At 57.4% G+C, this 56,956-nt stretch carries 53 protein-coding genes (2 of these 53 cut by a window edge); 30 read left to right on the top strand and 23 right to left on the bottom strand.

What is annotated here, in order from left to right; genetic code table 11:
• The 3 genes from H6G07_RS05960 to H6G07_RS05950 form a co-directional block, all read right to left on the bottom strand.
• Positions 1–230 carry the start of an ammonium transporter gene (locus tag H6G07_RS05960; RefSeq protein WP_073607097.1) on the bottom strand. Its footprint begins 1,168 nt before the window's first position, so 230 of the gene's 1,398 nt are visible here — the first part of the coding sequence; its start codon is at positions 228–230; its stop codon lies beyond the left edge, outside the window.
• A 242-nt stretch (positions 231–472) separates the two neighbouring features.
• Positions 473–727 carry a hypothetical protein gene (locus H6G07_RS05955; protein ID WP_073607098.1) on the bottom strand — a complete coding sequence of 85 codons (255 nt, stop codon included), beginning with the start codon at positions 725–727 and terminating at the stop codon, positions 473–475.
• A gap of 78 nt (positions 728–805) precedes the next feature.
• Positions 806–2,500, bottom strand: a complete 1,695-nt coding sequence (locus H6G07_RS05950; protein ID WP_084172928.1) for a serine/threonine-protein kinase — start codon at positions 2,498–2,500, stop codon at positions 806–808.
• Positions 2,501–2,837: 337 nt separating this feature from the next.
• Here H6G07_RS05950 and H6G07_RS05945 point away from each other — a divergent pair, with 337 nt between their 5' ends.
• Positions 2,838–3,317, top strand: a complete 480-nt coding sequence (locus tag H6G07_RS05945) for a GNAT family N-acetyltransferase (RefSeq protein ID WP_073607100.1) — start codon at positions 2,838–2,840, stop codon at positions 3,315–3,317.
• A gap of 84 nt (positions 3,318–3,401) precedes the next feature.
• On the opposite strand, the gene H6G07_RS05940 is transcribed toward H6G07_RS05945, so the two are convergent.
• Complete coding sequence (locus H6G07_RS05940) at positions 3,402–5,255, bottom strand: tetratricopeptide repeat protein (protein WP_073607101.1); 1,854 nt, start codon at positions 5,253–5,255, stop codon at positions 3,402–3,404.
• Positions 5,256–5,412: 157 nt separating this feature from the next.
• Between H6G07_RS05940 and tilS the strand changes: the two genes are divergently transcribed.
• The gene (gene tilS, locus H6G07_RS05935; RefSeq protein ID WP_199311925.1) at positions 5,413–6,438 is read left to right on the top strand and encodes a tRNA lysidine(34) synthetase TilS; all 1,026 of its coding nucleotides are present in this window, start codon (positions 5,413–5,415) and stop codon (positions 6,436–6,438) included.
• 72 nt (positions 6,439–6,510) lie between these two features.
• On the top strand, positions 6,511–7,509 hold the full coding sequence (locus H6G07_RS05930; protein ID WP_139296918.1) for a hypothetical protein: 999 nt from the start codon (positions 6,511–6,513) through the stop codon (positions 7,507–7,509).
• A gap of 146 nt (positions 7,510–7,655) precedes the next feature.
• On the opposite strand, the gene H6G07_RS05925 is transcribed toward H6G07_RS05930, so the two are convergent.
• On the bottom strand, positions 7,656–7,967 hold the full coding sequence (locus tag H6G07_RS05925; protein ID WP_073607103.1) for a DUF6679 family protein: 312 nt from the start codon (positions 7,965–7,967) through the stop codon (positions 7,656–7,658).
• A gap of 342 nt (positions 7,968–8,309) precedes the next feature.
• On the opposite strand from H6G07_RS05925, the gene H6G07_RS05920 reads away from it, so the two are divergent.
• From H6G07_RS05920 to H6G07_RS05895, 6 genes are all read left to right on the top strand, one after another.
• Positions 8,310–9,059 (top strand): creatininase family protein, encoded by a 750-nt coding sequence (locus H6G07_RS05920; protein ID WP_073607104.1) that lies wholly within the window; start codon positions 8,310–8,312, stop codon positions 9,057–9,059.
• Positions 9,060–9,329: 270 nt separating this feature from the next.
• Positions 9,330–10,661: a DEAD/DEAH box helicase family protein gene (locus H6G07_RS05915; protein WP_073607105.1), complete on the top strand. Its 1,332-nt coding sequence runs from the start codon at positions 9,330–9,332 to the stop codon at positions 10,659–10,661.
• A 150-nt stretch (positions 10,662–10,811) separates the two neighbouring features.
• Positions 10,812–12,659 (top strand): tetratricopeptide repeat protein, encoded by a 1,848-nt coding sequence (locus tag H6G07_RS05910; RefSeq protein WP_073607106.1) that lies wholly within the window; start codon positions 10,812–10,814, stop codon positions 12,657–12,659.
• Positions 12,660–12,705: 46 nt separating this feature from the next.
• Positions 12,706–12,933 carry a hypothetical protein gene (locus tag H6G07_RS05905; RefSeq protein WP_073607107.1) on the top strand — a complete coding sequence of 76 codons (228 nt, stop codon included), beginning with the start codon at positions 12,706–12,708 and terminating at the stop codon, positions 12,931–12,933.
• Entirely contained in the window at positions 12,917–13,198 is a 282-nt protein-coding gene (locus H6G07_RS05900) for a type II toxin-antitoxin system RelE family toxin (RefSeq protein ID WP_073607108.1), read from the top strand. The genes H6G07_RS05905 and H6G07_RS05900 overlap by 17 nt, the downstream gene beginning before the upstream one ends.
• 211 nt (positions 13,199–13,409) lie before the next feature.
• Positions 13,410–13,769 (top strand): hypothetical protein, encoded by a 360-nt coding sequence (locus H6G07_RS05895; protein WP_073607109.1) that lies wholly within the window; start codon positions 13,410–13,412, stop codon positions 13,767–13,769.
• A 67-nt stretch (positions 13,770–13,836) separates the two neighbouring features.
• Here H6G07_RS05895 and H6G07_RS05890 read toward each other — a convergent pair whose 3' ends face one another.
• Positions 13,837–14,484, bottom strand: coding sequence for a GNAT family N-acetyltransferase (locus tag H6G07_RS05890; RefSeq protein ID WP_242026637.1), 648 nt, complete (start codon positions 14,482–14,484; stop codon positions 13,837–13,839).
• Positions 14,485–14,621: 137 nt separating this feature from the next.
• On the opposite strand from H6G07_RS05890, the gene purH reads away from it, so the two are divergent.
• Together purH and H6G07_RS05880 are read left to right on the top strand one after the other, a co-directional pair.
• A complete protein-coding gene (gene purH / locus H6G07_RS05885) occupies positions 14,622–16,169 on the top strand; it encodes a bifunctional phosphoribosylaminoimidazolecarboxamide formyltransferase/IMP cyclohydrolase (protein ID WP_073607111.1) in 1,548 nt (515 codons plus the stop codon).
• A 19-nt stretch (positions 16,170–16,188) separates the two neighbouring features.
• Complete coding sequence (locus tag H6G07_RS05880; RefSeq protein ID WP_073607112.1) at positions 16,189–16,659, top strand: GNAT family N-acetyltransferase; 471 nt, start codon at positions 16,189–16,191, stop codon at positions 16,657–16,659.
• Positions 16,660–16,693: 34 nt separating this feature from the next.
• Here the strand turns inward: H6G07_RS05880 and yidD are convergent, their stop codons facing one another.
• The 3 genes from yidD to H6G07_RS05865 form a co-directional block, all read right to left on the bottom strand.
• Positions 16,694–16,939: a membrane protein insertion efficiency factor YidD gene (gene yidD, locus H6G07_RS05875; protein ID WP_073607113.1), complete on the bottom strand. Its 246-nt coding sequence runs from the start codon at positions 16,937–16,939 to the stop codon at positions 16,694–16,696.
• 91 nt (positions 16,940–17,030) lie between these two features.
• Positions 17,031–17,339, bottom strand: coding sequence for a hypothetical protein (locus H6G07_RS05870; RefSeq protein ID WP_139296919.1), 309 nt, complete (start codon positions 17,337–17,339; stop codon positions 17,031–17,033).
• Positions 17,340–17,478: 139 nt separating this feature from the next.
• Positions 17,479–18,528: a serine hydrolase domain-containing protein gene (locus tag H6G07_RS05865; protein ID WP_084172880.1), complete on the bottom strand. Its 1,050-nt coding sequence runs from the start codon at positions 18,526–18,528 to the stop codon at positions 17,479–17,481.
• A gap of 258 nt (positions 18,529–18,786) precedes the next feature.
• Here H6G07_RS05865 and H6G07_RS05860 point away from each other — a divergent pair, with 258 nt between their 5' ends.
• Positions 18,787–19,437: an SDR family NAD(P)-dependent oxidoreductase gene (locus tag H6G07_RS05860; protein ID WP_073607116.1), complete on the top strand. Its 651-nt coding sequence runs from the start codon at positions 18,787–18,789 to the stop codon at positions 19,435–19,437.
• An 87-nt stretch (positions 19,438–19,524) separates the two neighbouring features.
• On the opposite strand, the gene ffh is transcribed toward H6G07_RS05860, so the two are convergent.
• On the bottom strand, positions 19,525–20,997 hold the full coding sequence (gene ffh / locus H6G07_RS05855) for a signal recognition particle protein (RefSeq protein WP_073607117.1): 1,473 nt from the start codon (positions 20,995–20,997) through the stop codon (positions 19,525–19,527).
• A gap of 296 nt (positions 20,998–21,293) precedes the next feature.
• Here ffh and H6G07_RS05850 point away from each other — a divergent pair, with 296 nt between their 5' ends.
• Complete coding sequence (locus H6G07_RS05850) at positions 21,294–23,585, top strand: GAF domain-containing protein (RefSeq protein ID WP_199311924.1); 2,292 nt, start codon at positions 21,294–21,296, stop codon at positions 23,583–23,585.
• A 95-nt stretch (positions 23,586–23,680) separates the two neighbouring features.
• On the opposite strand, the gene H6G07_RS05845 is transcribed toward H6G07_RS05850, so the two are convergent.
• Both H6G07_RS05845 and H6G07_RS05840 read right to left on the bottom strand, forming a co-directional pair.
• The gene (locus tag H6G07_RS05845) at positions 23,681–24,070 is read right to left on the bottom strand and encodes a hypothetical protein (protein WP_073607118.1); all 390 of its coding nucleotides are present in this window, start codon (positions 24,068–24,070) and stop codon (positions 23,681–23,683) included.
• Between the two features lie 90 nt (positions 24,071–24,160).
• A complete protein-coding gene (locus tag H6G07_RS05840; RefSeq protein WP_073607119.1) occupies positions 24,161–24,571 on the bottom strand; it encodes a thiol-disulfide oxidoreductase DCC family protein in 411 nt (136 codons plus the stop codon).
• 276 nt (positions 24,572–24,847) lie between these two features.
• On the opposite strand from H6G07_RS05840, the gene H6G07_RS05835 reads away from it, so the two are divergent.
• A complete protein-coding gene (locus H6G07_RS05835) occupies positions 24,848–26,800 on the top strand; it encodes a tetratricopeptide repeat protein (protein ID WP_073607120.1) in 1,953 nt (650 codons plus the stop codon).
• On the opposite strand, the gene H6G07_RS05830 is transcribed toward H6G07_RS05835, so the two are convergent.
• Complete coding sequence (locus tag H6G07_RS05830) at positions 26,797–27,129, bottom strand: hypothetical protein (protein ID WP_139296920.1); 333 nt, start codon at positions 27,127–27,129, stop codon at positions 26,797–26,799. The two genes, H6G07_RS05835 and H6G07_RS05830, sit on opposite strands and share 4 nt — an antisense overlap.
• A 205-nt stretch (positions 27,130–27,334) precedes the next feature.
• Here H6G07_RS05830 and hpxO point away from each other — a divergent pair, with 205 nt between their 5' ends.
• Complete coding sequence (gene hpxO / locus H6G07_RS05825) at positions 27,335–28,495, top strand: FAD-dependent urate hydroxylase HpxO (protein WP_073607122.1); 1,161 nt, start codon at positions 27,335–27,337, stop codon at positions 28,493–28,495.
• A 93-nt stretch (positions 28,496–28,588) separates the two neighbouring features.
• Here the strand turns inward: hpxO and H6G07_RS05820 are convergent, their stop codons facing one another.
• Both H6G07_RS05820 and mutS read right to left on the bottom strand, forming a co-directional pair.
• Complete coding sequence (locus H6G07_RS05820; protein WP_073607123.1) at positions 28,589–29,425, bottom strand: DUF4037 domain-containing protein; 837 nt, start codon at positions 29,423–29,425, stop codon at positions 28,589–28,591.
• Between the two features lie 183 nt (positions 29,426–29,608).
• Complete coding sequence (mutS, locus tag H6G07_RS05815; protein ID WP_073607124.1) at positions 29,609–32,293, bottom strand: DNA mismatch repair protein MutS; 2,685 nt, start codon at positions 32,291–32,293, stop codon at positions 29,609–29,611.
• Between the two features lie 130 nt (positions 32,294–32,423).
• Here mutS and H6G07_RS05810 point away from each other — a divergent pair, with 130 nt between their 5' ends.
• The 6 genes from H6G07_RS05810 (at position 32,424) to H6G07_RS05785 (ending at position 38,422) form a co-directional block, all read left to right on the top strand.
• A complete protein-coding gene (locus tag H6G07_RS05810) occupies positions 32,424–32,621 on the top strand; it encodes a hypothetical protein (RefSeq protein WP_139296946.1) in 198 nt (65 codons plus the stop codon).
• A gap of 224 nt (positions 32,622–32,845) precedes the next feature.
• Positions 32,846–34,057, top strand: a complete 1,212-nt coding sequence (gene hemW, locus H6G07_RS05805) for a radical SAM family heme chaperone HemW (protein ID WP_073607126.1) — start codon at positions 32,846–32,848, stop codon at positions 34,055–34,057.
• A gap of 323 nt (positions 34,058–34,380) precedes the next feature.
• Positions 34,381–35,961, top strand: a complete 1,581-nt coding sequence (serA, locus tag H6G07_RS05800) for a phosphoglycerate dehydrogenase (protein ID WP_073607127.1) — start codon at positions 34,381–34,383, stop codon at positions 35,959–35,961.
• 163 nt (positions 35,962–36,124) lie between these two features.
• Positions 36,125–37,021: a 50S ribosomal protein L11 methyltransferase gene (gene prmA, locus H6G07_RS05795; protein ID WP_073607472.1), complete on the top strand. Its 897-nt coding sequence runs from the start codon at positions 36,125–36,127 to the stop codon at positions 37,019–37,021.
• Between the two features lie 4 nt (positions 37,022–37,025).
• Positions 37,026–37,232 (top strand): hypothetical protein, encoded by a 207-nt coding sequence (locus H6G07_RS05790; RefSeq protein ID WP_073607128.1) that lies wholly within the window; start codon positions 37,026–37,028, stop codon positions 37,230–37,232.
• A gap of 8 nt (positions 37,233–37,240) precedes the next feature.
• Complete coding sequence (locus H6G07_RS05785) at positions 37,241–38,422, top strand: homocysteine biosynthesis protein (protein ID WP_073607129.1); 1,182 nt, start codon at positions 37,241–37,243, stop codon at positions 38,420–38,422.
• A gap of 6 nt (positions 38,423–38,428) precedes the next feature.
• Here H6G07_RS05785 and patR read toward each other — a convergent pair whose 3' ends face one another.
• Positions 38,429–39,427 carry a heterocyst master regulator PatR gene (gene patR, locus H6G07_RS05780; RefSeq protein ID WP_073607130.1) on the bottom strand — a complete coding sequence of 333 codons (999 nt, stop codon included), beginning with the start codon at positions 39,425–39,427 and terminating at the stop codon, positions 38,429–38,431.
• A 552-nt stretch (positions 39,428–39,979) separates the two neighbouring features.
• Between patR and H6G07_RS26245 the strand changes: the two genes are divergently transcribed.
• The gene (locus tag H6G07_RS26245) at positions 39,980–40,855 is read left to right on the top strand and encodes a tetratricopeptide repeat protein (protein ID WP_073607131.1); all 876 of its coding nucleotides are present in this window, start codon (positions 39,980–39,982) and stop codon (positions 40,853–40,855) included.
• Here H6G07_RS26245 and H6G07_RS05770 read toward each other — a convergent pair.
• Positions 40,852–41,166, bottom strand: coding sequence for a hypothetical protein (locus H6G07_RS05770; RefSeq protein WP_073607132.1), 315 nt, complete (start codon positions 41,164–41,166; stop codon positions 40,852–40,854). The genes H6G07_RS26245 and H6G07_RS05770 overlap by 4 nt on opposite strands.
• 133 nt (positions 41,167–41,299) lie before the next feature.
• Between H6G07_RS05770 and H6G07_RS05765 the strand changes: the two genes are divergently transcribed.
• Entirely contained in the window at positions 41,300–41,896 is a 597-nt protein-coding gene (locus tag H6G07_RS05765; RefSeq protein WP_073607133.1) for a pseudouridine synthase, read from the top strand.
• Positions 41,897–42,281: 385 nt separating this feature from the next.
• Positions 42,282–44,042 (top strand): serine/threonine phosphatase, encoded by a 1,761-nt coding sequence (locus tag H6G07_RS05760; RefSeq protein WP_171972956.1) that lies wholly within the window; start codon positions 42,282–42,284, stop codon positions 44,040–44,042.
• A gap of 28 nt (positions 44,043–44,070) precedes the next feature.
• Here the strand turns inward: H6G07_RS05760 and H6G07_RS05755 are convergent, their stop codons facing one another.
• Positions 44,071–44,307, bottom strand: a complete 237-nt coding sequence (locus H6G07_RS05755; protein ID WP_073607135.1) for a DUF4327 family protein — start codon at positions 44,305–44,307, stop codon at positions 44,071–44,073.
• Positions 44,308–44,645: 338 nt separating this feature from the next.
• Here H6G07_RS05755 and thrS point away from each other — a divergent pair, with 338 nt between their 5' ends.
• The gene (gene thrS, locus H6G07_RS05750) at positions 44,646–46,469 is read left to right on the top strand and encodes a threonine--tRNA ligase (protein ID WP_073607136.1); all 1,824 of its coding nucleotides are present in this window, start codon (positions 44,646–44,648) and stop codon (positions 46,467–46,469) included.
• 4 nt (positions 46,470–46,473) lie between these two features.
• Here thrS and H6G07_RS05745 read toward each other — a convergent pair whose 3' ends face one another.
• Positions 46,474–46,911 carry an S-layer homology domain-containing protein gene (locus H6G07_RS05745; protein WP_084172881.1) on the bottom strand — a complete coding sequence of 146 codons (438 nt, stop codon included), beginning with the start codon at positions 46,909–46,911 and terminating at the stop codon, positions 46,474–46,476.
• A 132-nt stretch (positions 46,912–47,043) separates the two neighbouring features.
• Here H6G07_RS05745 and thrB point away from each other — a divergent pair, with 132 nt between their 5' ends.
• The 4 genes from thrB to H6G07_RS05725 all read left to right on the top strand — a co-directional run bounded on the left by thrB (position 47,044) and on the right by H6G07_RS05725 (position 51,211).
• The gene (gene thrB, locus H6G07_RS05740; RefSeq protein ID WP_216277833.1) at positions 47,044–47,967 is read left to right on the top strand and encodes a homoserine kinase; all 924 of its coding nucleotides are present in this window, start codon (positions 47,044–47,046) and stop codon (positions 47,965–47,967) included.
• Positions 47,968–48,544: 577 nt separating this feature from the next.
• A complete protein-coding gene (locus H6G07_RS05735) occupies positions 48,545–50,155 on the top strand; it encodes an NAD(P)H-quinone oxidoreductase subunit 4 (RefSeq protein ID WP_073607138.1) in 1,611 nt (536 codons plus the stop codon).
• Between the two features lie 258 nt (positions 50,156–50,413).
• Positions 50,414–50,566 (top strand): transposase, encoded by a 153-nt coding sequence (locus H6G07_RS05730; RefSeq protein WP_171972957.1) that lies wholly within the window; start codon positions 50,414–50,416, stop codon positions 50,564–50,566.
• Between the two features lie 48 nt (positions 50,567–50,614).
• Positions 50,615–51,211 carry a sulfite oxidase-like oxidoreductase gene (locus H6G07_RS05725; protein ID WP_073607139.1) on the top strand — a complete coding sequence of 199 codons (597 nt, stop codon included), beginning with the start codon at positions 50,615–50,617 and terminating at the stop codon, positions 51,209–51,211.
• Between the two features lie 2 nt (positions 51,212–51,213).
• On the opposite strand, the gene H6G07_RS05720 is transcribed toward H6G07_RS05725, so the two are convergent.
• Both H6G07_RS05720 and H6G07_RS26620 read right to left on the bottom strand, forming a co-directional pair.
• On the bottom strand, positions 51,214–51,516 hold the full coding sequence (locus tag H6G07_RS05720; protein WP_073607140.1) for a hypothetical protein: 303 nt from the start codon (positions 51,514–51,516) through the stop codon (positions 51,214–51,216).
• 106 nt (positions 51,517–51,622) lie between these two features.
• Positions 51,623–53,068, bottom strand: a complete 1,446-nt coding sequence (locus H6G07_RS26620; protein ID WP_199311921.1) for a LuxR C-terminal-related transcriptional regulator — start codon at positions 53,066–53,068, stop codon at positions 51,623–51,625.
• A gap of 345 nt (positions 53,069–53,413) precedes the next feature.
• Between H6G07_RS26620 and H6G07_RS05710 the strand changes: the two genes are divergently transcribed.
• Positions 53,414–54,046: a PTPA-CTERM sorting domain-containing protein gene (locus H6G07_RS05710; RefSeq protein WP_073607141.1), complete on the top strand. Its 633-nt coding sequence runs from the start codon at positions 53,414–53,416 to the stop codon at positions 54,044–54,046.
• An 8-nt stretch (positions 54,047–54,054) separates the two neighbouring features.
• Here H6G07_RS05710 and H6G07_RS05705 read toward each other — a convergent pair whose 3' ends face one another.
• Both H6G07_RS05705 and H6G07_RS05700 read right to left on the bottom strand, forming a co-directional pair.
• Positions 54,055–55,359, bottom strand: coding sequence for a GTPase family protein (locus H6G07_RS05705; RefSeq protein WP_073607142.1), 1,305 nt, complete (start codon positions 55,357–55,359; stop codon positions 54,055–54,057).
• Positions 55,360–55,440: 81 nt separating this feature from the next.
• Positions 55,441–56,956, bottom strand: partial view of a DICT sensory domain-containing protein gene (locus H6G07_RS05700; RefSeq protein ID WP_073607143.1) — the 3' portion only. Its footprint extends 509 nt past the window's final position; 1,516 of the gene's 2,025 nt are visible here — the last part of the coding sequence; the start codon falls outside the window, past its right edge — the gene reads right to left on this strand; it ends in the stop codon at positions 55,441–55,443.

Below are 56,956 nucleotides of genomic sequence, written 5' to 3'. Positions count from 1 at the left end.
AATAGGGGAAAGGCGTTGTAAACCCACCAGCCAAAGTAGAAGAACGTCAGACCGACTAAGGCTAAGGTCATCAGGTTTTTGACCATGGTAGCCAGAACGTTTTTAGACCGTGCTGCACCGCCTTCGTAGGCCAAAAATCCGACGTGAATTAACAGCATCAGAACAGAGGCCCAATAGTAGTAAGACTCTGATACAAAAGTTGCTAAAAACTCTTGCGATTCAGGAGACATAGGTAACTCCTACCTGACAGTTAAGTTGTACAAAGAACTCATCGAAATAGAACGACAAACCCACTCAACTGCGAGCGTGCCAGGAACGAAAAAGCCGCCCCGCTCTAAAAAAAACGCTGCTAGTCATTGGGAGACGTAACCCGTCTACGGACAGCTTTGAATCAAAAAATGAGCTGGAATCTAAATAACGAGTCGCACTGTCTTGACGCTCAACTTGTTATGTCAAGAGTGTGCAATGCAAATTAGGTATGAGCTGTAGTCAGCGCTACTGAACCATCGATGAACGATCGAATTAGGCGGCAAAATTTTTCGCTTTGGGCCATGGCAAAGTTCAGTTCTAAGGCCGGATGACCGGCCACGGGATGATGCCAAATAAGTATGAGCAGAACTGAAATCTGGGCGGGTACGGCACGGTGTAGAGGCAGTCCGTGCAGCCGATCGCGATTGAGGGCTTTCATGCCCAGGGGTAGCATCCCCAGCGGCTGCCCCGCCGCCATGGGAATTTCCCATGGCAGCTCAACAAAAGCAGGCTTAGAGTTTCCCTCAGGGCATTGAGTACCAAAGCCCCACTTTGATTACCGAGACTTCAGCACCCCGCCAAAGCTAGAGCCGACAATTCGAGGCTGTCCGTCTTGCATTTGCACCGTAAACGATCGCTGTTCTCGCTGGGTAGAACCATCAGGGTAAATATAGGTGTTCTCGCCCACAAACTCAATGCTGTCGGCGGTTTGCCCCGTCACCCGCAGATTCTCAACCGAAACGCGATCGAACTGGGCAAAAAAGCCGGGGTCAAACTGCTGCGCTAGGGAGCCACTAAACTGCGATCGCGCCGCATCCCAAGATTTATTTGAGACATGGTTATACAGGGTTGCCACCGTCGCCTGAGCTGCCTCGGGCGTTAGCTCGGCACCCGCTGGCGGTGGTGGAGTCGGCTCTTCAGGCTCTACAACCTCTTCTTCTGGCGTATCGACCACTTCTGGCTCAGGGGCAGTGGGTGCCTCAGGCTCGGCTTCAGCCGATTCGACAGCGGCCTCGGGTGGCGCAGCAGGCGCTTCCGCTTCGGGCTCAGTCTCAACGGCTGTAGGTTCAGCTTCAGCCGGTGCATCATCAGAGGGAGCCGTAGCCACCGCCGGAGTTTCCTCTTCTGGGGTAGACGAGGCTGAGCGCCACGCCTGCCAACCAAGCAGACTGGCGATCGCCACCACAGACGCCGCCAAAGCCCCTGCCGCTAAAGGCACCCAGCTAGCTGACGACGGTTCTCGCCGCCGTCCCGGCACCTGGGCTGCTGGCACCCGGGCTGCTGGCATCTGGGCTGCTGTCAGCTGAGTGCGTTCTCGCCGCCGCCCGACCGCCACCGTTGCGGCAGTGGTGCGGGGATCTTGCCCCTGGGGCACTGGCGCAGCTAGCACATACCGACTCAAGGCCGGGGGCAACTTTCTCAGGGCCACCAGCGCCTCGGCAGCGGTGGTATAGCGGGTGCGAAAGTCGTAGCGCACCATCACCTCCAACACATCCAGCAGGGCAGGATTGGCTTGGGGCACATAGTGCTGCCACTCCAGCTCACCGCTGTGGGGATCGGGATGCAGCTCAGTCGGCGGGTAGCCGGTCAGGGCTTGAATGCCCAGGATGCCGACGGCATAGATATCGCTGCTGAACTGAGGTCGCCCGGCCACCTGTTCGCTGGGCATGTACCCCTGGGTGCCGATGGAAATCGTATGGCTGAGGCCAGACCGCAAGGCGGTGGCCTGGGCGCTCACCTGCTTGACCGCGCCAAAGTCAATTAGCACGATGCGGCGATCGCTGGCCCGACGGATTAAATTTGAGGGCTTGATGTCGCGGTGGATCACCCCATGGGAGTGCACAAAGGCCAAAATCCCGAGCAGCTCGCCCAGAAATGCGGCGACCTGGGCCTCAGTCCAGGGGGTGCCCAACTCCTCTGCCAGGGAGTGACCTTCGATCAGCTCCTGGGCCAGGTAAAACTCTTGCCCCTCCTCAAAGTGGGCCAGCAGCCCCGGAATTTGAGGGTGCGTCCCCAGCTTGTAAAGGGTCTGGGCTTCAGTATCAAACAGCCGTCGCGCTGTTTGCAGCTCTTCAGCCGTAGTCACCTGGGGCTTGAGCTGCTTCACCACGCACAACGGATGCCCCGGCAGGTGAAGGTCTTGGGCGCTAAAGGTTTGACCAAACCCCCCCGAGCCCAAAGGTTGCACGAGCCGGTAGCGGCCCCCTAGCAGTCTAGATTCTGGCGGCAAGTTGGGAAACGAAGCGGTCATAGCCATGGGCAAGTGACGTTTGAACTATTAGACGACAATCTAGCAGGTGCCGTTAACCCCCTTAGGGTAGCGCTCAGCAGCACAGAAATACAGCGGTGGCTGTAGATGCCGAGTTGATCAAATTCAGGGTGACGCACTGAACCGTCGGCGGGTTCCGGGGTGATGGTAAAAGAACAAAAACAGAAGAGCGAAAAAAGCTTGATAGCTTAATTGTTATAGCTTGGCTGTCCAACCCAGACTTCATCAGCTGTAGGCTTTCAGGACTGTCAGAGCCACAGAAATTCGCCCTAAAATAGGTTCGACCAAGCCACCGGCTTCCAGTTCTGGCCACAAGAACATGGACATTGAACCCTATGCCTCTCACCACCTCGATGCGGTTGTTCGGCTGGCACTGCGGGCCTGGGCCCCAGTCTTTGATTCAATTCAAAGCACAATGAATGCCGAGGTGTATCAGGCGTTTTATCCTGAGCACTGGCGGGGGAGCCAGCAAAAGGCGGTTGAGGATGTCTGCGCTGCGGCAGACACCACCGTCTGGGTGGCTAGGGAGGCAGATTTGGTAGTGGGGTTTATCGCCGTCAAGCTACATTCGGCAGACAGCATGGGTGAGATCTACATGGTTGCCGTTGATCCAGAGTTTCAGGGTCGCGGCGTTGGCAGTGCTTTAATCAAATTTGCGCTGGGCTGGATGGAAGAGGCCGGTATGGCAATCGCGATGGTGGAGACCGGCGGTGACCCTGGCCACGCCCCTGCCCGGCACACCTATGAAAAGGCGGGCTTTGAGCTGTGGCCTGTCGCCAGATACTTTAAGAAGCTCTAGCGCGATCGCCCCCACCCTGGGCCGGCACCATGCCCAAACTTAGGTCGAGTGGATTCCCTGAAAGCCGTTTCCCTTGCCCAGGCCCTACTCCAACGACTCACGATACCGCGCCAGCAGTGGCTGCAAGAAGTCGTAGCCATCGACGCCAATTACGGCGAGAAACTGGCGACGGTGGTCGGCAAGAATGCCCTCAAAGGTCTCTGGCCCCAGCTGCCCGTAGAGAATGCTGAGCAGGGCCGCGGGCTGCCGCCACTCGGGGGAGTCAATCTGGTGGTGCAGATACATGCCGAGGCAGCCCGTGAGCACCGCTTGCTCCAGGTTGCCGTCGCCCTGGTAAGCAGCGGCCAGGTTGGCAAAATTGGAGGCCATTAGAAAGCGATCGCCGATCGCCTGCGCCACTTGAAGCCCCTGCTGAAGAGACTCGATCGCATCCCGATATTGCCCCAGCTTGAGCTGGGCGATGCCAAGGCTGTTGGCGCAGAGGGCCTGGCTGGGGCGATCGCCCACCTGCTTCGACAGCGCCAGCCCCTGCTCTAGGTAGCTGAGCACGGTTTCGTACTGTTCGGACTCCAGCAGTTGGGACTGGCCCTGGGCGACCTGGCTGTAGCCCACATTGGCCAAGGCGTTGGCCTGACCAATGCGATCGCCGCTCTGACGGGCTAAGATCAGCGCCCGCTGGCTGTGGCCCTGGGCGGCCTCAAAGTCTTGCTGGGCCACTGAGGTACGGCTGAGATGGTTGAGGCTGGCGATTTCGCAGGGCACATCCTGGGCCTCGCGGGCCACCTCTAGGGCCTGCTGGTGAAAGCGCTGAGCCTGGCTGTAGTTGCCCAGCGCCCGCTGCGAATAGCCCAGCAGGGTGAGAATGCGGGCTTTTACCGCCGTGTTGGGCACCGCTTGCAGGGGCTGATCTAGGTACTCCAGCAGGGCGCGCAGAGGCTCCCCAGAGAGGGCAGTAAATAGGCCGCCATAGAGCGGAAAATAGCTCTGGTTCGCAAACTGCCGCAGCCCCTGGAGTGCTAGCTGAAACGACCCCATCGACAGAATGCGTTGGCCCTGTTGACCCAGGCGATCAGAGATCTGCCCCCAGACCACGGCAAAGGTGAGAAAGGTCGCGATCGACAGCCGCTTGCCCGATTGAGGGTCATAGGGTTGGCGATCGAACCAGTTCACCAGGGCCAGCTGAAGGCGCTGTAAAACCACCCCCCAGGCAACCCAATCGGCCACGGCTAAGGGAGCCGTTACGCCAGCGGCAGTGACTGTCTGATGCTGAGCCAGGTCAACAAACAGGCGTTTCAGTGCCGGGTTACTCACAATTTTGGCCCAGTGCTGCCACGGGCCAGACTCTTCCCCAGGCTCGCTAAAGCCCATCTGCTGACCCTGGGCATAGATCCACCCCACTACGTCGCCTTCAAGTTTCTGCCAGGCGGTTAGCCCCTGCTCTAACCCGTCAGCCAAAGTAGCCAGGGCCGGAGCAGTCTCCGTAGCCTGTGCCAATTCAGACGGCACCGGAGCCTGCTTGAGCGCCCGCACTAGCTGCCCCAACTGCTCCCGAGAGAGGGGGTGCTCGCGGTTGGGGTCGAGGGCGGCGAGGAGACGAGACAGCCGATCCTCGGGTGGTGCATTGAGAATTTCGGCTTCTATGCCGGTCAGCACCGCTGTGGCTTGGTTGTCGGCCTGCCAGCGCTCCCATTCACCCTGAATGGTGCGGAGGGCGCGCTGTTGGCGCAGGGCTTTAGCCTGCTTGAATTCATCATCGCCAAGAGCCAAGTCGGGTTCTAAGGCGGCCAGAGTATTGGCCAAAGCCCGCTCAAACAGTTCGCCACCGCCTGGCTCGATGCCCGCTTGCAGCATGCGGTAGACCTGCTGTTTCGACTGAATTTTGCCCTTGAGGGTGGCGGCTACTATGTCATCAATAAGTGCCTGGTACGGTTGAGTCATAGATCGCCATATCGTTCAAAACTGCGGAGGAGCCGTTGCCCCAAGTGTGCCACAGATTTTTCTGAGATTCAGCCCGATCGCAGCGGCGTGCTGAGGATCAAAGCCCGGCGAAATTCCTGGGTAAGGTAGCCTGGGAAGGACGCGTTTCCCTTCATCTATGGGCTCTTCATCTAGGGACGGGATTCCCTGGAGTACTACCCACGCCGGGGTGCATCGGCTGCTCAAAGTTCGTCCGCTGTTGCCTCGGGGGGCGAGAGGATTATTGGCGATATCGGGCGGGCAAGATTCGGTGTGCCTGCTCAAGCTGCTGGTCGATCTGCGGCCCAAGTGGGGCTGGCAGCTGCGAGCGGTGCATTGCGATCACCGCTGGCGACCCGACTCGGCGGCCAACGCCGATTTTGTGCGGCAGCTGTGCGAAGGTTGGGGCGTTCCCTGTGAGGTGGTTACCGCCGATGCCGATTACGCTACCGAAGCCCAGGCGCGGCATTGGCGATATCGGGTATTTGAAGCGTTGGCTAGTCAAGAACGCTGTACCCATGTGGTGACGGGGCATACGGCGAGCGATCGCACCGAAACCCTGCTCTACAACCTGCTGCGAGGCAGCGGCACCGATGGCCTCCAGGCCCTAGCCTGGCAGCGACCTCTTTCTAAAGCCAGCCCCATCACCGTAGTGCGCCCCCTGCTGGGACTGACCCGCCAGCAGACCGGGGAGTTTTGCCGCCAGTTTGACCTGCCCATCTGGTCAGACGCCACCAACCAGGACACCGGCTATGCCCGTAACCGCATTCGCCTAGAGCTGTTGCCCTACCTGCAACAGCACTTTAACCCTGGGGTAGACATGACCCTGGCGAATACGGCTGAGCTACTGACGGCTGAGGTGGAGCTGCTAGAGGCGATGGCGGGCGAGTTGTATGAAACATCGGTCTTACCTCCCGCTGGGGAGGGCGAGGCGTGGAAAATTCAGCGATCGCGCCTCAGGACCGCGCCCCTGGCCCTCCAGCGGCGGGTGCTGCGGCGGGTGCTTCAGCAGGTGACCCCAGCCCAGGTCAGCTTCGAGCATGTCGAGAAACTCATCGCTTTACTCGTCGCCCCCCAGGGCAGCCAGAGCGATCCTTTTCCCGGTGGGCTAGTTGCCGTGGTAGACGGCGACTGGCTAGTGCTGAAGCCATCAATGACAACGTGAGGCCACAGCATTGCATGGTGTAGGTTCTAGAATGGCAGTAGCTACTATGAACCTGTCTGCGTGGGCCAGCCCATGACCTTACCTCCCGCTCTACGCTATCGCTTGGTACGCCTGCAATCCCTAGGGCGATCGCTCAATCGCCCGACGGTGTGGGGCGGTCTTGGCCTGCTGGGGTTGCTAGCCGTTGCCGTGCCGCAGTACTCGCGCCACCCCGAGTGGCGCAGTCAGTACAACCCAGCGGTTGACAGTGCCGCCGTCGACCCCAACACCAACCTGGGCAACCTATCCAACGACGATTTGGCCGATCTGGCTGAAATCGACAATCTAGCTGTGCTGCTCGACCAGATGCAGCCCAGTACGGCTACTGCTTTAGAAGAGGCGGCGCGATCGCCCGATACCGACCCGCTAGCGCTGCCCACCGCTACAGAAGAGCAGCAGGCCCCCACCAGCCCCTTTGCCAACTATTTAGAACGCAGTCGCTTTCGGTTCAGCCCCTCAGCCAGCGGCAGCGAAGCCAATCTAGATGCCACGCGATCGCTTGGCCAATCAGCAGCCGACCCGACGTCTGGCGAGGGCGCACCCCAACCCAGTGCCCTGCAACAAGCGCTTAACCAGCGCCGTGCCAATGCTGCCCCTTCCTCCGAGACAACGTCCGAAGATCGCAATCCGGTAGCTGAAGCTGCCCCTACCGACAATCTGACGCCCTCGCCCTGGATGGTCGAAGGTAGCCTGCCTGGGGTAGACCAGCGGTTTATTCGCACTACTCCACAGATGTCGCCGCCACCGGGCACAACAGGTTACACATTGCCGCCCACACTGGCGCCTAGTCCAGCAGCAGTAGCTCCAGTAGCTCCAGTGGCCCCCGCCGCGCTCAACCTAAACCTTGGAACTCCAGCTGCCGCACCCTCGGCGGGGGTGACGGCGCAGCCGCCGTCTGGGGTGCCAGGCAATATCCCTAGCGCCACTCCTCAACCAGAACCTGCTCCCTTCTCCGCCCCGAGGCCACCCGGCGTCTACACCGGCAACGGCTATATCAACACGTTCTCAGACCCGAGCGGGCCAGCAAATTAAGCAAATTCAAGCGAACGGGTTGATGTTTCAACGGTCAAACGTGCGCCACAGTCGACCGATGTGGCCTTTTGTGGTTCAAAACAAAAAGAGGATGACTAGGCTTTCTACCTGGTCATCCTCCTGAGGATTTCGAAAAACTGGCAGACTTAGTCAGCGTTCGACTCTGGGTAGGGGTCGCTCAGTTGCTCGGTCTCGGGGCAGTCTTCAGAAACGTTAATTTCAACATCGCCTCTGGGGACGGCGGCGAGGCGCTTGGTAACTGCACCAATGCTCTCTATACGCACCATTTCTTCCCAGGAGCAAATCTCGTCTTCTTCCTCAGTTTCGTAGCGAAAGGTGACCAGATCGCCTTCGACATCTAAAATCTTCGCCCGCTCAATCCAACGCTGTTGATCCCGTAGAAAAATCCACACATCTTGACCATCACAACAGAGTTGATAGATCTTGCGGTGTAGCATAATTGCGGCTCCTTCACAGGTAACATCAACGCTCGTGTCGCTTCGCTGACGGAGGGGAGCGTTCACCCAGCTGAAACGGGGTTGACTACATCACAGACTTTGCCTGGCCCCGTGAATGTGCCTTCGCTCTAGCTAAACTACGCGTCAGCAGTCTAGGTAGATGACCAAAGCTAGCGATCGCAGCGAATCTGGTTCTGTACCTTAACATTCCCCGAGGCATTCATTCTTCTCATATCAGTGAAGCGGAAACTGTAGTGTAGCAAGCCCTACCTTCGCTTGCCCACAACAGTCCGAGGGCGAGCGCTATAGTGAGAAATCAGCCCTGTTCTCGTGTCTTGCCCTATGCTGCTGCACCTCTGCACCTGGCCCGAAGTTGAGGCTTACCTCACTCAGTCGTCAGGCATTATCTTGCCGATTGGCTCCACAGAGCAGCACGGCCCCACCGGTCTGATTGGCACCGACGCAATCTGCGCTGAGGTAGTGGCCAAGGGTGTCGGCGAGGCCGCCAATGCGCTGGTTGGCCCCACCATCAATGTAGGTATGGCGCTGCACCACACCGCCTTTCCCGGTTCTATGACCCTGCGCCCCAGCACGATGATTGCTGTCATTCAGGATTACCTCACGCCCCTGGTGCGTCACGGCTTTACCCGGTTCTTTTTTGTCAATGGCCACGGCGGCAACATCGCCACACTGAAGGCGGCCTTTGCCGAAGCCTACACGGCCTTAGCCCATGACCACATTCCCAATGCTGAGCGGGTGCGCTGCAAGACGGCTAACTGGTTTATGGCGCGATCGGTCTACACCTTGGCGAAAGAACTCTACGGCGATCAGGAGGGCTCCCACGCCACCCCCAGCGAGGTGGCTCTGACGCAGTACGCGTATCCTGATTTCATTAAGCAGGCGACTTTAGAGCCGCAGGTGGCTCCGTCGGGCCATGCGATCTACAGCCCTACGGACTTTCGGCTGCGCTACCCCGATGGCCGCATGGGTTCTAACCCAGCCCTGGCCACCCCCGAGCATGGGCAGCAGCTCTATGAGGCGGCGGTGAAGGAACTCACTAGCGACTATTTGGCGTTTTTAGCGGCAGATTAAGGCTGAGTCGGTAGGCCGCATCCTATTGTTGGCGGTCGCATTGGCATAGCAGCGGCTTGACTTGCCATAACCACCCAGTGACATGGCATTGCAGCGGGGTGACATAGCGTAACCACCCGGTGATATGGCATTGCAGGGCGATGATATAGCGATGCAGGGCGATTATATGCCAATACCACCCGGTGACATAGCATTGCAGGCGGTGGATCTAGCGAAACCAGTCGTTGCTATGGCATTACCATAGGGGCTAGCCCTGTTTCGGCCCCGGCAATGCCTAGCGACTTTGAGATTCTGCGCAGCATTTATAACGCTTTCGACCCCTTCGAGCCGCTGCTCCCCGGCGACCCGGTGTATGTCAATTGCAGCGCGGTGCGGGGCGAAGAGAATATTTTGGTAGATGTGGGGCGGCAGATTACCTACAGCGATCGCATCACTCACCAGCTCTACACTGGCCATCGGGGCGCAGGCAAATCGACCGAGCTGCTGCGGCTCAAAGAAGCCCTAGAACAAGACGGCTACCGTGTCGTCTATTTTGCCGCCGAAGAGGCCGACATTGACCCTGAGGACGCGCAGTATACCGACATTCTGTTGGCCTGTACACGCAACCTCCTGGCAGATTTGCAGGGCGATCAGAAACCGATTCAGCAGTGGCTCAAGTCGCGCAAGACTGAGCTAGTGGATGCTATGCAGAGCGAGGTCGGCTTCGACAGCATTGATGCCGAGGTTCCCTTTAGCAAGCTCACCACTACGCTCAAGGTTAGCCCTACAGCCCGCGCCCAAATTCGCAAAATTGTGGAGCCGCATACGCCCTCGCTGATTGAGGCGCTGAATACGTTTATTAAAGAGGCGATCGCTCAAACGCCCCAGCGAACGACCCACAAGCTGGTGCTCATCGTCGATAGTCTCGATCGCATTCCATCTATTCTGAGAGAAAACGAACCTAGCAACCACGAGCAGATTTTTGTCGATCGCAGCGAACAGCTCAAAATGCTGGATTGCCATATCATCTACACCGTGCCGATTTCGCTTGTGTATTCAGGCCGCGCGCCCGATCTGCGCGACATTTACGATGCCGAAATTCAAGTGTTGCCGATGGTGATGGTGCGCGACCAAGCGGGGCAAGTATGCGAACCGGGGCTGGCCATTATGCGCGAGCTGGTGCGCCAGCGGGTGTTTCATGCCGAATCGGTGAGCCCTGAGGCTCAACTGGTGGGTGACATCTTTGACGATGGCGAAACTCTCGACCAGCTTTGCCTGATGAGCGGCGGCCACATGCGCAACCTGATGCTGATGGCGCAGGAGGCGATTAAGCAGACTACGGCGCTGCCCATTGGCAAAAAGGCGGTGCGCTTGGCCATTACCAAGGCCCGTAACACCTACCGCAACGCGGTGTACGACAACCAATGGGGGCTGCTGGCCAAGGTGTGGCACATCAAAGACATTTTGAACGACGAGGCCTACCGCGACTTGCTGTTTAACCGCTGCATTTTGGAGTATCGCTACATTGATGACGCTGGCGAAATTGTCTGCTGGCGCGATGTGCACCCCCTGCTGCGCAGCGTGAAGGAGTTTCAATCGGCGTTAGATAAACTAGAAACATAGGTAGGGTGGGCACTGCCCACCAACGTCTCGGCAGTGCCATTCATCTTGGGACGCGTCATTGCTATCTGATAGACCAAAGGAACCTTAGTAAGGCTGCACATGTTAATGGTGGGCAATGCCCACCCTACGCTCTCAATGAAGTAGCGCTCTATGGCGAAACCTGAGCTAACTGAATGGGATGAAGACCTCTCCCCCTCAGCCGAGGAAGAGTACGCGGCGCTGGTGCGGGCCATTCGCTGGGCGAAGGGGTTTGGCCTGCTGTTTGTGCAATGCTCACCTGCCCAGGGCGAGGAACTGATCGCCCGTGTGCGCGACGACGTTATCGACAAAACGGTGGATGTGCTGCGCCTTGAGGGCGAAATTGATGACCTCTACGAAACAGTTGCCGCTTTGCCCGAAGTTAATAGAACCAACGTGTTGTTCATCACCGGGCTAGAGAAGTCGCTGGTGCCCTACATCAAACCGGGCTACGGCAGCGAGGGCGACTACTACGCCAAAGACACGGTGCCGAAGATTCTTGGCAAGCTGAATTTGCAGCGCGAGAAATTTCGCGAAACGCTAAAGCTTTGCTTTGTGTTTGTGGTGCCGCCCTATGCGATGAAATATCTAATTCGCCGTGCAGCAGATTTCTTCGACTGGCGATCGGGCGTTTGGAAGTTTGTGGGGCAGCAAGAGGAGTTGAAGCAAAAGACTCAACAGATTTTGCAAGAGGGCGACATCAGCAAGTACACAAACTGGACAACCCAAAAACGTCGAGAACGCATTTTAGAAATCGAAGATCTTTTGTTAGAAGGGGAGTATTCGGAAGAAGAGGTTAGCAGGTTGTACTTTGAACAAGGCAATATCTCTTCTGTTGATCAGCGATTTGAAGAGGCAGTTTATTGCTATAGTTCAACCTTAAAGTTGAGCCCCGGAAATTACAATGCACTGAATAATTTAGGATCTGCACTAAGTAGCTTGAGTCGTTATGAAGCAGCAGCTTTATCGTTTGGCCTAGCTGCAGAAACTTCCCCTGATAGGCATGAAGCAATCGGGAACAAGGGACACGTACTAGATCTCTTGGGCCGTTACGAAGAGGCAGCGATTTGTTTTGATGCTGCCTTTAGAATTCAACCAGATTCCTGTCATCTTCTTTTAAGGAAAGGTATTGCTCTGGTTTCAGCAGGTCATCATGAAGAAGCGATTTCCTGCTTAGATAACTACTTAAAGAAAATTCCAAGCGATTATAACATTCTCTCTGTCAAAGGGATTTCCTTGGCGATTCTAGGGCGTCACGAAGAAGCTGTAAGCTGCTATGATGCTGCGTTAAAACTACGGCCTCGAAACACGCAAATGCTTTCTGCAAAAGGAGTTTCGCTAGCTGCTTTAGGGCAAGTAAAAGAAGCGATTGATTGCTACAACAGTGCTTTAGAGATGGATAGTCATGATCTTGATGCGCTCAATAACAAAGGCGTAGCACTAATTGAGATCGGCCTTTATGAGGAAAGTATTGATTGTTTCAGTGTGGTTCTATCTATCAAGCCCGATGATCATGTTGCGCTGATCAACAAAGGTAGTGCGCTTAGGAGATTAGGCTACCACAAAGAGGCTGTGAGTTTATATGACGAGGCTCTGGCAGTTCAACCTGACAATAAAGATGCTCTTTTTAATAAAGGAACTGCTTTGTCTGACTGTCAACATTACGAGGAAGCTATATCTTGTTATGATGCTTCTTTGGTGATCGAGCCTAACGATTCCCAAGTGCTTTATAACAAAGGCAATGCTCTAAGTGCGTTAGGACGTGATGAAGAAGCAATTGCTAGCTATGACGCAGCCTTGAAGGCTGAGCCTGATGATTGCGATCTGCTGAATAATAAGGGAAGAGCATTATTCAATTTAGGTCGTTATGAGGATGCAATCGCTTGCTATGACGCTGTCCTAGCGGTTAGACCTGATTATCAGCTAGCGATAGACAATAAGCAAGTAGCCCTGCAAAAGCTGGCAGATGCTACTCACTAAGAGGATGAAATATGGCAACATCTATAACCGAAGAGGTGTAATGCGAATGGAATCTACAAACATTTTAGACTCGCAGACTTTAAAGGCGTTAATCAAAGAAAGCCTACGAGAAGTCTTGCGCGAAGAACGCCTGAATCTGTGTCAGCTTCTGATGCCCTTTGTCAGCGATGACGAGCAGGCTGAGATTGAAGCTTCCCTTGGTTTTCCCGATGACTACAACGAAGACGAGTTTATTGATCTAACAGATTGGGTGCAGCATGGAGGTTCAATTTAGTAAACGGGCTGTTAGGTTTCTCAAAAAACAAGATGCCAAGACCGCTGACCGAATCCGTCAAAAAATTCTTCAGCTTCAGTCTATGCTCGAAGTCGAAGGGGTTATCCCTTTTAATGAGCTAGACATCAAAAAGCTCAAAGGGCAATGGGATGGTTATTTCCGGCTGCGGATTGGTCAGATTCGCGTAATTTTTACAGTGGTTGCGGGCGAAATTGAAGTGCTGCTGATTTACGACATTGATGTCAGAGGCAGCGTATACGAGTAATCAACCGTTTGTAACCTGAGCAAAGCACAACGCACCTAACACCAGCAAATTTAAGCTTAATAGGCATAGGCAATCGCTCCCTATCCGAAAAACTTTGTGACGATCGCGCGATCGCCTTATCAAGCGGGCATCTTATCCTTACGGCAAGTTTTAACCTGCCGTGCATTCGCCCAGCTTTCCACTATTCCCAACTCTGAAACAGGAGTGCATCATGCCCATTACTGATACCAGCCGCCGCCTGCGGCCCGCCATTCTCGACAAAGATATCGACTCCCTCCACGGTCTTGGCACCATTCCCACCTACAGCACCGTTCGCGCCGCAGCCACCCCCGACGCATTGCAGCTAGCCCACGCCAAAATGCGCGCCATGCAGCAGACCGAAACCGAAAAGCTCGCGCTCGCCAAAGCCGCCACCGATGCCGCCCGCGTCGCCGAGTGGGAATTTCACAACGCCGTGCTGGCTATGAAAGAATGCGTGCGCGGCCAGTTTGGCTCCGACAGCAACGAAGCCCAAGCGATCGGCCTGAAGAAAAAGTCTGAGCGCAAACGCCCCAAACGCCAGGCTGCCTAACTATATTCCTCCTGATGGTCGGACGCTCCAGATACCGCTGGAGCGTTTTTTTGTGGGCGTCATCGGCCTACGGCTCTGGCATCCGCCAGTTAGGGTTGACCAAGCTAGTCATCACGTGGTCTTGCCACTGGCCGTCAATGAACAGATAGTCGCGAGCAATGCCCTCAATTTGAAAGCCTAGCCGTTTGAGCACGTTGGCGCTGCGGTGGTTGTGGGGCATGTAATTGGCCATCACCCGATGCAGATTGAGGTCGTCAAAGGCGTAGGCAATGATCGCTTTGCCAGCCTCGGTCATGTAGCCCTGGCCCTGGTGCTCGGCAGAGAGGCCATAGCCCAGGGTGGCCCCCTGAAACGCGCCGCGAATGATGGTGTTGAGGTTGATGGTGCCCATCACCTGGCTCGGCTCACCGCGAGAAAAGATAAACAGCTTCACCGCCTGACCGGAGTAGAAATCGTTGCGGCGGGCATTCAACACATTTCGCCAAAAGTCTGGGGTGTAAAAGTCGTCTGGCCGCTGAGGTTCAAAGGGCTGTAGATAGTCGCTGTTGTCGTGGTAGTAGCGCAAAATCTCGGCAATGTCGCCGGATTTGCCAAGCCGCAGCCGCAGCCGTGGGGTGTTGAGCGTGGGCTCTTGAGTGATCATCGCCGCCCATAGTAGTGGCCCACCGAGGTTTGAGCTGAGCAATGGAGCGCCATCCTGTGGTGAGAGGAGCATTGTTATGGTGCCACAGGAGGGGGTGGGGGAGACGGAGAAGTAGGGGAGATGAGGGAGGTGAGGAAGATGGGGGGCGGGAGAGGGGCGGGAGGGCTTTTTCGGTATAGTAGGGGTCTGCAAAATCGAGGATGGAGACTATGGCGCGCCTGGCACTGTTGAGCGTATCGGATAAAACCGGGCTGGTGGAGTTAGCCAAAACTTTGGTAGAAGAGTTTGGCTTTGACCTGATCAGCAGCGGCGGTACGGCAAAGGCGATCGCAGCAGCAGGCCTCCCTGTCACCAAAGTCTCTGACTACACGGGGTCGCCAGAAATTCTCGGCGGGCGCGTCAAGACCCTGCACCCCAAGATCCACGGCGGTATTTTGGCCCGGCAAGACCTGGCCGAAGACCAAAAAGATTTGGCCGACAACGGCATTCGCCCGCTAGATCTGGTGGTGGTGAACCTCTACCCCTTTGAGCAGACGATCGCTAAAGACGGCGTCACTATGGCCGATGCGATCGAGAATATCGACATTGGTGGGCCAGCCATGCTGCGGGCGGCAGCAAAGAACCACACCCATCTCACCGTGCTGTGCAGCGCCGAGCAGTATGAGCCTTACCTAGACGCGCTGCGAGCTAGCGAAGGACAAGTCCCCTTAGCCTTTCGGCAAGCCTGCGCGCGGGCAGCATTTTGGCATACGGCCAGCTACGACCAGGCGATCGCCACCTACCTCACCGCTGCCACCAGCGAAGAGGGTGCGCTGCCCCAGCAGTGGGCGATGACCGGTCGCCAGCAGGCCACCCTGCGCTACGGTGAGAACCCTCACCAAACGGCGGCCTGGTACCGCACCGGCTCTGTGCCCACCGGCTGGGCTGGAGCTGAACAGCTCCAGGGCAAAGAGCTGAGCTACAACAATTTGGTGGATCTAGAGGCAGCGCGGCGAATTATTGCCGAGTTCCCCAGCGATCGCCCCGCCGCCGCCGTGCTCAAGCACACCAACCCCTGCGGTGTGGGGATGGGCGACACGCTAGCTAGCGCCTACCGTCGCGCCTACGATGCCGACGATGTCTCAGCCTTTGGCGGCATTGTGGTGCTCAATCGCCCCATCGATGCTGACACCGCCGAGCAGCTCACGGGCACGTTTTTAGAGTGCATTGTGGCTCCGGGGTGCGATCGCGCCGCCCAAGACATCCTCGCCAAAAAGCAAAACCTGCGGGTGCTGGTGCTGGAGGATCTACTGACTGGGCCGCAGCAGGTAGTGAATGCGATCGCGGGCGGTTTTTTGCTCCAGGCTCCCGACACCTATCGCGACGACCCTGCTACCTGGCAGATTGTTACGGAAGCTAAGCCTACCGAGGCCGAGCTGGCCGAAATGCTGTTTGCCTGGCGGGTGGTGAAGCACGTGAAGTCGAATGCGATCGTCGTCACCCATCAGCAGCAAACCCTCGGCATTGGGGCTGGGCAGATGAACCGTGTCGGCTCGGTCAGCATTGCCCTGGCCCAGGCGGGCGCAAAAGCCCAGGGGGCGGTGCTGGCCAGCGATGGCTTCTTCCCCTTTGACGACTCAGTACGCACCGCCGCCGCTGCAGGCATTCGCGCTGTGGTGCAGCCCGGCGGCAGCCGTCGCGATGAGGACTCAATCAAAGCAGCCAACGAACTCGGCCTGGTGATGGCAATGACCGGCGTGCGGCATTTTCTTCACTAGATTTTAAGAGAGGCAGGAGATGGCATTTCTACCGGAGTCGTTTGAGGTGCCAGCGGTGGTCGAGACAGCCCGGTTTAGGCTGCGATCGATCACTATTCATGACGCCTTCAAAGACTTTGATGCCGTCATGTCGAGTCGCGACCATCTCTGGAACCGCTTTGGTGAAATTTGGGGCTGGCCCCCAGAAGACCTGACGATTGAGCAGAATATTGTCGATCTGGGCTGGCATCAAAAAGAGTTCCAGCTCAAATCTTCCTTTGACTATGCGGTCATGAGCCTCGATGAAACTCGCCTACTCGGCTGCATCTATATCGACCCGCCACCGCAAGCCGACGTGGATGCCGACGTTTGGTATTGGGCGAGACAAAGCGAACTGGCCTCAGGCTTAGAAGCTGAACTGGAAGCCTTTTTGCTGCCTTGGCTGCGAGATAACTGGCCGTTTAGCACCATCTGTCTCAACGGCACCACCGTCAAACTTGGGGAGAGCTAGATTCGCCAACCACTCCCCACGGGTCGAAAGTGAGTTACTTTTCTGAAGTTTCAGGTTCAACCGCGACCCCCTCGGGCACTGGGTCGTAGCCGCCGGGGTGAAAGGGATGACAGCGCGTAATCCGTCGCGCCGCTAACCAGCTCCCTTTCACCGGGCCAAACCGCTCGATCGCCGTCAGCGCATACTGTGAGCAGGTCGGGTTAAACCGACAGGTGGGCGGAAACAGCGGCGACAGCAGTCGTCGATAGCCATGAATGAGGAGCAGCAGAACTTGCTTCATAACTCCATTTTATAGGGGGTATAGGGTTCACGGTGTAGGGTACAGGGCAACAGCAAGAACCCTGCACCAAAAACCTTGAACCTTATACCCTCTAATAATCCAACATCAGTGTGTTGTAGTCTTCGGGAGCCTGGCGGCTGTTGCGCTCGGGCAGATACACATTGGCGCTGGGGGCAAAGTTGAGCCCCTGGGGCTTGGCGACAGCAGACTGGGTGGGCTGGCGCAGCGTGGCGGCTTTGGCGTCGAGCCCTGCGGTGGCCTGCTCGATTTCAGCGAGGCGATCGCACAGTTGTTGCCGACGACCGTCGATGTACTCAAGCTCCTGCTCAAGGCGCGTCTTCTCGACGGTGAGCTTATACATATCGAGATACTGCGCGGCCTCAGTAGCCGGGCGCGGCATCGTGCTGATCTTAGGAAAACTTCGGCGGGGGGCGCGTTTGATGCTCATAAGCTATCCGAGGGCTGACCTAGAGTTCACAGCATTAGCTTGCCCGCCTAGCCCGCGCAATTCCCAGCACCGCACAATTTGTAGCCGTGAGTTAGGCCTGGGCTAGCACGCGGGCCAGGGCATAGGCTACCTCTAACCCCACATTGTCGCCTTCTCGATTGGTGGCGGCAGCGATGGTGGTGGGGCGACCCGCCAAGGCCGAGAAGTGAAAGGCGGCGATCGAATAGCCTGGCCCACCCCCGTTGTGCCCTGCTACTCGACCATAAGGCGATGCAGTATCTACAAACAGTCCCAGCCCGCAGCCCACGTTTTGCAGGGGTGGGTGCGGCCCCAGGCTATGAACCGGCTGAGCCATCTGATCTACCAACGTGGGGTCAAGGATGTGGCCCGTCATCAGGGCGTGCATCATCGTGGCCAACTCTGCCGCCGTAGACACCACCACCCCATGGGAAACCCAACCGGGATGGTAGCGCTGTGACATGTCCTCAAGCTCATCGCCAAATATTGACGCATAGCCCGGCGTCAGGTCCGTGACATCGACTAATGAAGCGGCGACGAAGGTATGCTTCAAGTCCAGGGGCGTAAAGAACAGCTCGTCTAAACAGTCCTGCATTGATTGCTCTGTGGCCTTCTCCAGCAGCAGCTTGAGCGCTAAATAACCGATGTTGGAGTACGACCAGCCTTGGCCAGGGTCAAACAACAATCCTTGTCTAGAAGTCACTTCAAGAAAGGCCTCATGCGACCAGGGCGAACCGGGGGTTGTTTTGACGGCCTTGTGGTAGGCGGGCAAACCGCCGTAATCGGGCAATCCACTGCTATGGCTAAGAATCTGGCGCAGGGTAATGGGCGTTGCGACCGGAAAACTTGGCCAATAATGTTGAATGGGTGCGTCCAGATCAAGACATCCCGTGCTGACCTGGTGCAGAACTGCCGCTGCAATGAGCGATTTAGTCACGCTGTAGATGTAAAAGCTGGCATTAATAGACAGTGGAATAGTCTGATCAAGGTCTTGATAGCCAACCCCCAAGGCGAGCAAAGGCTCATTTTTAATCTGGATGGCGATCGCCGCTCCGGGCATCTGAGCCGAGGTTAGTGTTAGCTCAACTGCTCCTCTAAGCACTGATTGAATGCCTTGATTCATAGTTAAATCTCGATATCTTGACAGACTCAGCTAGGACTTGGGCAACAGTGCCAATGGCGTCTCTCCGCAGCGATCGTCTCAATCAAGAACTGCTCGATCTTGTCGGATAGGATACATGACTGCTTATTAATTGTGCGCCAACATTAATCCAGCGATAGGTAAGATGCCCGCACTATTGCAATCATGCCTAGGCTAACCAAGCTACTAGCTGGTTGGTATCCCCAGCTTTAGTTACCCACCCAAACAAGGAGAAAAGTTATGGCAGAGTTGTGCGTCATTGTCGGTATGGGTGAAGGCAACGGCATGGCGATCGCCCGCAGATTTGCCAGCGAAGGATTTGCGATCGTGATGGTTGCCCGTAACGAAGACAAGTTGAAGGGCTATCAAGCCACCCTAGAAACCGAGGGTATCACCGCCCACTATTTCTTAGCCGATGCGGGGGATGAGGCCGCGCTAACAGCGGCGTTTGCAGCGATTCAAGCGCAGTTAGGCACGCCGGAGGTGCTGATCTACAATGCCGCCGTGCCCCGCATGGAAAGCGTATTGCAGACCAGCTACGACACCTTGGTCAACGACTTCAAGGCCAATGTAGCAGGGGCGATCGCCTGCGTTGAGTCCATCCTTCCCGCTATGCAGGCTGAGCAAAAAGGCACGCTGCTGTTCACGGGTGGCGGGTTCGCCCTCTACCCCGACCCCAACTTTGTGTCTCTTTCCCTAGGCAAAGCGGGAATTCGCGTGCTAGCTAGTACGCTCCACGCAGCCCTGAAGGATTCGCCGATCAAAGTCGGTACTGTCACCATCTGCGGCACAGTCAACGGCAACGACCCCAAGTACAGCAGCGATCGCATCGCCGAAGAGTACTGGAAACTCCACATTGCCGAAAATGGGGAGTACGAAACGATCTATTGAGCTGCCGTTGATAGGGGCTAGCCCTCCGACTGGGGTGGTAGGCCAGAGCTAAATTTTTGGCCGCGATCGCAAGCGTCCTAAACCAGCCTAAAGCTGACCAAAGCCCTTCTTTTTCTTCTGGCTTTTCTGCTTTTTGTTGCTGGGGGGGCGAAAGCCGGGTTGAGGCCCGCCGCCCATGCCCGGTAGCCCTGGCATACCGCCGCCCATACCGGGCATGCCGCCACCCATGCCGGGCATACCACCCATACCGGGGAAGCCGCCGCCCCGACCCATCTGCTGCATCATGGTACGCATTTTGGTGAAGTCGCTGACCAGCTTGCCCACGTCTTTTTCTTGGTGGCCTGAGCCTTTGGCGATGCGGCGGCGGCGGCTGGGGGAGCTAGAGAGCAGGTTGGGCTGCTTGCGCTCCTGGGTAGTCATGGAGTTGATCATGGCTTCGCAGCGCTTGAGCTGGGCCTCGCCCTGTTCCAGCATGTCGCCTGTGATCTGCTTGCCCATGCCGGGGATCAATTTCATGATGCCGCCTAGCGAGCCCATGCTCTTCATGAAGCGCATCTGCTTGAGAAAATCGTCAAAGTCGAACTCGGCTTCGAGAATTTTTTGCGTCAGCTTTTCAGCGTCGCCCAGATCGACCGCTTCCTGAGCTTTTTCGACCAGGGTGAGCACGTCGCCCATGCCGAGAATGCGCGAGGCCATGCGATCGGGGTAGAAGGGTTGCAGCGCCTCTACCTTTTCGCCCACGCCGATGAACTTGATGGGCTGGCCCGAAATCTGCCGCACCGACAGGGCCGCCCCACCGCGCGCATCGCCATCCATTTTGGTGAGAATGGCCCCGGTAATGCCGATCTGGTCGTGGAAGGTGCGGGTGAGGTTGGCGGCTTCCTGGCCGGTCATGGCATCGACCACCAGCAGCACTTCGTCGGGGTCAATAGCGGTTTTAATATCGGCCAGCTCGGCCATCATCTTGGGGTCGATCTGCAAACGGCCTGCGGTGTCGACAATGACGGTATCAATGCCGTCGGCCTTGGCTTTTTCAATGCCCTGACGGGCGATTCCCACCGGGTTGGCGTCGGTGCCTAGCTCAAACACGGGCACATCGATCTGCTTACCGAGGGTGACTAGCTGATCGATCGCCGCTGGACGGTACACATCGGTGGCCACCAGCAAAGTGCTGCGGTTTTCTTTGCGCAGGTGCAGGGCCAGCTTGGCGGTGGCGGTGGTTTTACCCGTCCCTTGAAGGCCTGCCATCAGCACCACGGTGGGCTTGGTCGGCGAGTCAGCCAGGGGAGCGTTGGTGTCGCCCATGAGGCGAATCAGCTCGTCGTTCACCACCTTGATGAACTGCTGGTCGGGGCTCACCCCTTTGACCACCTCAATGCCCAGGGCGTTTTCTTTGACCTGGGCGATAAAGTCTTTGATTACCTGGAGGTTGACGTCGGCCTCTAGCAGGGCGCGACGCACCTCGCGCAGGGCGCTGTCGATGTTAGACTCGCTGATTTTGTCCTGGCCACGCAGGCTTTTCCAGGCAGACTCAAGGCGATCGGACAGGGCTTCAAACATGGTTTAACGGAGAGAATAATCCTGGGGCGGAAATTCCATTCTAAAGGGTGAAGGCCCTAACCAGAAGCGCAGGGGGCGTGGCTGGCAACGACACCCCGCGATTGAGTACGATAGACATAAACGAAAAAATCGGCCCCAGGTGGGCTGACACAGCTCATCAATTGAGGTTGCGCCGCAGAGATAGGATTTACCCCATCTCTAAAAACTCCTACGATTCCGCAAAGATATGAGAGCCACTGCGGAATTTCACTGGGTTGCTTTGTAAGACTTTAGTGAAGGGCACATCTAGAGCAACTATGGCAAACGAATCGTCTCGCTGCATCGACACCGATCGAATAGCTGCCCCTGAGGGGGGACTATTAATAGATATTTCGTATAGTTTGGGCGATCGCCCTGACTCTAGCCAGGAGGGTGAGACCCCTGATCAAGCGATCGCTCGACCGACTTTGCCCTGGCTAGAGCTGATTCAGCACTACAGCCACCTGGTGATGGCGGTGGTGGATGTGGCGACGGCGATCAGCAGCCCTACCCAAGCCCATCCGGTGCTGTTTGCCAACCGCTACTTTTGTCGGCTGACGGGCATTCGTGCTGAGGGGGGGCACCTCGACCTGAGCTTTTTTGATCAGCTTTCAGCGGCGGATCAAAAGGGTCTGCAAGAGCGGTTTCGGCGGCATTTTTTGAGTGCGGTGCTTCGCTATGCCTACGGGGCAGACGACCTGGTTTCGCAGCGGCTGCTCCACGAGCCGCTGGTCGTGTCGTTGGCCGACTCTGAAACTGGCGAGATGCGTCAGATTGAGCTGCGGCTGCGCACGGCGACGGCGGGATTGCAGGTGACGGCGATCGCCCCCGAACTCCAGGCTAGCCTGACCGACTGCTGGCCCGTGGCCCCCAGCCGCGAGCAGGTAACCACCCAGCTACTGAGCCGAGAACCTGCCTTTAATCAATTGGTTGCAGCCCTGAGGCCCGGCAACTATAGCGCCAGCGGTCAGATTTTAATTGAGGGCATCGACGTCACCGAGCGAGAGACTTCCAGGGCGCTGATTGAGCTGCTGGTAGGTCACGAATCGGTGCTCGGCACCCGCCGCTTTGAGCAGGCGAACGGGCTGATGAAGCAGCTGTTTAACGCCGCCGATAGCTTTTTACTGAGCGCTGAAAACAGCCAGGCCCAGCTCTTTACCCAGCTCAACCAGCCCGAGTGGCAAACGGCCAACTACACCATTGAAGCCCTACAGGGGTCGGCTTTTTTGCGGGCTACCGAGCGCCGCGAGGTGGTCAACGTGCCCGACCTCAGCCTCGACTGCGCGACGGCCTGCGAGGCCGCGATGCTGAATCAGGGGGTGCGATCGCTGCTGCTGATCCCGCTAGTGATGCGCACGGCGCGGCTGGGCGACAGCACGGCTCAGATGGTGGGCCTCGTCGGCCTCACTAGCCCGAGACCCTATGCCTTTGACCAGGCCGATTGCAGCCGTGCCACAACGCTGATTCCGGCGCTGACGGCGGCTATGCGCCACAGCGTCCAAGACCGCTTCAACAACATTCACCCCTCGGTGCGCTGGCGGTTTGAGCAAGAGGCTGAACGCCTCAGCCTGGGGCTGCCCCCCGCCCAAATCGTTTTTGAGAACGTCTACCCGCTCTACGGCATCTCTGACATTCGTGGTTCATCTGACGAGCGCAACCGCACGATTCAGCAGGATTTGCTCACCCAGTTTCGCCTCGCCCTGGCCGTGGTGGCAGCGGCGGGCCGGGCCGACAACAACGCCCTGGTAGGGCAGCTGGCCCTCGATCTGGCTGATCATATTGCCGTGCTGGAGAAAGGGGTGACGGTCGATTCTGAGGTGACGCTGCTGCGCTACTTGCAAGGGGAAGTGGAGGTGCATTTTACCTACTTTGCCCAGCACAGCCCCGAGGCCGAGGCCGCGATCGCCCAGTACAAAGCCGCCATTGATGCCAACCACGGCTGCGTCTATGCCGCCCGCGCTCTGTATGACGACACCATTGGCCACATCAACGGGCTGCTGCGCGATACCTGGACCCAGTGGCAGCAGTCGATGCAGGCGATCACCCCCCACTACTGCGACCTGGAGGCCACCGACGGCATTGACCACATGATCTACGCCGGGCAGGCCATTGATCCCAACTTCACCGAGTTTCAGCTCAAGTCGCTGCGCTACGAGCAGCTCCGGGCGGTGTGCGACTGTGCTCGCAAGGGGTTTTCGCTCAAGGCTGCCTACGACACCGACATGACCATCACCCACCTGGTGCTGGTGCAGGGCTACACGGTAGATATCGTCCACGACGAATCTACTGAGCGCCTGTTTGACGTGCGGGGCACCCGCGACACCCGCTACGAAATCGTCAAAAAGCGCATTGATAAGGCCCGCGATGCGGAAAAGGGCGATCGCATTACCCAGCCCGGCATGCTGACGGTGGTCTATTCGACCAGCGAAGAGTGGCAGGAGTATGAGCGCTATCTGCGCTACCTATACCGCGAGGGCATTGTGGCGGGCGACATCGAGCAGGGAACGGTCGAACCGCTCCAAGGGGTCAGCGGCCTCAAGTTTGCTCGGGTGCGGGTAAACCCGGAGTAGAGGGCAATCGCAAAAGAGACCGGGTGCCTGCTATCTACCCACAGCGCAATGGACAGACAGATAGGCATCCGGTCTCTGGTAAAGCGATTGAGCGATTACCGGTTGCGGAGACCAGAAGGTAAGCCACGCTCGCTCTCCGCCTGGCGCTGTAGGCCGGGGGGCAGACCGCGATCGCTATCGACTCGGCGTTGCAGACCAGGAGGTAGGTTTTCGTACTCCGCTGCGGATTCGCCGACTACAGAAGTCTCTGTGTCGGGAACCTCGACGACAACGGCGTCAGTGGTTTCGAGCGTGACCTCCGGGGTCTCTACCGTAGCGGTGGGAGCTTCGACCTGGGGCACGACTTCTTGCACTGCGGGGGCGCTGGACTGGGGGCGATGCCCTTGACCAGGGCGGGCGTCTGCGGCGGTGGCGGCCAGGGCGGCGGTGGCCAAAATGCTGAGGGTGGCTAGGGCAAGTTGCGATCGCAGGCTCATGACGGTCATCCTTGGGTCAACAACGATGGAGCAGCTTGCCCAATTCTGCGTGAGCCGCTGCCTTGATGTCTCCAAGGTAGCTATAGGGGGTTAAACCCCTCATCTGTGAATACACCCATCTCCGTCGCAGAGGGGGTAGGCCGAGTCGTAGCGCTGGGATCGCTTGCCAAATAGCTCGTAGCGGCGATCGCGCACCACCGCGTAGATTGAGTCGCCCACCGCCTTAGCCCCAGGCAGCGCTCGATAGGCCTGGATAAAGGGGTTGCCCAGAGGCAGCAGCCGACCAATTTCTTCGGCGGCGTCACTGCCCTGCCAGCGGCGATCGGGGGCCTGCATGTCAATCACGATCATGCCGGCCTCGCAGTCTTGAGAACTAATGCTGTAGCGAGCCAGGGTGGCTTCGTCTTGCATGGGCACGTACTGAAACTGGGTGCCGCGATCGAGCGACTCCAATAGCTGCACTAGACTGACGCAGAGGTTACAGTTACCGTCATAAATCACACAGTACATAGTAGTATTGCTGCTGATGGGTCGCCTTATCATCTTAGCCATCCGCTGATTGAGTTTCAGCTGTGGGGTAGATTAGCCCGCATTGCTTTCTTCCTGAAATCGACGCTACATTTGCCTTGTCTTTTTGGGATAGCCGCTGACCCCAAGTAGGGGTTTAAGCTCTCTGAGGTATCCACTTCAGAGCACCGATGGGATCGGGCAGCACGCTAACGCATGACCCACGGCCTAGGGTTGCGGGCAACGCCCTAGCCGGTGCATTTACCTCAGCAAAAACTAATGGTTGTGAAAAGACTGATCGATGGACGGTTTCAGTTCATTCGAGTTGTCAGTACTAAGGCCTACACCAAGACCTACCTGATGACCGATCATGGCGATCCGGCAAAGGCCAAGTGCATTGTTAAGCATTTGCAGCTGCCCTCCCACAACACCATTACCCTAAAATTTCTCAACGATTTGCTGGCCAAGCGGGTTAACCTGCTCAAGCGCATGGGCGACCAAGAGGCGATCGCCAAAAACCTCTCTACAGTGCAGGAGGGGCAAGACTTTTACTGGGTGCGCGACTACGTTGCTGGCCATTCCCTCATGGCTGAACTGGCTGAGGGCAAACCCAGACAGGAGGCCGAGGTACTGCGCTTTTTAGTCGAAAGCCTGGGCATTTTAGACCTGATTCAGCGCCACGGCATTGCCCACCAAAACCTGCACCCCAACAATCTGATTCGGCACCGCGATCGCGGCCACCTGGTGCTGGTAGATTTCGGCCTGATTCAAGACACGGGCACCCCGGAGCCGAGCTTAGAGACTAACGGCAACCCCACAACTCCTACCGCCGAGTCGGCCTACCTGCCCCAAGTCAAGCACCGCCAGTACACCCGCTTTGCCGCTGACCACTTTGCCCTGGGCATGATTGCGATGCAGATGGCTACAGGCCTGTCAAATGAGGCAATTCCCCGCCTAAACCAGGACGATTTTTTGGCTCAGATTAAGCTCCAACTCGACGAATGCTCAACCCTGGGTAACCCTCTCAAAGACATTTTGATCAAAATGGTGTCGCCCCAGCCCGAGGCGCAGTATCACCAGGCCAAAGACATTTTGCTGGCCCTGGCTGAGCGGGTTGGCCCCCCTGCCCCGGCGGCTTCAGCCCAGCCCGCCAGCCCCCCGCCCCCGGAGAACGGTGATATGGAGCCAGAACAGTTGTCATCCACGCCTTCCACGGCCCCCCGTGCCGCCCGTCTCAACCGTCGCTCTAAGGTTTGGTTGGGTGCAGGGGTCGCGATCGCCCTGCTGACGGTGGCGGGAGTGTTTTTGCTGCGCGTTCCCCAACGCATGACAGTCAATGGCCTACTTCAGCAGGCCGAAGCCGCTAGGCAGGTGGGGCAAAAGAATGACTCGCTCAACTACCTCAACCAGGCTATAGATTTAAAGCCTGACCACGGCAAGGCCCTGGCCCAGCGCTCGACCCTGCTGTGGGAAAATGGGCAGTCGGAGGAGGCTCTGCAAGACCTGACCAACGCCATTCAGAACGACCCCAGCATGGCCACCTGGTACTTTCAGCGGGGCAACTTGCGCTTTCGCCTGGGCGATTTGCAGGGGGCGATCGCTGACTACAGCGATGCCCTAGAGCGCGAAACCACCTACGTTGACGCCCACATCAACCGGGGCAACGCCCGAGCCGAGCTAGGGGATGAAGAGGGAGCCCTGCAAGACTACACCGCCGCCATCAACCTGGCCGAGGATCCGGAAAGCAAGGCCGACGCCTACCTGAATCGCTGCCTATCGCGCTCGAACTTGGCAGATCACGCCGCCGCCCTCAACGACTGCACCGAGGCCGTCAACCTGCGCCCCAACAACAGCCTGGCCTACGAAAATCGAGGGCTAGTCAAGCGACGACTCAACGATTTTCAGGGGGCGATCCAAGACTTTACGATCGCCATTCAGATCAATGCGGGCAGCCCGGAGCCTTACTACAATCGCGGCTTGACCCGCCAAGATCTGGGCGACTACGCCGGGGCCATGGCCGACTTCAATCAAACGATAGAGCTCAATCCCAACCATCCCTTTGCCTATTACGACCGGGGGTTGCTCCATGCGGAGCTGGGGGATATTGAGAGCGCGATCGCCGATTTAGAAACCGTGGCCAGCGCCTGCCTTGATGTCAGCCGCCTAGGCTGCTTTGACGACGCCAAATATCAGCTAGAAAAGCTCCGGGCCGCCCAAACAACGGAACTCTAGCTGCCGCGCATGCCACGCCGCCCGCTGCCCGAGCGTTTTTTACCTTGAACATAGCTGCTAGCAACTGTCTCCGCGTTAACCTCAACGTCTTCAACGCCAGGAGATAACGGGGCAGCAGCCGTCTGCGGAGACAGGGCCACATAGCTCAGACCACCCACGCCACCGACTAAAACAGCAGCCAACATTACAGAGAAACGATGCCACATGATGGTATTCCAAATCTGGACAGTTACCTTTTCTCTGTGGCCGAAAAAAATCCAGCTATTTCTGATGTAGCGGCGATAACAAATTGGTGAACAATTTGGCAGGTTCTTAAAGATTGAGTACAAATACTGCCTAGCCAACTTTTACGGTTGACGCCTCTAGGTGCCACTGCTAACCTAGCCGCCGACAACTGTGCGCTGTATACAAAATTTTCTTCGTTGTGAAACTATTGATGACGACACCTTAGGCTTTGAACCAGCGTTCAATAGCTTTGGCCATACGCCCTCGTCACAACCATGCCCTACCCATCACAGCAGTTAGGAGCGAGCCATGTACAACCTGAAGGTAGTGATTATTGGAGCTGGAATTGGCGGATTAACCACGGGCATTGCCATGCGGCAGGCGGGGTACCAAGTCGAGATCTACGATCGCGCTCAAGAGCTGCGGCCCGCTGGTGCCGGTATCTCGCTCTGGTCGAACGGAGTTAAGGTGCTCAACCATCTGGGACTGGGGGAAAAGCTGGCTGCCATTGGCGGTGAGATGAACGCCATGGAGTATCGCAGCCACACCGATGAATCTCTCAGCTACGTCGACCTGCGCCCCCTGTTTGAGCAAGTGGGCCAGCGCCCCTACCCCGTAGCCCGCACTGACCTGCAAACCATGCTGTTCGAAGCTTTTGGGCCTGAGGATGTGCACCTAGGCATGAACTGCGTCGGCGTGGAGCAAGACGAGCACAGCGCCACTGCCATCTTTGAAAACGGGGAGCGAATCAGCGGTGACTTGGTAGTGGGAGCTGACGGCATTCATTCCGCAGTGCGCGCCTGTGTGGTGGGGCAGGTCGAGCGCCGCTACGCCCGCTACGTCAACTGGAATGGCCTGGTCAAGGCTGACCCTGAACTGTGCGACCCCAATCTGTGGGTGCTCTACGTGGGCGATAGCAAGCGCGCCTCAATGATGCCGGTGGGAGGCGATCGCTTTTACTTTTTCTTTGGGGCACCGATGGTTGAAGGCACCCACGTCGAGCCCACCTACCGCCAGGAAGAATTGGCCAAAATCTTTCAGGGCTGGCCCGAGCCGGTGCAAAAACTCATTCAAGCCCTTGACCCAGAGCAGACCAATCGCCTGGAGATTGGCGACATCGACCCGCTGGAGCACCTGGTGAAAGGTCGCATTGCCCTACTGGGCGACTCAGCCCACGCCACTACTCCCACTCTGGGTCAGGGCGGCTGTCAGGCGATCGAAGATGCCGAGGTACTGACCCGCTACCTGCATACCACTAACATTGGCGTAGCCGACGCTCTCAAGCGCTATGAGGCGGCCCGCAAAGACCGCACTGCCGAGCTAGTGCTCAAAGCCCGCAAGCGCACCAGCCTGATCTACGGCTACGTGCCCGAGGCCACCGAGCAGTGGTACAGCGACCTCAAGCAAGAGCCGCCCGAGTCCGTAATCAACGCCTTGGCTAAGGTGATTTTGGCCGGGCCAATGGGGTAGGCTACCAGTGACATCGGCCTGCCACTGCCGCTGCACAGCAGAGCTGTAGATGCATGAGAAGCGTGCAATCGGGGCGTTGGGTGAATGCCGTTGTTAGACAACCTCGCCTCTCGAATCGAGTAATCCTTCTGCACGCAGCAGGACTTCTAACCCATCAATGAGCAGGTGCGCACACTTGCACACCTCGTCGCCGGACATAGATACTGCGCTAATTAGGTTATCTACCTGCTCACTCATTTTGTCGGGTAGGCGATCGCAACGGGCCTCTGCAAGCTGCACTAATCGCTTCTCGCCAGGGTGTGGCACGCTATTTATGGCAAATACCACATCGAAGTAGCTGGCCAAAAGCGCCGCCACGCGGTGGTTAGTGCTAACTCGGTCGCCCCGCCTTACGCTGTGCTCAAGTTCACGAGTATAGGCCGAGAGGGTGTGGCGCAGGATGGGAAAGTTCTTGGCGACGACAGCCTGTCGCAGCTCTTCAGGATAAGGTCTCTGCGCTGTCGCCTGTAGCGCCCTCAACCATCCCCGCCGATCAAAGAGTATTTGGGAGGAGAGTAGGTTATGCCAGAAGCAGGTGGAGTAACCTACTGAAGCCTGATGTTCGTCAAGAACCCGGGTGAGTTGTGCTTCAATCCAGTCAGTGCGGCGAAACATAACATCCACACGGATACTGGTATGCTCGTCGATCCAAGCGTCACTTGGCTCCCAGAAATTGTTATCAACTTCCGCACGCCGAGTGAATTTTGAGGCAACAGCCCTGCGATCGCTCACCGGCAGATCTGCTGAAAGGTAAACATAGAGGTCGATATCAGAGTGTGCATCTGACGCAGAATTTGTATGGGAGCCCGCTAGCGCGACGGCCTCGACTTGCAGTGAAAGGCTGTACTGCGTTGCCACGCGAGCAGTAAGGGGTGAAACCATTGTCTCCATCAGCACGTTGCCTCACTTAAAGGTTTGGGCGACATAACACCGAAGTTCAGCTGCAAAGCGGTCACGTAAGGGCTCTGGCTCACACTGGGCGGTTGGCCCGCTTTGTTAACTGCAACGCCTCGTTAACCAGCTCTTACGTTCGTAGCCTGGCTCCAGGGTTTTAGCCACGCCTTTAGGGATGTTTCAAGATTTACCAAACAGGTCGAGCTGTTCTGAAGGATCGTAAGTGCCGGTCACATCTTTCGCTCGGCGGCGAGGCTTACTCAGTTTAGACACCTCCCCACGCAGACCCACGGCGATCGTGCTGTTGCGCTCGATCTCGCGCATTACGTCGCGGGCGCGTTGAATGACAGAGGTGGGTAGCCCTGCCAGCCGCCCTGCCTCAATGCCGTAGGATTTGTCGGCCCCGCCGGGCTGCACCTGGTGGAGGAAGATAATCTGGTCGGGCATTTCTTTGACTGTGACCTGGTAGTTGGCCACGTTGGGAATTAGCGCCGCTAGCTCATTCAGCTCATGGTAGTGGGTAGCGAAGATAGTGCGGGCCTCGATCTCAACCGCGAGGTGCTCGGCTACCGCCCAGGCGATGGAGAGGCCGTCGAAGGTGGCGGTGCCTCGGCCAATTTCATCCAGCAGCACCAGGGATCTAGGCGTAGCGTGGTTCAAAATATTCGCCGTCTCGTTCATCTCAACCATGAAGGTGGATTGGCCGCTAGCCAGGTCGTCAACGGCCCCGACGCGGGTGAAGATGCGATCGCACACCCCCAGCCTTGCGGTTTTCGCTGGAACGAAACTCCCCATCTGCGCCATTAGCTGAATCAGGCCCACCTGGCGTAGGTAGCAGCTCTTGCCGCTGGCGTTGGGGCCGGTGAGAATAATTAGATCTTGGGCATGGGCGGCATCGCGATCGCTTGGAATCGTCCCCATGTAGTTGGAGTTGGGCACAAAGAACCCGGCGGGGAGCAATTGCTCGACAACTGGGTGGCGGCCTTCGGTGACGGCGATCGCCCTTGACTCATCCATCTCGGGACAGCAGTAGCCCTGAAAGATCGCCACTTCAGCCAGCCCACAGAGCACATCGGCAGCGGCAACAGCGGCGGCGACTTTGCGGATCAGTTCGACCTGCTCGCCCACTTTCTCCCGCAGCTGGTTAAAGATCTCATACTCCAGGGCGTTGATTTCAGACTCAATGTTAAAGACCCGCGTTTCCCGCTCCTTGAGTTCGGGGGTGATATAGCGCTCTTCGTTGGTGAGGGTCTGCTTGCGGATGTAGTCGTCGGGGGCTTGGTCGGCGCGGGCGCGGGAGATGCTGATGTAGTAGCCAAAAGCTTTGTTGAAGCCGACTTTGAGCGTGGAGATGCCGGTGCGTTTGCGTTCGGCGGGCTCCAGTTCGGCGATCCACTTTTGGTCGTCCACCGCCTGCTGACGCAGGTCGTCGAGTTGGGCGTTGACGCCATCGCGAATCAGGTGGCCTTCGGTGAGGTAGAGGGGCGGGGTTTCGACTAGGTGCGATCGCAGCGTCTGCCCCAGCTGCTCTAGCTCCGGCGGCACGTACTGTAGCGCCTTTAGATAAGGCGACTGGGCCTGTTCTGCCAAAGCAGCCAAATCCGGCAGGCGCAAAAACGAATCCGCTAGGGCGACGAGATCCCTAGCATTGGCGGTGCCAGACCCGGCCCGACCCGCCAGCCGCTCTAGGTCATAGATCTGCTTCAGTTTGTGCTGGAGCATCTGCCGCAGATTGCCGTCTTGCAACAGTTCCACAATGGTGGACTGTCGCTGTTGAATGCCCTTGACATCCAACAGCGGTTGCAGCAGCCAGCGGCGCAGGGTGCGACCGCCCATGGCCGTAACGGTGCGATCGAGCGCCCACAGAAGCGAACCGTTGTAAGTGCCGTCGCGCGCCGTCTGGGTAATTTCTAAATTGCGGCGGGTCTGGTGATCGATCACCAGGTAGGCAGACAGGGTATAGGTGCAGAGGGGCTGGAGCGGAGCCTGCACAGTCTTCTGGGTTTCTTCGACGTAGTGCAGCAGGCCACCCGCTGCCCTCACCGCCAGGGGCAGATGGTCGCAGCCCAACCCTTCCAGCGACCGCAGCCGAAACCGTTGCAACAATCGCTGCCTCGCCTCACTCTGGCTGTAGGGGCCCTGGGGCCGCAGAGTGTAGCAAAACTGACGCGGCAAACAGTCCGGCAATTGGTCAGACTGATCTCCCGGCCTGAGCATCGCCCCCAGATTGGGCGCATCCACCGGAAACAGCACCTCAGCGGGCTGGAGCCTGAGCAGCTCCTGACAGAGCTGATCCAGGTCTTCCCCTTGGGTCGTCAAGAATTCTCCGGTGGAGACATCGGCGTGGGCCAGCCCCCAGTGGTGACCGGCCACTACCACCGAGGCCAAAAAGTTGTTTTGGCTGGCGCTTAGCATGCCCTCTTCGATCACGGTGCCGGGGGTGATGACGCGAGTAACTTCGCGTTTGACCAAGCCCTGGGCCACGGCGGGGTCTTCTACCTGGTCGCAGATGGCGATCGCATAGCCCCTTTCCACCAGCAGCATGCAGTAGCGATCGAGGGCGTGGTGGGGAATGCCCGCCAGGGGCACTCGGCCAATAGCCTTACCTGCCTCTTTGCTAGTGAGCACCAACTCTAGCTCGCGGGCGATCGCGATCGCATCTTGAAAAAACGTTTCAAAGAAGTCGCCCACCCGATATAGCACCAGGGCGTGGGGATACTGCTCCTTCATCTCCACGTAGTGGCGCATCATTGGCGTCAGGTCATCCCAATTTACCGAGTGGTGGTCGGCGTAGCGCACCGTGTGCTTGGCCAACCGCTCGGGAATGGGCGGTTGGCTATCGGCGGAGGGGGATGAACCGGGCATGGATTGTGTCAGATGTTACGCACCGTTAAGCTTCGTTGCACGGCCTGTGAGGGGTACAGCGCCTATGTTAGTTTCGATATCGTTGCATATTTTATCGATGTTTAATAGAAGAGAGGTTGTTCCCGTGGCCCTGTCAGAAAACTTTGCTCCAGCCCTGACCGAAACCCGCGAAGACTTTTCCGAATACGTCGCCCATCTCCAGCTCCACATGACGCTCCAGGCTCGCAACCTGGTGCCCTCCCTCAGCAATACCGGCGATAGCCGCCACCACCTGCTGCACCAAACCCAGGCCGATATCGAGAAATTCGTCTCCCGCCAGGGCTTCTAGAGAACTCTTTTAGAGCCATCGTCAAACCGGAATTCTGGGCCATCGCCGCTTATTGAGGCCAGCCCAGGGTTCCGGTTTTTTTGTAGGCTGCATTGCTCAATTCAACCGCCTACTAACCTTCAGCCATGACCTACCATCTTCGCCCGCATCGATCGTTTGGGGATAGTGTTAGCGTGATTTAAGCGGCGTCCCTTGCTCAACGTTTCCCAGGGATAGCCATTGCCATGATTGCCAACCCGGCCTCTGCCTACGTTCACATTCCCTTTTGCCGCCGTCGCTGCTTTTACTGCGACTTCCCCATCTCAGTGCTGGGCAACCACCAGCGGGGCGAGACATCAGGAACCGTGGAAGGTTACGTGGCGCTGCTCTGTGATGAAATTGCGGTAACTCCGAAGCTCAACGAGCCCCCATTACAAACCGTATTCTTTGGCGGCGGCACCCCTTCTTTGCTCTCCATCCCCCAGCTTGCACAAATCCTCACCCAGCTTGACCAGCACTTCGGCATTGATCCCGCCGCCGAGATCTCCATGGAAATGGACCCCGGCACCTTTGATTTAGAGCATCTTCAGGGCTACCTGGCCGCAGGCATCACCCGCATCAGCCTCGGTGTGCAAGCGCTGGATGACACAACGCTAGAGAGCTGTGGCCGTTACCACCGCGTTGTCGATGTCTATCGCGCTGTGGACTGGCTACACCAAGTTGCCATGCCCAACTGGAGCCTAGATTTGATTTCGGGACTGCCGCACCAGACCCTAACGGACTGGGAAACTAGCTTGTCTAAGGCGGTAGCCCTCTACCCCCATCACCTGTCGATCTACGATCTCACGGTGGAGCCTCAGACGGTGTTCGCCAAGCGCTACCAACCGGGCGACGGGCCGCTGCCGACGGATGAGCAAACGGCGGCAATGTATCGGCTTGCCCAAGCCTTTCTCACCGCCCAGGGCTACGAGCACTACGAAGTCTCTAACTACGCCCAGCCGGGGCATCAATGTCAGCATAATTTGACCTACTGGCGCAATCAGCCCTATTACGGCTTTGGCCTCGGGGCGACCAGCTACACCCAGCTCCAGCGGGTCAGTCGTCCCCGCACCTTGGCAACCTATAGCGAGTGGGTAAACGAGTTTCAGGCGGCTGAAGGAACCCACCGTGAACCTCCGACACCGCCAATGGAACAACTGCTGGATCGACTGATGTTGGGCTTGCGATTAAAGGCGGGGATCGGTGGGGATGAGGTGCGATCGCTCTGCGACTCCGCCACCTGGGATACCCTTATTGCCGCCCTCCATCCCCACATTGCCCAAGGCTGGGTCATTTTAGAAGGCGACGCCTGGGACACCCTGCAGCGTCTGCGCCTCAGCGATCCCGACGGTTTTTTGTTCTCTAATGTTGTGCTCTCTGACTGCTTTCGGGCGATCGAAGACTTGCAGGAAATCTAATGCTTGTGTCGCAGATTTCGCCTTTTAACGCTGCTCATAAATCGCAGATACAGCTGCCTTGAAAGGATACATTGCTTAGCTGTAATCCATGCTGCGTGGCGCTGATTAGAGCTAGTGGGCAATGCCCACCCTACCTGGAGCTTGCAAGATTAATCTCCTTAAAATGGTGCATCGCTCTGCGAATTCACCCTACATCCCCATCTCCTCACCCATCCACCCGCCTACCCATCCACTCACCTACCGCTAAAAGTAACCCCACACACTAATGCCCCGCTCCGCCTTTGCAGTAAAGTAGATCCCTGTGACATTTTTATGGCCGACCCATGCCCAAGGTTCTAGTTTCCGACCCCGTTGACCAGGCGGGCCTCGATATTCTTTCCCAAGTTGCTCAGGTGGATGTCAACACCAGCCTTTCCCCTGAGGAACTGGTGGCCGCCATCGGCGACTACGATGCGCTGATGATTCGCTCGGGCACCAAAGTGACCAAGGCCGTCATTGACGCAGGCCAGAACCTAAAAATCATTGGGCGAGCTGGGGTTGGGGTCGATAACGTCGATGTGCCTGAGGCTACCCGGCGGGGCATTGTGGTGGTCAACTCTCCTGAGGGAAATACCATTGCAGCGGCAGAGCACGCCCTGGCCATGATGATGTCGATGTCGCGCTATATTCCCAGCGCCGATCGCTCCGTTAAATCGGGCGAATGGAAGCGCAAAGACTTTACCGGGGTTGAGATCTATAAGAAAACCCTGGGGGTAGTGGGCCTGGGCAAAATTGGCTCCCACGTGGCCACGGTAGCGCGGGCCATGGGCATGAAGCTGCTGGCCTACGACCCGTTTATTTCGGCGGAACGGGCAGAGCAACTCGGCTGCCGCCTGGTGGAGCTAGATCTGCTGTTCCGCGAGGCCGACTACATCACCCTGCACCTGCCCAAGACCCCCGAGACCACCCACCTAGTGGATGAGAAAGCCCTGGCGACCATGAAGTCCACGGTGCGCATCATCAACTGCGCTCGGGGTGGCATCATCGACGAGGCTGCTCTGGCCAAGGCCCTGCGTGAAGGCACCATCGGCGGGGCCGCTCTGGATGTCTACGAATCTGAGCCTCTGGGCGATTCAGAGCTGCGAGAGCTGGACAAAGCCATTATTCTCACCCCCCACCTGGGAGCCTCCACCGAAGAGGCCCAGGTGAATGTGGCGATCGATGTAGCCGAGCAGATTCGCGACGTGCTGCTGGGGCTACCGGCGCGATCGGCGGTGAATATCCCCGGCCTGCGCCCTGAGGTGATGCAAAAGCTGCGCCCCTATCTGCAACTGGCTGAAACCTTGGGCAACCTGGTGGGGCAATTGGCTGGGGGCCGGGTTCAAGAACTAACGGTACGCCTCCAGGGCGACATTGCCGGGGGCGATACCCAGCCGATTATGGTGGCGGCGCTCAAGGGGTTGCTGTCCCACGCGCTTCAAGAGCGGGTCAACTACGTCAACGCCTCCATCGAAGCGAAGGAGCGCGGCATTCACGTGATTGAAACCCGCGATGCCGACATTCGCGACTACACAGGCTCGTTAAATCTGTCGGCCAAGGGCAGCCTGGGCGAGCACTCTGTTACTGGCGTGCTGCTGGGGGGCAGCGAAATTCGCGTCACCGATATCGACGAGTTCCCCATTAACGTGCCGCCGACTCAGCACATGCTGTTTACCCTGCACCGCGATATGCCGGGCATTATCGGCAAAATTGGCTCGCTGCTGGGCAGCTTTAACGTCAACATCGCCAGTATGCAGGTGGGCCGCAAAATTGTGCGCGGCGACGCGGTCATGGCTCTCAGCCTAGATGACCCTCTGCCTGAGGGCATTCTGGAAGAGATTCTCAAAGTGCCAGGCATTCGCGATGCCTACACGGTGAACCTGTAGCTTGAGAAGCCCTGTAGGATGGGCAAGGGCAACGGCTCTTAGCCTGGTCAGAAAGTAGGTGGTGGGCGGTGCTCACCCTACAGGTTCACGGTTAGGAACCCAGGGCTATAAGGAGAGCGTTAGCTCCAAGTTTGATAGTTGCGAGGCAGCCCCTAGAATGGCCGTGGTTAACACCTGGTGGGAAGTAAAGGTACTGTGCGATCCATCCCTGGAGGACACGGTTTTCTGGCGGTTTGACAGCTTTGGCAGCCAGGGGACATCAACCCAGCAGCGGGGTTCGTCTTGCGTAGTGCAGGCCTACTTCCCGCAGCATCGGCTTGAATTGCTCGATCTATCGGCCATGGCCCTGTTGATTAAGCAAGATGCTCTTTGCAACGATCTGGTGCTGCCCCGCATTAGCTGGCAGCTGATCGACGAAGAAGACTGGTCTAAGAGCTGGAAGGATCACTGGAAACCAGAACCGATTGGCGATCGCTTCTTGATCACCCCCGCCTGGCTAGAGCCTCCGGCTGACAACCAGCGGCTGGTGCTGCGCCTCGACCCCGGCGTGGCCTTTGGTACTGGCAACCACCCCACCACCCAGCTCTGTCTAGAGTCGCTTGAAATGCGGCTGACCTACGAAAAAACCGACGTTACCATTGCCGATATTGGCTGCGGGTCGGGCATTCTCTCGATTGGGGCGTTGCTGTTAGGGGCTAGGCGCGCCTATGCCGCTGACACCGACGACTTAGCTATTCATTCGGCTGTCGGCAACCGCACTCTGAACGGGCTGACGGAGCAGCAGCTACCGCTGCTGCATGGCAGTTTGGACACCATTGCCCAAACCATTGATGCCCCCGTAGACGGTATCGTCTGCAATATTTTAGCGGAGGTGATCATGGACCTCATCCCCCAGATGCACACCATTGTTACCCCTGATGGCTGGGGCATTCTCAGCGGCATTTTGCTCGATCAGTCCAAACTAGTGGCCGATACCTTGGAGCAGCACGGCTGGGTCGTGGCTACCCTCTGGCGGCGACAGGAGTGGTGCTGTCTCAACGTGCGGCGATCGCCCGCCTGAACCCATGAATCGTTCCAATTTCAGCTTTGTGGCTAAAGTGATCGGGCTCTCAGCAGCCCTGAGCGCCCTGATTAAGTACGGATTGCCTATGATGCTAGCGGGGTCTCAGGTGGTTCAAGAGCCCACCCTAGGCCTAGTCGTAGCGCTGCTATTGGCTCCCTCAGCGCTGATGGGTGGCCTTTTCTGGCTGCGGCGTAGCTCCAACTCCTAGGCTTGCCCATGCGCACCATCGACAGCATCAACGCTAAAATTCGCGCCGGACAGGTGGTGGTGCAAACCGCCGAAGCCTTCAAGGTGCAGGCCAAGGAGCAGGGCATTGCCGCCGCCGCTAAAGCGGTGGATGTAGTGGTCGCTGGCACCTTTGAGCCGATGGAGTCGTCGGGTGCCATGCTCAACCTGGGCCACACGGATCCACCCATCAAGCTGCTAGAGTGCTACCTGGATGGGGTGCCCGCCTACGCAGGCTTTGGGGCTGTGGATGTCTGCCTGGGAGCCAGCCAGCCAGCCGTGGCTGGGCGAGGGGCAGACCTGGGCGATACTGAAACTGTGCGGGAGCACGGCGGCGGCCATGTGATTGCCGATTTAATCGCCGGACGGAGTGTGCCGCTTCAAGCCACGGGCCACGGCACCGACTGCTACCCCCGCACCTCCCTTGAAACCACCATTACCCGCGACAGCATCAATCAGTTCTACCTGTTTAGTCCCAGGGGGTTGTACCAAAATTTTATTGTGGGGGTGAATGGGGGCGATCGCACCCTCTCCACCTACCTGGGGCCGCTTCAACCCCGCCTCGGCAATGCGGTGTACGCCAACTCAGGGGCGCTATCGCCCTTGCTGAATGACCCTGACCTGGAGGCCATTGGTATCGGCACGCGTATCTTTTTCGGCGGCGGTATTGGCTACCTCGCCTGGGAGGGTACCCAGCACTTTCCGCTCCAGCGGCGGCTGCCCAACCGCACCCCCATCGGCCCCGCTGCCACCATGGCCCTAATCGGCGACGCCAAGCAAATGCAGCCCCACTGGGTGCGGGGCTGCTATTTCAAGGGCTACGGCCCTTCGCTGATGCTTGGAGTCGGAGTGCCGATCCCTATCCTCAACGAACAGGTGGCGGCCCACTGCGCTATTCAGGACGCCGACATTGTCGCTCCTGTGATGGATTTTTCGATTCCCCGTCGGGTGCGGCCCACGTTTGGGTTGGTTAGCTATGCCCAGCTCAAGTCGGGCAGCATTACCATCGAAGGTCAACCGGTGCGTACGGCACCGCTAGCCAGCATTTACATGGCTCGCCAGGTTGCCAACGAGTTGAAAGGCTGGATTGAAGCCGGGCAGTTTGAACTAACCTCTCCGGTCGCCTCTCTGCCCCAAGATCGGGCCTTTTTGCCCCAGGATGTAAGCAGCTAATCAGGTCTATTCAGCGCTGCTTTCAGGATTGTCGTCTCGCTTCTTGGGGCGACTCGCCGGGCGCTCCGTGCCAGCATCGCTGTCCTTAACGCCGATGGGACGGCGACTGGGCATGGGCGGACGGCTGCCCCCTGGCCCGCTGCGCATGCCTGGCTTACTGCGGCGGGGAGCTACCCCACCGCTGCCCTTGGCCCGCTTCTTAGGCGGCACAATGCCCACGGGAGAGGCTTCACTCAGCACTAATACCTTGGCTTCGCGCTTGACTTTAAAGTCCCAGAAATAGCCCACAGTGCGGCCCTCAATCGTGCCGTGGAGCAGCAGCTTAAACGGTTTAGACGTGCCAGGAGTGCGCTTTGCCCCCTGCAAAATCTTGACGGCAATGCACTTGTCTTCGGGCGTGTATTTGATGACCTCACCGCGAATCGAGAAAAAGTTATCGTCAACCGGCGGCAGGTCAGTCAAATCTGGTTTTTCAGAGGCAGCTTCATCAGTGCCGTCCTCGTCTTCGCCTGCGGGGGATTCCCCTGGTAAGCCAAGGGTTTCTGGCTCCCAAATCCCCACGATCTGCAAGTGTAGGTCTTGGTCATCGTTGTCTAACTCGCGCCGGGTGCGGGGATAGACAACCCAAAGGTGGGGAACGGTTAAATCAATATGTTTCTTCACTAGGCTGGTGATGCGCCCCAGCAGCACCGAATCAATCACGTGACCATCTTCGGTGGTCAGGTTGCCTCGGTTGAGCTGGTCGGCTTCGCTGGGTTCGTAGGTGCCCCGCACTAAGCCGATCGCCCGGTACTGCATGGGTTCGCTGGGGGGAGCAATGGGCTGATAGCGATAGGCGGCGGGGTCAGGTTCAGGCACGGGGGGCTCTGGTACCTTTTCTGCTACCGTCGCTTTGGGCATCACCACAACGGTGTCAGCCGCCTTTGCCAGCGGCTTGACAGCCACCGAAGCCTCGGGAGCAGCGGCGGGGCGCACCGGACGCACCGGGCGCTGGGGAGGCGACATGAGCGAAGGACGATCCGCAGCGGGCGTCGTTCTTTGGTCGTGACTATCTTTAGCGTTAATGTCGCTCTTATTAGAAGCGTCTTGCTCTGCAGAACCCATAACACCCACCGATCTCCCTCTCAACAAAAACTAGCCACCCGGCGCAACAGTAAATCTGCGCATGACTTAGCCTGTAAGCCTAGCGTAACATTCACCCTTTAATGTGCATTGCCAGGGCAAATATTTAAGCGGTTAACGCAATTTGCACAAGGCTTTACAAACGAGTCAGAAAGCCACCTTTACGGTGATTCTCTAGCCCTAAGGCAGCCTGCACTGCCGCTGCTGTGGCCTCAACTGAGTAGCTCTCTTAAGTTTCCATCGATGACGGTTAGCAATCCGTATTGTTTCTGAGCTTTTTGACAACTTCTTTGCTACTGTAGCCCTGTTTATGGCTTTGGTCGGGTTAGAACGCAAATTCAGCCCTAGGTTAAAGCGCTAAGATCATTGACTTGACCGATTGTTTGCGATCGCACTTTGACCGCGATCGCGCCGCTCCCTTGATGAGGTACACCTGTGACCGCAAACCGCAACCGTTGGCTCGTTGGCACTGTCTTAACCCTGGCATTAGCGGCCTTTTTGTCGCTGTCGCTGCTGCCAATTTTGGGCAGTAACAGCGGTCGGAGAGCTAGCAGCACCCCCGATGCTAATCCTGCTGCTGACCCCGTGGCTATGCAGACCGAGCTGGAGGCCCAGGCAAAAGGCTATGAACTGGTGCTAGAGCGCGAGCCCGACAATCAAACTGCGCTTCAGGGGCTAGTTGACGCCCGCATTCAGCTCGGTGATATCAATGGAGTGGTTGGCCCCCTCGAAAAGCTGGTCGAACTCAACCCCGATGTGCCCGACTATGCGGTGCTCCTGGCCCAAACCAAGCAGCAGATGGGCGATCTAGAGGGCGCGGCCCAGATCTATCGCCAGGTGCTCGACCAGCAGCCCGGCAACATGAACGCCCTGCAAGGGCTAACGGTGCTCTTAGTGCAGCAAGAGCGACCCCAGGCCGCGATCGGGCTGCTGCAAGATACGCTTAAAACCGCTGACCAGCTGCAGGCAGAGGGCGGCGCAGCCAGTTTCGACGCGACATCGGTGAAACTGTTGCTGGCCCAGGTGCACGTTGAGAACAACAGCCCAGACCAAGCGATCGCCCTCTACGACGAAACCATTGCTGCTGCCCCCGAAGACTTTCGCCCGGTCTTAGCTAAGGCTTTGGTGCTGCGGGAGCAGGGCGACACCGAAACGGCCCAGGCTCTATTTGCCCAGGCCACCACTCTTGCTCCAGCGCAGTTCAAAGACCAAATTGGTCAGATGGCGACCCAGGAGCAGACAGCACCGGAGGCTAGCGGTAGCATGGTTGAGCCTGCTCCCCCTGCGCCTGCACCCGCCGAAACGCCCTAGCTCATCGCCCTAGCCGGAGTGGAAGAGGCAACCCCACGATCGGGACGGCTTGAGGCGGCTGCACTGGCATCTACGGGCTCAAACTCGATGTGATTGAGCAGCGTAGTCACAAAGGCAAACAGCAAGAATGGCAGCGACAACACCAAAATTAGCCCTACGGTAGCCAGCGCAAAAATGGGCTGACGCGCCCCCATCAGTGCTAGGGAGGCCGCCAGGCTCACGAACAAAATCACCAGCCAGGCGATAACTTGCCCGTAAATATCTCCAAAGGTAAGCGTGCAAGCGAAGCGATACTTATTGCCGGTATCCATGGTGTTGTCCTGCCAGAATCAGTCCTATTAGAGTTCAGCATATCGGCCTCGCCTAGGCCGCTGTAGTTTCTCAACATTTCCACAAGAGTTGCAATGAAATGTTGCAGCCCATTACATAGATATAAGCGGGGCCATGGGGTATCAGTACATTCTGTTTTATAAGCCCTACAACGTGCTCAGTCAGTTCAGCCCGGGGAGCACCCCGCCCGACTCTGACTCGGCCCACCGCCTGACGCTCAAAGACTTTATTTCCGTTGCCGATGTCTACCCTGTTGGTCGGCTCGATCGCGACAGCGAAGGGCTGATGTTGCTGACTAACCACGGTCGCGTCCAGCATCGGCTCAGTGAGCCCCGCTTTGGCCACCCTCGCACCTATTGGGTGCAGGTCGAACAGGTGCCTTCTGCAAATGCCCTCGCTCAGCTCCGGCAGGGGGTCACTATCAAGGGCTACCGCACCCAGCCCTGCCAGGTTGAATTGCTCATGAGCGAACCGCTCTTGCCTGAACGAGATCCGCCCATTCGCTATCGCCAGAGCATCCCCACCGCCTGGCTAGCCATGACCCTACAGGAGGGTAAAAACCGTCAGGTACGCCGCATGACCGCCGCTGTAGGTCATCCCACCCTGAGGCTGGTGCGCCAGGCGATCGCCCACCTCCATCTAGGCAATCTACAGCCTGGCCAGTGGCGACATGCCACCCCTGACGAGCAGCGAGGGCTGCTAGACATTTAGTCTTTAAGCAATAGTCTTTAGCAAATGTCCACCCTGAGCAACGTAGCCGAGGCTAGGTCAAAAATCGATGGATCAGACAGGCCAGGGCCAGGGCGTTAAATTACCATGAGCTGGCGATGGGCGACCTGGAGGTGACCCGTGCGATACTTAAGGTGCAATGGTAAGGCCGTTTTACTTCGAGGGTGTGTTGATCAGTCGCTGAGAATTTGCTGATTTCCCCAAGACCGCGCACCGTTTAAACGTCTAGCGATGGGGATGCCCTACTCGCTGGCTAGCCTAACTTTGGATCATCGCTAGGATGCTAATTTGCCCCTTTTGTGAGTTTGACAATACCAATTCACAGCGATCCTGCAAACGGTGTGGCCAGCCACTCCAGCGGTGGCGGGTGATTGATATTCCCCAGGCGGGGGCAGCGGCGATCGCCCCGAGCGATCTTGACCTAGATGGCTATCTCGACTGCGATCGCCGCTATCGGCTCATGGCTCCCTCAGACAGTCGGGCATCGTTTGGCACTAACCCTCTAGTGGTTATCGACTGCCAGCCCGAGGCTGATTCGCCCCTGCAAGCACTCCAAGTAGACTGGCTCGAAACCCCCACCCTCAATCCCGCAGAGCATCCCCTAGCTATCCCAGTTCCCCCCGAGGCCTACCCCTACCTAGCCCTCCAGGCCGACTATTTCCCGTCCGTTCCCGAGCTGCACCACGCTTGGCAAACGCCTCACCGAACCCTTTTACTCATCGAAGACCGTAGCACTTGGCTGTCTCTATCCGCCGGCTGGGCGGTCATAGATGACCCGCTTCAGCACCTCCAATGGTTGTTTGAAACTACGCTGCTGTGGGCGGCCTTAGAACCTTGGCAGGGGCAGGCCACCCTCATGACCCCCCAACGGCTTGCCCTCAACGAAAATAACCTGCTTTGCCTGACGCAGGTCGATCAGATGCCCAACCGGTCTGCCTTGCCCCTAACAGCGCTAGGTCAAATGTGGCAATCTATGCTCGACAGCGGCCCGTGTTGTCTACCACCTCAGGTACAGTCTTTAATCAGCAATCTGGCCGAGGGGCTGGTAGATGACCTCGATCAGGTGCAAACCGCTCTGGGTGAAGCGGCCCAAGCCTATTCGCCGCCGGTTGAGGTTTCCCCTCCCTCCAGGCCAGAGCCTGACGAAGCGACTACAGTTTCCAATTTAGAACCCGACATTGAGCTATCCGCCGCCGGGTTTGACCCTGATATCGACGCCATTTTCGACACCCAAGAACTGTCCGATGCCGACGAGGGCAGCGGCCTCATAGAAACGCCAACCATGGTCTTACCTATGAAGCTGGCTCACCTCGACGATGCTGGACAAAGCCACGTCGGCCAGCAGCGCCACCATAACGAAGACTGGTTCTTTACCCAGACACAGTTACAGAAGGTCAGTGGGCCGCAGGGCACAATTTTACGGTCTAAAGGGCTCTACATTCTCTGTGACGGCATGGGCGGGCACGCCTCAGGCGAAGTGGCGAGTCAGCTAGCCGTGCGCACCCTACGCGATTATTTGACTCAGCACTGGAGCAGCGATCGCCTGCCCGACCAAAGCACCTTGGCGCAGGCCGTGATCACCGCCAACCAGACTATCTTCGACATCAACCAAGCCAACGCCACATCTGGGGTAGGGCGCATGGGCACCACCCTCATCATGGTGCTGCTGCACAACCTCGACATCGCCGTTGTTCACGTGGGCGACAGTCGGCTGTATAGCTACAACAAACGCCTGGGACTGCGACAGCTCACCCTCGACCATGAGGTCGGTCAACGCGAAATCAATCGCGGTGTAGAACCAGCTATAGCCTATGCCCGCCCTGACGCCTACCAACTAACTCAGGCTCTGGGGCCTAGGGGCAAAGAAGACCTCGTCCCCGGCATTGCCTACCATGAGCTGACAGAAGACACGCTGCTGATCCTGTGCTCCGATGGGCTCAGCGACAATGACCTACTGGAGCGCCATGTCGATACCCATGTTGCTAGCCTGTTGAGCTCAAGAACCAATTTAGAGAGTGGCGCCACCCAGCTCATCGACTTAGCCAACGAAAAGAATGGCCATGACAACATCACGACCATCCTTGTGCGTCTTAAGCTACAGCCCGACATGCTGTCGATGACGAATTAACCAACTCCTCATCGACTACCTATTTCATTTAGTCCTCTTCCCAAGATTGCACCGACAGCAAATCCTCAATCGGATCTTGGGTAGAGAAGTCGAATTCTTCTAGTTCTTGCTTCCAATGGGCCCAGTCATCCCCAAATAAGAAAGCGATTTTCCAAATCGGATCGCTGGGGCGCACAACCTTGGACTTTTTAACTAAAGACTCAACTTGGCGCTGAAATTTCACCATCGGGTGAGCGACAACTAAGTCGGCAATTGCTTCAGTCATATTTTCGATTTAAAAAGCTCTTCAGAACGTTGAACCGGGAAAATCTGCACACCCTTGAAACTTGCGCAGGCATTAACCCGTGATTCAGGAACACAGCATAACACAAGATTGCAAGAACGCAATTTCGTCTATGCTTAATCTCTCTAAGGTGGCAGTGAGCCTTGCCCACGCCCCAGAGCGGTGTCCTTTCACCCCATCATAAACCCCAAGCAGATTGATTGCGAAGCTAGATAGTCTTCCGTTGGGGTGAAATAACCGTACCTCAGCGACATAGCCTTGGGTTTACCCAATAGTCGCTAAACTAGAGGCTACATTCTTTTTGCCTTCAGCGTTGACCAATGGCTCAAACTGATTTGTCTGCACCCGAGTCTACTGTACCTATGCTTCTGCCCCGCACCAGCGAGTCAGAGGCGCTTCAGCGCATTCGCCACACTTTCTCCCACGTTATGGCCATGGCGGTACAGACGTTGTTTCCCAAGACGCAGGTGACCATTGGCCCCTCGATCGATTACGGCTTTTACTACGACTTTGATAGCCCTGAGCCCTTCACCGATCAAGATCTGAAGGCAATTAAAAAAGAGATGATCAAGATCATCAATAAGGGCCTGCCGGTCACTCAGGAAACCGTCACCCGCCAAGAAGCCCAGCGCCGCATTGAGGCTCTAGGTGAACCCTACAAGCTCGAAATTCTACAAGATCTAAAAGATCCAATTACGCTTTACCATCTGGGTGACCAGTGGTGGGATCTCTGCGCGGGACCCCACGTGGCTAGCACCACCGACCTGAACCCCAAAGCCTTTGAGTTGGAAAGTGTGGCGGGGGCCTACTGGCGCGGCGATGAAAACCGAGCCCAGCTCCAGCGCATCTATGGCACCGCTTGGGAAACCCCTGAGCAGCTGCAAGAGTACAAGCGCCGCCGGGAAGAGGCCAAGCGCCGCGACCACCGCAAACTGGGCAAAGAGCTAGGGCTGTTTATTTTTGCTGATGAGGTTGGGCCAGGCCTGCCCCTGTGGACACCCAAGGGCACGGTGTTGCGCTCTACGCTAGAAACTTTCCTTAAGGAAGAGCAAACCAAGCGGGGATATCTGGGCGTAGTTACCCCCCATATTGCCCGAGTAGACCTGTTTAAAACGTCGGGGCACTGGCAGAACTACCGGGAAGACATGTTTCCGCTGATGGCGGACGATGATGCGGCTCGCCTGGCGGAGGAAGGCTTTGTGATGAAGCCGATGAACTGCCCCTTCCATATTCAGATCTATAAGAGTGAGCTCAGGTCGTACCGAGAGCTGCCCCTGCGCCTGGCGGAGTTTGGCACGGTGTATCGCTATGAGCAGTCGGGAGAACTGGGCGGGCTTACTCGCGTGCGGGGCTTTACGGTAGATGATTCTCACCTGTTTGTGCGCCCTGAGCAACTCGATGACGAGTTTCTCAAGGTGGTGGATCTGATTCTCTCGGTGTTTCGCAGCCTGAAACTGAAGAACTTCAAGGCGCGTCTCAGCTTTCGTGACCCTGAGTCAACCAAATACATTGGTGGCGACGAGGTGTGGGAAACTTCTCAAAACGCGATTCGCCGCGCTGTGCAGACCCTTGGGATGGACTATTTCGAGGCTCCAGGAGAAGCAGCTTTTTACGGCCCTAAGCTCGACTTTATCTTTCGAGATGCTCTGGAGCGGGAGTGGCAGTTGGGAACGGTGCAGGTTGATTACAACCTACCCGAGCGCTTTGATCTGGAGTATGTAGCAGAAGACGGCTCGCGCCAGCGTCCGGTGATGATTCACCGCGCTCCCTTCGGTTCGCTAGAGCGCCTGATCGGCATTTTGATTGAGGAATATGCGGGTGATTTCCCTCTCTGGCTGGCTCCGGTGCAGATGCGCCTGCTGCCCGTCACCGAGGAACAGCTGGGTTTTGCTCAATCCGTTGCCGATCAGCTGTTAGCTAGGGGCGTGCGGGTAGAGGTCGATGCCAGCGGCGATCGCCTCGGCAAGATGGTGCGCAACGCCGAAAAGGCCAAGATACCAATCATGGCCGTTGTCGGCGCGAAGGAGCTGGAGGCCAACGCCCTCAATATTCGCACCCGCGCCCAGGGCGAGCTAGGCGCTCTGCCCGTGGCTGAGGTGGTGGAGCGGGTCGCAGGGGCGATCGCTGCCCGCGAAGATTTCTAACCCCTTAGGGAGCTTCGGGCAAGTCAGACTCAAGTTCGCGCAGGTCGCTGAGCGATTGCTCCATCGCGTCGATCAGCGATCGCACCTCTTGGTTGCGGGTCTGCTGCTGTTGCTGCGCCAGATTGGTCAGCACGCTCAGGCAGGAGTCCATCCCGGCGGCAAACTCGTAGCGGGTGACGGTGTCTTCGCCCCGAAAGGTGCCGTCGGGGTAGCCGCTGACGCAGCCATAGACCCCAGCCAGATTCAGCAGCGCCTCGTAGGCCCAGTGGTCGGGCGATACGTCGGTAAAGGGTAAAACTAGCTGTTGTTCAGTGCCTTGGGCAACGGGCTCAACAACTTTATCCACAGCGGGTTCTGCTTGGACGGGGGCGATCGCCGCTAAAACTCCAATACTGAGCCCTAGAGCCACTGCGCCACTTTTAACGACTGAGTTTGCATTCATCACAAAGATCCTCGTTCCCCAATACTCCCGACCGATTCATCCCCTGGCCTTAACTCCCAGTCTGCCAGAGGCTTCCCAAAAAGTGATACTATCCTTTGCCTAAATGTTCCGCGCCTGTTGGAGGCTTTTGTGGTGTCAACACCGATCTCTGTTACTGTACCTGCCACCACCGCCAACATTGGCCCCGGCTTCGACTGTCTGGGGGCAGCGCTAACGCTCTACAACCGCTTTCGCTTTACGGCCCTTGATCAGGCAGCGGGAACAGTTGCGATCGCGGTAAGCGGACTAGAGGCCGACCGCGTGGCGACAGACAGTTCTAACCTGGTCTACAAAGCCTTTACTTACTTCTACCAGCAGCAGGGGCTGGCGGTGCCAGCGGTCGAAATTGAAATTGATCTGGCCGTGCCCCTGGCGCGCGGGCTGGGTAGCTCGTCTACTGCGATCGTGGGCGGGCTGTTGGGGGCCAATGCGCTGTGCGAAACACCCCTTGATCAGTCGGCTGTAGTGGAGATGGCGATCGCCCTAGAGGGCCACCCCGACAACGTCGTGCCCGCCCTGGTGGGGGGCTGCCAGCTAGCGGTTAGCAATGCTGACAGCACCGCTACCCTATGCCCGATTCCTTGGCACTCCGACATTGTGCCGGTGGTGATTGTGCCTGACTTTGAGCTTTCCACCGCCGCCGCCCGCCAGGTCTTACCCACCAGCTACAGCCGGGCCGACGCCATTTTCAACACCGCTCACCTCGGGCTACTGCTGCGAGGGTTAGAGAGCGGTCGGGGTGACTGGCTGCGGGTGGCTCTAGGCGATCGCATTCACCAGCCCTACCGACAGTCTCTGATTCCCGGCTATGAGGCTGTCGCCGCCGCCGCCGCCGAGGCCGGAGCCTATGGCCTCGTCATTAGTGGTGCTGGCCCCACGCTGCTAGCCCTCACACCTGTCGCCCAAAGCGCCGCCGTGGGCGACGCCATGGCCGCGGCCTGGGCCAATGCTGGGCAGTCAACCACAACCCATGTGCTCAGCCTAGAAACCACTGGAGCCCAGGTAAGCCCGGTCTAGCCACACTGAACCGCCAGTCCCCACAGATCGCAAAGTGTTGGGGCTGTGTTCCGAATGACAGCTCAGTAAATCAAGACTTCTTAAGGCCACACGAATCCCGACCATCAGGCCACGACGTTCCGCCTGTGGTCTAGATGAGCGCGGGCAAATGTAACGTTTTAGGTATTGACGTATCTAAATGTGAGTGTTTGCTTCAATTAATTCAAAGGTAAAAAGCGCCTAAAATGCTTGCACAGCCTTCACAGCAGCCCCTAAGACATCAATATTTTGCGATTTTGGGCGGAAATTACTTATCAAATGTTTATTAAGTTTCCTATACTAGGGACGGGCGCGAAGATAGGTATATCTCTCTATCGATCTTGCAGTCCGGTTTGTTACTTCGTCGTGCCTTTTAGGCTACGGCTCGCTCGCTGAAGTCCTCCGACCTCCTGCCTAGGGTAGGCCGCCGCGAACAGCATTTGTAGCTCGTCTTATCTAGATGACTACGCCCAAGGGTGTGTGTCCGCCTCGAATCAGACACTAAAACCGGAATCTGAATGCGCTGGCTGTTTCTGTAGTACTACTCACGCGAATTGTCATGCTAACCGAGCAATTTCCGTGGCTAACGACCCTAGTTTTATTGCCTTTACTGGCGATTTTGCCGATACCGGTGCTGCCCAATCGCAATGGGCAAACTCTACGCTGGTACGCCCTGGGCATTGGCTTCATCGAGTTTTCGCTAATTCTCTACACGTTTATTAACTTCTACAATCTCAACCAGCCCGGTCTACAGCTGGTAGAAAGCTATGACTGGGTGCCTCAGGTGGGCATCACCTGGTCACTTGGGGCCGATGGCCTAGCTATGCCGCTGGTGGTGCTGAGTGGTCTGGTAACGACCCTGGCTATTTTGGCTTCGTGGAATATCACCCACCGTCCTCGCCTCTACTTCAGCCTGCTGCTGGTGATGTACAGCGCCCAGGTTGGGGTCTTTTTGGCCCAGGATCTGGTGATGTTCTTTTTGATGTGGGAATTAGAGCTGGTGCCGGTTTACCTGCTAATTTCCATTTGGGGCGGCAAAAAACGCCTCTATGCCGCAACTAAATTTATTCTCTACACCGCCATTGGTTCTGTCTTCATTTTGGTGGCAGCCTTGGCCATGGCTTTCTACGGCGATACCGTTACATTTAACCTGACGGAGCTGGCCCAAAAAGACTACAGCTTGACCTTCCAACTCCTGGTCTACGCAGCTTTCCTAGTAGCCTTTGCGGTTAAATTACCGATTTTCCCACTGCACACCTGGCTGCCCGATGCCCACAGTGAAGCCCCCGCTGCCGTCTCGATGATCTTGGCTGGGGTACTGCTCAAGATGGCGGGCTATGGCCTGATTCGCATGAACATTGAGATGCTGCCCGATGCCCATCTCTACTTTGCGCCTTTCCTAGCTATTCTCGGCGTGGTCAACGTGATTTATGCGTCGATGACTGCCTTTGGCCAAGACAACCTCAAGCGCCGCATGGCCTACTCATCGGTGGCCCACATGGGCTTTGTGCTGATTGGCTGCTCGGCTTTCACTACCCTGGGTATGAGTGGCGCTATGCTGCAAATGATCTCCCACGGGCTGATTGCAGCGGTGATGTTCTTTTTGTCTGGGGTGACCTACGAGCGCACCCACACCCTCGACATGGATGAGATGGGTGGCATCGCTCGCAAGATGCCCACCAGCTTCGCCTTCTTTACCGCTGCTTCGATGGCCTCGCTAGCCCTGCCCGGCATGAGCGGGTTTGTCAGCGAGATCGCGGTGTTCCTCGGTATGGCCACCAGTGATGTCTACAGCACCACCTTTAAGACCGTGATTATTATCGGTGCTGCCGTGGGTGTGGTGCTGTCGCCCATTTACCTGCTCTCGATGCTGCGCCGCATTTTCTACGGTGACGCGGGTAAGGTGGTGGCTAAGGTACCCAACATCATCGACATTCGCCCCCGCGAAGCCTTTGTGGCGGCCTGTCTGCTGGTGCCGATCATTGGGATTGGTCTCTACCCCAAGCTTGCCACTCAGGTTTATGATGCTAAGACCGTTGAGGTGGCTAGCCGTGTGCAGCATACCCTGCTAGCATCTGCCCCAACTTCGCCGCTCTACGCCCATGTGCTAGTTGCGCCTCAGGTGACAGTGGCTGAACTGCCCACTGTTATGTCCTCCCAAATCGACTAGACCCGAATGAGTTGGTGAGTCAATTAGCCGCTGCACCCTGGTCTTATGACTGGGGTGCAGTGTTTGTTTGGGGCAATGCGGTTGTAAAGGTAGACCCATAGACAATTTAGGCTCTGTCTCTGGGCACTCTGACAGACAAGGGCAAACCATCACAATAACGATAGGGCGGATCGGGCCGGTCTGTGACCAGCGCACCTCTCTTAGCCAACGTTAGTGACCCAACAAACCAACTTTGGTGCAGTTCTTCCTAAATAAGTTATGGCTCAGCAACACCCCTGTCCTCACTGCAACAATCGCCAACTACTGCGCATTGGGGTGCGCGGTATTCGCCAGTGCTCAAGCTGTAAAGCTTACGTTGATGTGCGATCGCGCCACTGGCTGAAGCGCCTAATTCGCGATCGCGCTGCCTAGGAACTCAGATCTGGGTAACAATAGAGGTGCCCTAATTTGCGAGGCACCATGGCCGGCAAGTTTTTCCACAAACCAGGCGCGGAGTTAGCTGATCGCGTTCCCCCCGGTCAGCATTTGGCTAAGGGTTTTCCGGTGCTCACCTACGGCGAGACCCCCCACATTGCTCAGGCTGACTGGACCTTGAGCATCATGGGTCTAGCTCAGGCAAAAACCTTTACCTGGGACGAGATGATGGCGCTGCCCCAGGTGGAAATCACCGCCGATTTTCACTGTGTCACCACCTGGTCAAAACTGGATGTCACCTGGCGGGGCGTGCGCGTCACCGACTTGATGGCGCAGCTAGTGGTGGATCCCGAGGCCACCCACGTCATGCTGCACTGCTACGGCGGCTACACCACCAACCTCACCCTGGCCGACTTGGTTCGACCCGAAAACTTTTTTGCCCACACCTTAGAAGGTGAGCCTCTGCCCGCCGAGCACGGTGGCCCCATGCGCCTAGTGGTGCCCCATCTCTACGCCTGGAAAAGCGCCAAATGGATTAATGGCGTAGAGTTTCTGGGTGCCCCGGCCCTGGGTTTTTGGGAGCGCAATGGCTACCACGAGCGGGGCGAACCCTGGGCGGAGGAGCGCTACAGCGATCGCTAGCCCTACCGATTGCCATAGCGGCCCCAGCTTAAAAACGCTGTGACGATGTAGAGCACAATGGTTGAACCGATAATCGATGGTACCAGCGGCACCCCCTGAAAGCTCCAGGTCAGCCAGGGCAGGCTAAAGCTGTATTGTTGCAGCAGGTAGTCGGCGACCCACTGCCCGACAAATACGCCGATTAGACCAATCAGCACCAGGCCCAATAGCTTGCCCGGCACTTGTCTAGGCACTAGGACATTGGCTGTGAAAGCGCAGGCCAAGGCAATCAGAACTTGAACGAGAAGGCTAATTAGATCATCCATCGGGGTTGTGCTCCTAAAGCTAGGAATCTGGCTCACGTGTAGAGTTACTGTACCCATTTCGCAGCCGCCGAAATCCTTGGGACGTGGGCTTTAGAGCCATTCGAGATTAGATCCACCCTTGGATGGCGGCCTGGTAGACGGCCTGATAGCGGTTTTTTGCCTGTAGCTTAGTGAGGCTGTTGTTGATGTGGAACTTTACCGTGCTCTCGCTGATGTAGAGGCGGTTGGCAATGTCGCGATCGCGCAGCCCCTGGGCCAGCAGCGCCATAATCTCTCGCTCCCGCTCAGACGGACGCGGGTAGCTGGGGTCACTGGCGGTTGCTTCTACTGGTTGCCCCTGGCTCACCCGCTGGACAACCTGTCGCAGTTGCTCAACATTTATTGTCCAATCGATCACGGCCTTGACCGACGGTGGGGGCAACGCCTTAACTCGTACCCAAATCGTGCAGGTCGCCTCCTGGGCAGTAGGTTCGCTATCGGTAATGACGACGGCCTCTGGATCAAAGGGATCGCATACCGTCAACCGGGCTTTGTAGGCCATGCAGGTGAGGGCTACTTGCACCAGGGCTGTGGAGCACTGAATGCTGACCTTGGCTCCTAGTCGCCCACTGGTGTAGGGGGCTTGCAAAGTAATTTGCACCATCTGCTGCTGGGGGCCGGGCTGGGTTTGCAGGCTGCCCCCCAGACAGGTAGCCATAAACCGCAGTTGGTGACAGCGCGATCGCCACTGGGCCGCTGCGTCAGCAGCAGTTTGGGCACCATCGAAGGGCGGGCTCGCCACGAGCGCTTCTAGCACTACATCGGTTGCCCCGTAGACCAGCCGAGCATAGTCACAGTTAAACTCGTCCAGTAGCTCAGCTAACTGAACAAAGACGTGGCTAATAGAAACCGGCAGCGCTGTTTCGGTACCCACCAATGCCATGGTGGTGGTCTTCAAAATTGTCGCTAGCTGGTCAGATAGGGTCGATCGCTGGGCCGAGACGACCGCTGGGTTCATGGGTTTGGTCTCAACGCTCAGCGCCGCATCAAGGGCGATAGTCGCGGTCATGCAGAGCACCTGCAACACCTCTAAAAACTCCGCTGCCATGGGGCTGCGGCTAAAGGTGGCCAGCACGCCAATGACGCGATCGCCGGTCATTAGCGGGTAGCCCGCAAACCCCTGAATGTTGTTGGCGATCGCCCAGTCTCGATCCTTGACCCAGGACTCTTCGGCCAGGCGATTGCTGAGAAAGGGGACTCGGTTTTGGGCAATCTTACCGACCTTGTAGGCTCCCATGGGCACCCGCGCAAAGAAGCCGTTGGTGTGGGTATATAACCCTGAAGAGGCCACCAGTCGGAGGGTTGTTTGCTCCGGTTCTACGACCCAGATGCGAGCAAACGCGCAGCCAAACTGATCGACCAACCCATTGGTGATGAACCGGGCAATGGTCTCGACATCAAGGCATCCTGACAGCCGCTGGGCAATCTTATTGACCCGCTGCAGATCGAGCAGCAGCCGAGTTTGGTTGGGCAAATCAACGCTAGGGCTTTCCGACACCTGCGGGAGCAGCACTCACGAGCCTTTCTGACATGTTCTGTCTATAGGTTGAATTGAACTCGGCTGATACACTGTATCGGTTGACACGCCTAAGAGCTTTTGTGTCAAATTGTCCAACCAAATTTTCGAAAAGTTTGGTTCACTGCCTGGATTGCACCTTAAGGGCGATCGCCGCGAAATACTGACAGGTTTGTCAACACTCGGTAAACTTTCTGACTTGATCTGAGGCCCATCTCCGTGTTTTTTGTTAGAACGTGAGCGGAGTATGAACCGCGCTAAAGGCGCAGGTTTGCCCGCGAGTCACCCGGATTGTGCATCTGCCTCTCGTAGTTATTGACAGCCCCCGTTCTGGAGAAGCAGATGAAGGAGAGACTCACAGGCATTGGCCTGATCGTGGGTACTGCCCTGATGCTGTGTATAGTTTGGGCTGACTCAGCTCAGGCATTCTCGCTAGGTAAAACCGTCACGGTTACAAACCTGCTCGATAAAGATGACCTAGACCCTGAAATTTTCCAAGGGCCAACCGATGTTGCCGTTGTTGGCTCAGAGGTAGAGCTGGAGCAGTTTGGCGGCATTTGGGATATTGATCTAGGTGACAACTCAATCTTGTTTGTCCTAAATTCTCGATTTAGCAATGTCGCTTCCGGGCAAGACATCTATAGATTTAAGGCACCCGACTTTGGTCTGCCAGGCCAGAAAAGCGTGACTGGCTTTACGGTCACGCCTCTCCTCGGCAGCTTGGTTTTTGGTAAAGCCCCGATGATTACGCAGGTGGCAAACAATTGGATTGATGTGGTTTTTCCATTGGGCTTTGCTCCAGATAACGTGACCGATCTGACCCAGATTCCTGGAAAGCTGGGTTTCAAAATCGATTTGACGGTAGAACCAACTCCTGAGCCAACCCCTGTACCGACTCCGGCGCTGCTGCCTGGGCTAGTTGGCATGGGTCTAGCAATTTTGCGCCAGCGACGTGAGGACGATCAATCAGATTAAACCCAGCGCTAAACTTCCTTGGGGTCAGAGGGGCCAGCTTCTAAAGCATTGCCTTTGAAGCGATCTTTGGCGGCGGTAAAGGCTTCTTTCATGGCAGCCTGGATCTTTTTAGGGTCGGGTTTTTTGCCCCCCATCAGGTCGCCGAAGTAGACGCAGGCTCCTTCGCCTAAAGCCCAGGTGTAGGCCGCTGCCCAGGAGGCCGCTACCACGCTGCCAAAGCCGGGGATAAATTTGATCAGCTCGCGCCCGACGGCCTGGGCAAAAAAGCCACCTGCGATCGCGCTAATTAGCCCTCCAGCTTGAGAAGGACTTAGGGTTTGGCCGTAGAGCTTGCCCAACAGCCCCACCATCGATACCTGAAGTGCAGTGAGCACCGGCATGGTGGCAAAGGGGAGGGGCACCGCCCCCAGGGTGGCCGCGATCACCGCAAAAGCAGAAATGTAGTGCCGTCCCACGTCACGGTAGAGATTTCCTAGCTGGTTAGCGGCCTCGGCCTGCTCGTCCAATAGCTTGTAGAGAGCCTGGGCCTCGGCCTCGGGGAGCAGGTCAGCTAAGGCGTCGCGCATCGCGTCAAGGCCGTAGAACACCGGGTCAAAGCCGTCTTCGTCAAGGGTGAAGTCGATCAGCACGGTGCGATCGGCCAAGCCCTCAAAATTGGCTTGCACGGCTTGAAAGGGACGCTGCACGGCCTCTAGCTCGGGCGGGTAGGGCGGATGGTTATCCTGGTCTGGAGGATAGACCTCGTGGCTGGAGGTGACCACCAGCAGGCAGGGCACGGTGGGAAACTGCTGACGCAGACGAATGGCGATCTGGCGCAGGGTGTCGGTGGCAAAATCGTTGATTTTGACCGTCAGAACTAAAATGCGGGCCGTCCGGGTTTCACTGTTGAGGTCGTTGACCAGTTCAGTAATGATGGCCTCGGTGGCCTGGGTCACATCCCCTAGCCCTACGGTATCGGTAAAGATCAGCAGGGGCAGATCTTCAGAGGGGTAGGCGTAGCGCTGGGTGTGTTGGGTGTGGGGTTTGAAACCCTGACCAATAATATCGGCTGAAACCCCGGTCAGGCCTCGCACAATGGAGCTTTTACCCGCCTGGGGTTTGCCAATCAGCAGGGCTTCGGTGGTGGGCAATTGCTCACGCACCGCTGCTAGAATTTCGACCACTTTGTCATCGTCGATATTGAACCAGCGGCTGAGCTGCTGGTCAGGCCGGAGTTGGCCAATGCGATCGCGCAGCAGTTGCCAGGCCTCTAGCACTGGAGAGGCCCACGACGAGCTGTCATTGGAGGGATTAGGTTGTGGAGAGTCGCCCATACCCAGCCTCTAATTCTGCTGATCAGATACGGCCATCATGCCACGCCTTGGCTCGCCAGGGCACCGAGATACCCCTCAGACCTAGTCGTCAAGCAGCACGGAGGGATTGCCCGGCAGGGTGGCAGGCTGCTTTTTGGTCGTTCCGGTAGAGCGGTTGCTGCGACTGTCGAGTTTGCCCTGGGCAATGGGCACCGTGAAGTGAAACTGGCTGCCCTTGTTTTTGCCCTCCGATTCGGCCCAGATCGTGCCCCCTAGCCCCTCGACAATTTGACGGCACATGGCCAGCCCCAGCCCCGTACCGCCGGTAGTCCGCCGCAGTGCGCCTTCTTCTTGATAGAAGCGATCGAACACCACATGCAGGCGGCTGGGCTCAATGCCGCGCCCGGTGTCGGCGACGGTCACTTGCAGGTGGGTAGGGCTAGAGCGGGTCACCTGAATGGTGATTTTGCCGGTGGCTGGGGTAAATTTTTGGGCGTTGTCGAGCAGTTTAGCCAGCACCTCGACCAGCCATTCCCCGTCGGCCCGCACCAGGGGCACCTGTTTGGGAATTTTGACTTTGATGGAGGGGGTGGGGGCGCTGTCCTGGCTGCCGTGGATGCTGCTGAGGGCCAAATCGACGCACTCTTGAATGGAGAGCGACTCCAGATTCCACTCGACGCGACCGCTTTCGAGCCGCGACAGGGTGAGAAAGTCTTGCACCAGCTTGCGCATGCGTTCGGCGTCTTCGAGGGCCGATTGCAGCATGATCTGGCGCAGCTCGTTGGGCATGTCGGGTTCGGTGGCCAGGCTTTCGAGGCAGACCTGAATCGTCGAGAGGGGGGTGCGCAGCTCGTGGCCGGTGATGGCAATTAGGTTGGCGCGAGTGCGATCGAGGGCTTCGAGCTGCTGGTTTAGATCTTGCAGGTTGGCGTAGGCCTCAGCCTGAATGATGGCGACGCTGAGCTGGGTGGCGATCGCATCCACCAGGGCCGTATCGTCTTCACTCCACTCGTAGGGCTGGGGTTGACAGTGGTGCAGCTCGATCAGGCCCACCAGGCGACCCTGATAGGTGAGGGGCACAATCAGCCACGACTGAATCTGCCACCGCTCGATCAGGGGCTGAATGGCCTCTAGCTCATAGCTAAAGGGCGATTCGCGATCCTGGGTGTCGGCGATCGCGACAATTTCTTTGGTGTCTTGAATGTAGTCAAATAGGGGATTGGTGGCCAGGGGCCAAGTCTCGCCCAGCAGCGACTCAACGTTGCTGTTGAGGTGCTGGTGGGCAATCACCACCGTGGCATCGGTGGCGCTACAGGGATAGATCAAGCAGCGGCAGACATGCAGCGCCTGGCCCAGTTCGCGGGCGGCTTTGGCAAAAATTTCGTCGGCGTTGAGAGATTGCCGCACCACCGAGGTAATGGAGTTGACCAAGCGCTCGCGCCGCTCTTGGGCGGTGATGGCCTTGTAGGCCTTGAGCAGCTTGTACTGCCCCGCTTGGAGGTAGGTGACCAGTCGCTGGGTGAAGGGGTCGGGGCCGCCGCTGCCGTCGAGGCGCTCGGTGGGGGTTAGAGATGGGTCGATGTAGCGCTGGCGGGCGATCGCAACTTTGTCGGCCAAA

The organism is Phormidium tenue FACHB-1052, from assembly GCF_014696675.1.
GTDB classification, from domain to species: domain Bacteria; phylum Cyanobacteriota; class Cyanobacteriia; order Phormidesmidales; family Phormidesmidaceae; genus Nodosilinea; species Nodosilinea tenuis_A.
The sequence above is the reverse complement of the archived record's forward strand: the minus strand, read 5'-3'. Positions and strand labels throughout refer to the sequence as shown.

Coding starts and splice junctions, on each gene's coding strand:
- H6G07_RS05955 (WP_073607098.1), bottom strand. CDS start 727: ATGGCGGCGGGGCAGCCGCTGGGGATGCTACCCCTGGGCATGAAAGCC.
- H6G07_RS05950 (WP_084172928.1), bottom strand. CDS start 2,500: ATGACCGCTTCGTTTCCCAACTTGCCGCCAGAATCTAGACTGCTAGGG.
- H6G07_RS05945 (WP_073607100.1), top strand. CDS start 2,838: ATGGACATTGAACCCTATGCCTCTCACCACCTCGATGCGGTTGTTCGG.
- H6G07_RS05940 (WP_073607101.1), bottom strand. CDS start 5,255: ATGACTCAACCGTACCAGGCACTTATTGATGACATAGTAGCCGCCACC.
- tilS (WP_199311925.1), top strand. CDS start 5,413: ATGGGCTCTTCATCTAGGGACGGGATTCCCTGGAGTACTACCCACGCC.
- H6G07_RS05930 (WP_139296918.1), top strand. CDS start 6,511: ATGACCTTACCTCCCGCTCTACGCTATCGCTTGGTACGCCTGCAATCC.
- H6G07_RS05925 (WP_073607103.1), bottom strand. CDS start 7,967: ATGCTACACCGCAAGATCTATCAACTCTGTTGTGATGGTCAAGATGTG.
- H6G07_RS05920 (WP_073607104.1), top strand. CDS start 8,310: ATGCTGCTGCACCTCTGCACCTGGCCCGAAGTTGAGGCTTACCTCACT.
- H6G07_RS05915 (WP_073607105.1), top strand. CDS start 9,330: ATGCCTAGCGACTTTGAGATTCTGCGCAGCATTTATAACGCTTTCGAC.
- H6G07_RS05910 (WP_073607106.1), top strand. CDS start 10,812: ATGGCGAAACCTGAGCTAACTGAATGGGATGAAGACCTCTCCCCCTCA.
- H6G07_RS05905 (WP_073607107.1), top strand. CDS start 12,706: ATGGAATCTACAAACATTTTAGACTCGCAGACTTTAAAGGCGTTAATC.
- H6G07_RS05900 (WP_073607108.1), top strand. CDS start 12,917: ATGGAGGTTCAATTTAGTAAACGGGCTGTTAGGTTTCTCAAAAAACAA.
- H6G07_RS05895 (WP_073607109.1), top strand. CDS start 13,410: ATGCCCATTACTGATACCAGCCGCCGCCTGCGGCCCGCCATTCTCGAC.
- H6G07_RS05890 (WP_242026637.1), bottom strand. CDS start 14,484: ATGCTCCTCTCACCACAGGATGGCGCTCCATTGCTCAGCTCAAACCTC.
- purH (WP_073607111.1), top strand. CDS start 14,622: ATGGCGCGCCTGGCACTGTTGAGCGTATCGGATAAAACCGGGCTGGTG.
- H6G07_RS05880 (WP_073607112.1), top strand. CDS start 16,189: ATGGCATTTCTACCGGAGTCGTTTGAGGTGCCAGCGGTGGTCGAGACA.
- yidD (WP_073607113.1), bottom strand. CDS start 16,939: ATGAAGCAAGTTCTGCTGCTCCTCATTCATGGCTATCGACGACTGCTG.
- H6G07_RS05870 (WP_139296919.1), bottom strand. CDS start 17,339: ATGCCGCGCCCGGCTACTGAGGCCGCGCAGTATCTCGATATGTATAAG.
- H6G07_RS05865 (WP_084172880.1), bottom strand. CDS start 18,528: ATGAATCAAGGCATTCAATCAGTGCTTAGAGGAGCAGTTGAGCTAACA.
- H6G07_RS05860 (WP_073607116.1), top strand. CDS start 18,787: ATGGCAGAGTTGTGCGTCATTGTCGGTATGGGTGAAGGCAACGGCATG.
- ffh (WP_073607117.1), bottom strand. CDS start 20,997: ATGTTTGAAGCCCTGTCCGATCGCCTTGAGTCTGCCTGGAAAAGCCTG.
- H6G07_RS05850 (WP_199311924.1), top strand. CDS start 21,294: ATGGCAAACGAATCGTCTCGCTGCATCGACACCGATCGAATAGCTGCC.
- H6G07_RS05845 (WP_073607118.1), bottom strand. CDS start 24,070: ATGACCGTCATGAGCCTGCGATCGCAACTTGCCCTAGCCACCCTCAGC.
- H6G07_RS05840 (WP_073607119.1), bottom strand. CDS start 24,571: ATGTACTGTGTGATTTATGACGGTAACTGTAACCTCTGCGTCAGTCTA.
- H6G07_RS05835 (WP_073607120.1), top strand. CDS start 24,848: ATGGTTGTGAAAAGACTGATCGATGGACGGTTTCAGTTCATTCGAGTT.
- hpxO (WP_073607122.1), top strand. CDS start 27,335: ATGTACAACCTGAAGGTAGTGATTATTGGAGCTGGAATTGGCGGATTA.
- H6G07_RS05820 (WP_073607123.1), bottom strand. CDS start 29,425: ATGGAGACAATGGTTTCACCCCTTACTGCTCGCGTGGCAACGCAGTAC.
- mutS (WP_073607124.1), bottom strand. CDS start 32,293: ATGCCCGGTTCATCCCCCTCCGCCGATAGCCAACCGCCCATTCCCGAG.
- hemW (WP_073607126.1), top strand. CDS start 32,846: ATGATTGCCAACCCGGCCTCTGCCTACGTTCACATTCCCTTTTGCCGC.
- serA (WP_073607127.1), top strand. CDS start 34,381: ATGCCCAAGGTTCTAGTTTCCGACCCCGTTGACCAGGCGGGCCTCGAT.
- H6G07_RS05790 (WP_073607128.1), top strand. CDS start 37,026: ATGAATCGTTCCAATTTCAGCTTTGTGGCTAAAGTGATCGGGCTCTCA.
- H6G07_RS05785 (WP_073607129.1), top strand. CDS start 37,241: ATGCGCACCATCGACAGCATCAACGCTAAAATTCGCGCCGGACAGGTG.
- patR (WP_073607130.1), bottom strand. CDS start 39,427: ATGTCGCCTCCCCAGCGCCCGGTGCGTCCGGTGCGCCCCGCCGCTGCT.
- H6G07_RS05770 (WP_073607132.1), bottom strand. CDS start 41,166: ATGGATACCGGCAATAAGTATCGCTTCGCTTGCACGCTTACCTTTGGA.
- H6G07_RS05765 (WP_073607133.1), top strand. CDS start 41,300: ATGGGGTATCAGTACATTCTGTTTTATAAGCCCTACAACGTGCTCAGT.
- H6G07_RS05755 (WP_073607135.1), bottom strand. CDS start 44,307: ATGACTGAAGCAATTGCCGACTTAGTTGTCGCTCACCCGATGGTGAAA.
- thrS (WP_073607136.1), top strand. CDS start 44,646: ATGGCTCAAACTGATTTGTCTGCACCCGAGTCTACTGTACCTATGCTT.
- H6G07_RS05745 (WP_084172881.1), bottom strand. CDS start 46,911: ATGAATGCAAACTCAGTCGTTAAAAGTGGCGCAGTGGCTCTAGGGCTC.
- H6G07_RS05735 (WP_073607138.1), top strand. CDS start 48,545: ATGCTAACCGAGCAATTTCCGTGGCTAACGACCCTAGTTTTATTGCCT.
- H6G07_RS05730 (WP_171972957.1), top strand. CDS start 50,414: ATGGCTCAGCAACACCCCTGTCCTCACTGCAACAATCGCCAACTACTG.
- H6G07_RS05725 (WP_073607139.1), top strand. CDS start 50,615: ATGGCCGGCAAGTTTTTCCACAAACCAGGCGCGGAGTTAGCTGATCGC.
- H6G07_RS05720 (WP_073607140.1), bottom strand. CDS start 51,516: ATGGATGATCTAATTAGCCTTCTCGTTCAAGTTCTGATTGCCTTGGCC.
- H6G07_RS05710 (WP_073607141.1), top strand. CDS start 53,414: ATGAAGGAGAGACTCACAGGCATTGGCCTGATCGTGGGTACTGCCCTG.
- H6G07_RS05705 (WP_073607142.1), bottom strand. CDS start 55,359: ATGGGCGACTCTCCACAACCTAATCCCTCCAATGACAGCTCGTCGTGG.